The 57,671-nt window shown below is 35.7% G+C and carries 55 protein-coding genes, 1 pseudogene and 1 other annotated feature (1 of these 57 running past the window's edge); of the genes and pseudogenes, 43 read left to right on the forward strand and 13 right to left on the reverse strand.

Features of this window, described 5'->3' with window-relative positions; translation table 11 throughout:
* Positions 1 to 180: 180 nt before the first annotated feature.
* The 19 genes from CWO92_RS07095 (at position 181) to CWO92_RS07185 (ending at position 22,058) form a co-directional block, all read left to right on the forward strand.
* A complete protein-coding gene (locus CWO92_RS07095) occupies positions 181 to 1,218 on the forward strand; it encodes a glycoside hydrolase family 15 protein (protein ID WP_101353525.1) in 1,038 nt (345 codons plus the stop codon).
* A gap of 264 nt (positions 1,219 to 1,482) precedes the next feature.
* Positions 1,483 to 3,468, forward strand: a complete 1,986-nt coding sequence (glgB, locus tag CWO92_RS07100) for a 1,4-alpha-glucan branching protein GlgB (protein ID WP_101353526.1) — start codon at positions 1,483 to 1,485, stop codon at positions 3,466 to 3,468.
* Positions 3,416 to 4,573, forward strand: a complete 1,158-nt coding sequence (locus CWO92_RS07105) for a glucose-1-phosphate adenylyltransferase (RefSeq protein WP_101353796.1) — start codon at positions 3,416 to 3,418, stop codon at positions 4,571 to 4,573. Before glgB ends, CWO92_RS07105 begins: the two co-directional genes overlap by 53 nt.
* 22 nt (positions 4,574 to 4,595) lie before the next feature.
* Positions 4,596 to 5,702 (forward strand): glucose-1-phosphate adenylyltransferase subunit GlgD, encoded by a 1,107-nt coding sequence (gene glgD, locus CWO92_RS07110; RefSeq protein ID WP_101353527.1) that lies wholly within the window; start codon positions 4,596 to 4,598, stop codon positions 5,700 to 5,702.
* 14 nt (positions 5,703 to 5,716) lie between these two features.
* Positions 5,717 to 7,156, forward strand: a complete 1,440-nt coding sequence (glgA, locus tag CWO92_RS07115) for a glycogen synthase GlgA (protein ID WP_101353528.1) — start codon at positions 5,717 to 5,719, stop codon at positions 7,154 to 7,156.
* Between the two features lie 1,474 nt (positions 7,157 to 8,630).
* The gene (locus CWO92_RS07120; protein ID WP_101353529.1) at positions 8,631 to 9,365 is read left to right on the forward strand and encodes a YqcI/YcgG family protein; all 735 of its coding nucleotides are present in this window, start codon (positions 8,631 to 8,633) and stop codon (positions 9,363 to 9,365) included.
* A gap of 152 nt (positions 9,366 to 9,517) precedes the next feature.
* Positions 9,518 to 10,258, forward strand: coding sequence for an ABC transporter ATP-binding protein (locus CWO92_RS07125; protein ID WP_101353530.1), 741 nt, complete (start codon positions 9,518 to 9,520; stop codon positions 10,256 to 10,258).
* Positions 10,255 to 11,013 (forward strand): ABC transporter permease, encoded by a 759-nt coding sequence (locus CWO92_RS07130; RefSeq protein ID WP_101353531.1) that lies wholly within the window; start codon positions 10,255 to 10,257, stop codon positions 11,011 to 11,013. Before CWO92_RS07125 ends, CWO92_RS07130 begins: the two co-directional genes overlap by 4 nt.
* A gap of 225 nt (positions 11,014 to 11,238) precedes the next feature.
* Positions 11,239 to 12,867 carry an APC family permease gene (locus CWO92_RS07135; protein ID WP_101353532.1) on the forward strand — a complete coding sequence of 543 codons (1,629 nt, stop codon included), beginning with the start codon at positions 11,239 to 11,241 and terminating at the stop codon, positions 12,865 to 12,867.
* A gap of 161 nt (positions 12,868 to 13,028) precedes the next feature.
* On the forward strand, positions 13,029 to 13,787 hold the full coding sequence (locus CWO92_RS07140) for a prolipoprotein diacylglyceryl transferase (RefSeq protein WP_101353533.1): 759 nt from the start codon (positions 13,029 to 13,031) through the stop codon (positions 13,785 to 13,787).
* A complete protein-coding gene (locus CWO92_RS07145) occupies positions 13,777 to 15,183 on the forward strand; it encodes a radical SAM protein (protein ID WP_101353534.1) in 1,407 nt (468 codons plus the stop codon). Before CWO92_RS07140 ends, CWO92_RS07145 begins: the two co-directional genes overlap by 11 nt.
* A 16-nt stretch (positions 15,184 to 15,199) precedes the next feature.
* Complete coding sequence (locus CWO92_RS07150; RefSeq protein WP_101353535.1) at positions 15,200 to 15,493, forward strand: hypothetical protein; 294 nt, start codon at positions 15,200 to 15,202, stop codon at positions 15,491 to 15,493.
* 70 nt (positions 15,494 to 15,563) lie between these two features.
* Positions 15,564 to 16,319: an exodeoxyribonuclease III gene (locus tag CWO92_RS07155; RefSeq protein ID WP_101353536.1), complete on the forward strand. Its 756-nt coding sequence runs from the start codon at positions 15,564 to 15,566 to the stop codon at positions 16,317 to 16,319.
* A 120-nt stretch (positions 16,320 to 16,439) separates the two neighbouring features.
* Positions 16,440 to 16,670, forward strand: coding sequence for a hypothetical protein (locus tag CWO92_RS07160; protein ID WP_367593485.1), 231 nt, complete (start codon positions 16,440 to 16,442; stop codon positions 16,668 to 16,670).
* A 99-nt stretch (positions 16,671 to 16,769) separates the two neighbouring features.
* On the forward strand, positions 16,770 to 17,333 hold the full coding sequence (locus tag CWO92_RS07165) for a YdcF family protein (protein ID WP_233269805.1): 564 nt from the start codon (positions 16,770 to 16,772) through the stop codon (positions 17,331 to 17,333).
* 189 nt (positions 17,334 to 17,522) lie between these two features.
* On the forward strand, positions 17,523 to 18,956 hold the full coding sequence (locus CWO92_RS07170; protein WP_101353539.1) for an FAD-binding oxidoreductase: 1,434 nt from the start codon (positions 17,523 to 17,525) through the stop codon (positions 18,954 to 18,956).
* A complete protein-coding gene (locus CWO92_RS07175) occupies positions 18,953 to 19,489 on the forward strand; it encodes an MFS transporter (RefSeq protein ID WP_101353540.1) in 537 nt (178 codons plus the stop codon). Before CWO92_RS07170 ends, CWO92_RS07175 begins: the two co-directional genes overlap by 4 nt.
* 368 nt (positions 19,490 to 19,857) lie before the next feature.
* The gene (locus CWO92_RS07180) at positions 19,858 to 21,414 is read left to right on the forward strand and encodes an ABC-F family ATP-binding cassette domain-containing protein (protein ID WP_101353541.1); all 1,557 of its coding nucleotides are present in this window, start codon (positions 19,858 to 19,860) and stop codon (positions 21,412 to 21,414) included.
* A 119-nt stretch (positions 21,415 to 21,533) separates the two neighbouring features.
* Complete coding sequence (locus tag CWO92_RS07185) at positions 21,534 to 22,058, forward strand: mismatch-specific DNA-glycosylase (protein WP_101353542.1); 525 nt, start codon at positions 21,534 to 21,536, stop codon at positions 22,056 to 22,058.
* Between the two features lie 598 nt (positions 22,059 to 22,656).
* Here CWO92_RS07185 and CWO92_RS07190 read toward each other — a convergent pair.
* Positions 22,657 to 23,988 carry an amino acid permease gene (locus CWO92_RS07190; RefSeq protein WP_101353543.1) on the reverse strand — a complete coding sequence of 444 codons (1,332 nt, stop codon included), beginning with the start codon at positions 23,986 to 23,988 and terminating at the stop codon, positions 22,657 to 22,659.
* A gap of 52 nt (positions 23,989 to 24,040) precedes the next feature.
* Positions 24,041 to 24,253, reverse strand: a binding site (T-box leader).
* Between the two features lie 169 nt (positions 24,254 to 24,422).
* Between CWO92_RS07190 and mutM the strand changes: the two genes are divergently transcribed.
* From mutM to CWO92_RS07215, 5 genes are all read left to right on the forward strand, one after another.
* Positions 24,423 to 25,232 carry a DNA-formamidopyrimidine glycosylase gene (gene mutM, locus CWO92_RS07195; protein WP_101353544.1) on the forward strand — a complete coding sequence of 270 codons (810 nt, stop codon included), beginning with the start codon at positions 24,423 to 24,425 and terminating at the stop codon, positions 25,230 to 25,232.
* Between the two features lie 220 nt (positions 25,233 to 25,452).
* Positions 25,453 to 27,411: a GTP-binding protein gene (locus tag CWO92_RS07200; protein ID WP_101353545.1), complete on the forward strand. Its 1,959-nt coding sequence runs from the start codon at positions 25,453 to 25,455 to the stop codon at positions 27,409 to 27,411.
* 129 nt (positions 27,412 to 27,540) lie between these two features.
* The gene (locus tag CWO92_RS07205) at positions 27,541 to 28,797 is read left to right on the forward strand and encodes an acyl-CoA thioesterase/bile acid-CoA:amino acid N-acyltransferase family protein (protein ID WP_235851584.1); all 1,257 of its coding nucleotides are present in this window, start codon (positions 27,541 to 27,543) and stop codon (positions 28,795 to 28,797) included.
* Positions 28,798 to 29,011: 214 nt separating this feature from the next.
* A complete protein-coding gene (locus CWO92_RS07210; RefSeq protein ID WP_101353547.1) occupies positions 29,012 to 29,299 on the forward strand; it encodes a DUF6509 family protein in 288 nt (95 codons plus the stop codon).
* An 829-nt stretch (positions 29,300 to 30,128) separates the two neighbouring features.
* The gene (locus CWO92_RS07215) at positions 30,129 to 30,308 is read left to right on the forward strand and encodes a hypothetical protein (RefSeq protein WP_101353548.1); all 180 of its coding nucleotides are present in this window, start codon (positions 30,129 to 30,131) and stop codon (positions 30,306 to 30,308) included.
* 188 nt (positions 30,309 to 30,496) lie between these two features.
* Here CWO92_RS07215 and CWO92_RS07220 read toward each other — a convergent pair whose 3' ends face one another.
* Positions 30,497 to 31,402 carry a VanW family protein gene (locus CWO92_RS07220; protein WP_101353549.1) on the reverse strand — a complete coding sequence of 302 codons (906 nt, stop codon included), beginning with the start codon at positions 31,400 to 31,402 and terminating at the stop codon, positions 30,497 to 30,499.
* 30 nt (positions 31,403 to 31,432) lie between these two features.
* Positions 31,433 to 32,281, reverse strand: a complete 849-nt coding sequence (locus CWO92_RS07225) for a hypothetical protein (RefSeq protein WP_101353550.1) — start codon at positions 32,279 to 32,281, stop codon at positions 31,433 to 31,435.
* Positions 32,282 to 32,523: 242 nt separating this feature from the next.
* Here CWO92_RS07225 and CWO92_RS07230 point away from each other — a divergent pair, with 242 nt between their 5' ends.
* The 4 genes from CWO92_RS07230 to CWO92_RS07250 all read left to right on the forward strand — a co-directional run bounded on the left by CWO92_RS07230 (position 32,524) and on the right by CWO92_RS07250 (position 35,945).
* The gene (locus CWO92_RS07230; protein ID WP_101353551.1) at positions 32,524 to 32,820 is read left to right on the forward strand and encodes a DUF3219 family protein; all 297 of its coding nucleotides are present in this window, start codon (positions 32,524 to 32,526) and stop codon (positions 32,818 to 32,820) included.
* Positions 32,821 to 32,824: 4 nt separating this feature from the next.
* Positions 32,825 to 33,811: an LLM class flavin-dependent oxidoreductase gene (locus tag CWO92_RS07235; protein ID WP_101353797.1), complete on the forward strand. Its 987-nt coding sequence runs from the start codon at positions 32,825 to 32,827 to the stop codon at positions 33,809 to 33,811.
* Positions 33,812 to 34,263: 452 nt separating this feature from the next.
* Entirely contained in the window at positions 34,264 to 35,454 is a 1,191-nt protein-coding gene (locus CWO92_RS07245) for a S53 family peptidase (protein WP_101353553.1), read from the forward strand.
* 185 nt (positions 35,455 to 35,639) lie between these two features.
* Positions 35,640 to 35,945 (forward strand): MerR family transcriptional regulator, encoded by a 306-nt coding sequence (locus CWO92_RS07250; RefSeq protein WP_101353554.1) that lies wholly within the window; start codon positions 35,640 to 35,642, stop codon positions 35,943 to 35,945.
* A gap of 41 nt (positions 35,946 to 35,986) precedes the next feature.
* Here the strand turns inward: CWO92_RS07250 and CWO92_RS07255 are convergent, their stop codons facing one another.
* The 3 genes from CWO92_RS07255 to CWO92_RS07265 form a co-directional block, all read right to left on the reverse strand.
* Positions 35,987 to 36,145 carry a Fur-regulated basic protein FbpA gene (locus CWO92_RS07255; RefSeq protein ID WP_101353555.1) on the reverse strand — a complete coding sequence of 53 codons (159 nt, stop codon included), beginning with the start codon at positions 36,143 to 36,145 and terminating at the stop codon, positions 35,987 to 35,989.
* A 70-nt stretch (positions 36,146 to 36,215) separates the two neighbouring features.
* On the reverse strand, positions 36,216 to 36,902 hold the full coding sequence (locus CWO92_RS07260; RefSeq protein ID WP_101353556.1) for an LrgB family protein: 687 nt from the start codon (positions 36,900 to 36,902) through the stop codon (positions 36,216 to 36,218).
* Positions 36,899 to 37,264, reverse strand: coding sequence for a CidA/LrgA family protein (locus tag CWO92_RS07265; protein WP_101353557.1), 366 nt, complete (start codon positions 37,262 to 37,264; stop codon positions 36,899 to 36,901). Before CWO92_RS07265 ends, CWO92_RS07260 begins: the two co-directional genes overlap by 4 nt.
* Before the next feature lie 196 nt (positions 37,265 to 37,460).
* Between CWO92_RS07265 and CWO92_RS07270 the strand changes: the two genes are divergently transcribed.
* From CWO92_RS07270 to CWO92_RS07285, 4 genes are all read left to right on the forward strand, one after another.
* Entirely contained in the window at positions 37,461 to 38,705 is a 1,245-nt protein-coding gene (locus CWO92_RS07270; protein ID WP_101353558.1) for an aminopeptidase P N-terminal domain-containing protein, read from the forward strand.
* 74 nt (positions 38,706 to 38,779) lie between these two features.
* Positions 38,780 to 39,346: a DUF2238 domain-containing protein gene (locus CWO92_RS07275; RefSeq protein ID WP_101353559.1), complete on the forward strand. Its 567-nt coding sequence runs from the start codon at positions 38,780 to 38,782 to the stop codon at positions 39,344 to 39,346.
* 16 nt (positions 39,347 to 39,362) lie between these two features.
* The gene (locus CWO92_RS07280) at positions 39,363 to 39,947 is read left to right on the forward strand and encodes a DUF2238 domain-containing protein (protein ID WP_101353560.1); all 585 of its coding nucleotides are present in this window, start codon (positions 39,363 to 39,365) and stop codon (positions 39,945 to 39,947) included.
* Positions 39,948 to 39,983: 36 nt separating this feature from the next.
* Positions 39,984 to 40,448 carry a GNAT family N-acetyltransferase gene (locus CWO92_RS07285; RefSeq protein ID WP_158175849.1) on the forward strand — a complete coding sequence of 155 codons (465 nt, stop codon included), beginning with the start codon at positions 39,984 to 39,986 and terminating at the stop codon, positions 40,446 to 40,448.
* Here the strand turns inward: CWO92_RS07285 and CWO92_RS07290 are convergent, their stop codons facing one another.
* From CWO92_RS07290 to CWO92_RS07300, 3 genes and pseudogenes are all read right to left on the reverse strand, one after another.
* On the reverse strand, positions 40,449 to 40,898 hold the full coding sequence (locus CWO92_RS07290) for a CBO0543 family protein (protein WP_235851572.1): 450 nt from the start codon (positions 40,896 to 40,898) through the stop codon (positions 40,449 to 40,451).
* Positions 40,819 to 41,942: pseudogene (locus CWO92_RS07295) on the reverse strand (DUF2515 family protein). Before CWO92_RS07295 ends, CWO92_RS07290 begins: the two are co-directional and overlap by 80 nt.
* A 137-nt stretch (positions 41,943 to 42,079) precedes the next feature.
* A complete protein-coding gene (locus CWO92_RS07300) occupies positions 42,080 to 43,450 on the reverse strand; it encodes an aldehyde dehydrogenase (RefSeq protein ID WP_101353562.1) in 1,371 nt (456 codons plus the stop codon).
* A gap of 719 nt (positions 43,451 to 44,169) precedes the next feature.
* Here CWO92_RS07300 and CWO92_RS07305 point away from each other — a divergent pair.
* From CWO92_RS07305 to CWO92_RS07315, 3 genes are all read left to right on the forward strand, one after another.
* Entirely contained in the window at positions 44,170 to 45,351 is a 1,182-nt protein-coding gene (locus CWO92_RS07305) for an LL-diaminopimelate aminotransferase (protein WP_101353563.1), read from the forward strand.
* Positions 45,352 to 45,774: 423 nt separating this feature from the next.
* Positions 45,775 to 46,155 (forward strand): hypothetical protein, encoded by a 381-nt coding sequence (locus CWO92_RS07310; RefSeq protein ID WP_101353564.1) that lies wholly within the window; start codon positions 45,775 to 45,777, stop codon positions 46,153 to 46,155.
* Complete coding sequence (locus CWO92_RS07315) at positions 46,145 to 46,630, forward strand: endolytic transglycosylase MltG (RefSeq protein WP_101353565.1); 486 nt, start codon at positions 46,145 to 46,147, stop codon at positions 46,628 to 46,630. Before CWO92_RS07310 ends, CWO92_RS07315 begins: the two co-directional genes overlap by 11 nt.
* 291 nt (positions 46,631 to 46,921) lie before the next feature.
* On the opposite strand, the gene CWO92_RS07320 is transcribed toward CWO92_RS07315, so the two are convergent.
* Positions 46,922 to 47,143, reverse strand: a complete 222-nt coding sequence (locus tag CWO92_RS07320; protein WP_101353566.1) for a hypothetical protein — start codon at positions 47,141 to 47,143, stop codon at positions 46,922 to 46,924.
* Between the two features lie 173 nt (positions 47,144 to 47,316).
* Between CWO92_RS07320 and CWO92_RS07325 the strand changes: the two genes are divergently transcribed.
* Complete coding sequence (locus tag CWO92_RS07325) at positions 47,317 to 47,811, forward strand: GNAT family N-acetyltransferase (RefSeq protein ID WP_233269803.1); 495 nt, start codon at positions 47,317 to 47,319, stop codon at positions 47,809 to 47,811.
* Between the two features lie 268 nt (positions 47,812 to 48,079).
* Here CWO92_RS07325 and rlmD read toward each other — a convergent pair whose 3' ends face one another.
* Positions 48,080 to 49,480 (reverse strand): 23S rRNA (uracil(1939)-C(5))-methyltransferase RlmD, encoded by a 1,401-nt coding sequence (gene rlmD, locus CWO92_RS07330; RefSeq protein WP_101353568.1) that lies wholly within the window; start codon positions 49,478 to 49,480, stop codon positions 48,080 to 48,082.
* Between the two features lie 358 nt (positions 49,481 to 49,838).
* Here rlmD and CWO92_RS07335 point away from each other — a divergent pair, with 358 nt between their 5' ends.
* Both CWO92_RS07335 and CWO92_RS07340 read left to right on the forward strand, forming a co-directional pair.
* Positions 49,839 to 51,062 carry an MFS transporter gene (locus CWO92_RS07335; protein WP_101353569.1) on the forward strand — a complete coding sequence of 408 codons (1,224 nt, stop codon included), beginning with the start codon at positions 49,839 to 49,841 and terminating at the stop codon, positions 51,060 to 51,062.
* Positions 51,063 to 51,159: 97 nt separating this feature from the next.
* Positions 51,160 to 51,381: a cysteine-rich CWC family protein gene (locus tag CWO92_RS07340; protein WP_101353570.1), complete on the forward strand. Its 222-nt coding sequence runs from the start codon at positions 51,160 to 51,162 to the stop codon at positions 51,379 to 51,381.
* Positions 51,382 to 52,455: 1,074 nt separating this feature from the next.
* Here the strand turns inward: CWO92_RS07340 and CWO92_RS07345 are convergent.
* The gene (locus CWO92_RS07345; protein ID WP_101353571.1) at positions 52,456 to 53,712 is read right to left on the reverse strand and encodes an MFS transporter; all 1,257 of its coding nucleotides are present in this window, start codon (positions 53,710 to 53,712) and stop codon (positions 52,456 to 52,458) included.
* A 124-nt stretch (positions 53,713 to 53,836) separates the two neighbouring features.
* Between CWO92_RS07345 and CWO92_RS07350 the strand changes: the two genes are divergently transcribed.
* The 3 genes from CWO92_RS07350 (at position 53,837) to CWO92_RS07360 (ending at position 55,826) form a co-directional block, all read left to right on the forward strand.
* Entirely contained in the window at positions 53,837 to 54,319 is a 483-nt protein-coding gene (locus CWO92_RS07350; RefSeq protein WP_101353572.1) for a hypothetical protein, read from the forward strand.
* A gap of 99 nt (positions 54,320 to 54,418) precedes the next feature.
* On the forward strand, positions 54,419 to 54,994 hold the full coding sequence (locus tag CWO92_RS07355; RefSeq protein ID WP_101353573.1) for a GNAT family N-acetyltransferase: 576 nt from the start codon (positions 54,419 to 54,421) through the stop codon (positions 54,992 to 54,994).
* Between the two features lie 127 nt (positions 54,995 to 55,121).
* On the forward strand, positions 55,122 to 55,826 hold the full coding sequence (locus tag CWO92_RS07360) for a type 1 glutamine amidotransferase (protein WP_101353574.1): 705 nt from the start codon (positions 55,122 to 55,124) through the stop codon (positions 55,824 to 55,826).
* Positions 55,827 to 55,873: 47 nt separating this feature from the next.
* On the opposite strand, the gene CWO92_RS07365 is transcribed toward CWO92_RS07360, so the two are convergent.
* Positions 55,874 to 56,815, reverse strand: coding sequence for an RNA polymerase sigma factor (locus tag CWO92_RS07365; protein ID WP_101353575.1), 942 nt, complete (start codon positions 56,813 to 56,815; stop codon positions 55,874 to 55,876).
* A 253-nt stretch (positions 56,816 to 57,068) separates the two neighbouring features.
* Here CWO92_RS07365 and CWO92_RS07370 point away from each other — a divergent pair, with 253 nt between their 5' ends.
* Both CWO92_RS07370 and CWO92_RS07375 read left to right on the forward strand, forming a co-directional pair.
* Complete coding sequence (locus CWO92_RS07370) at positions 57,069 to 57,461, forward strand: C40 family peptidase (RefSeq protein WP_165786629.1); 393 nt, start codon at positions 57,069 to 57,071, stop codon at positions 57,459 to 57,461.
* Positions 57,462 to 57,625: 164 nt separating this feature from the next.
* Positions 57,626 to 57,671, forward strand: the 5' portion of a protein-coding gene (locus CWO92_RS07375) for a GNAT family N-acetyltransferase (protein ID WP_437177519.1). It continues 350 nt past the right edge of the window; the window shows 46 of its 396 coding nt (coding positions 1-46); its start codon is at positions 57,626 to 57,628; its stop codon lies beyond the right edge, outside the window.

Consider the following 57,671-nt stretch of genomic DNA (forward strand, 5'->3'; position numbering starts at 1 on the left):
TTGAAGCTAGTTATGTCCCAGCCTCTTTTTCACTCTCTCACATGTGATACCAGTCTATTTCTTTATCAAAAAGGAAAGCTCTTACATAAAATAATGGTAGTACATTGGTTTAGGACTTTACTATTAAGTGAAAAATAATAGTAAAGATTTAAAATACGTTTTTTGAGAGGTGTATATGGTTTGAATATAGAGAAGGCAGTTGAAGTCTTAGATCAGATGCGTCTACCCAACGGAGCCTATATTGCAAGCCCTTCAAAAGATTACCATTATGTTTGGATACGCGATGTTTTTTATTCTACATTGCCGTTTATGAATACACCGTCAGAGCGTTTCGAAAAAGCATATCATGCATTATTTGATCTATTTAAACGGTATGAATGGAAAATTGATATTCATACAAAACATAAACCAACATTTCTTTATGAATACATTCATTCACGCTATTCCGTTGATTTAGAAGAAATCGATGTGGAATGGGGTCACGCCCAAAATGATGCGATTGGCGCATTTCTGTGGGGAGTTGGCGAAGGTGTAAGACATGGACAAAAGATAATCAGGGAGAAAGATGACCTTAGAATAATACAAAAGCTAGTTCAATATTTACAGTGTCTAGAATATTGGCATGCATCGGATAATGGTATGTGGGAAGAGAATATGGAGCTGCACGCATCCAGTGTAGGTGCCTGCGTTGCTGGGCTGGAAGCAGTTAAAATGTTAGTGGAGGTAGATCCCGAACTTATTTCTAAAGGTCGGGAAACATTATCCTATTTACTGCCTAGAGAAAGTGAGACAAAAGATGTAGATTTAGCTTTACTCTCGTTAATTTATCCATACCGAGTAGTAGACCGACCTACAGCTCTTGTGATTATAGAGAATGTTGCGAATAGCCTTGAAAGAACGAATGGATGTATCCGCTATCATCATGACCAATATTATAATGAGGGCAGTGAAGCGGAATGGTGTTTTGGCTTCCCGTGGCTTGGACTATGTTACTTGGAGTTGGGAATGTTGCATAAGGCACAGGAATACCGTCTGAAAACAGAGAGACTTATCTCCGAAAACTGGGACATTCCAGAATTATTTGTTGGGGGAAGCAATGTTCCAAATGGGAATACTCCTTTAGCTTGGGCGGTTTCATTATCGTACTTGTTCTTAAAATGGGTGAGAAATACAGATATTATCAGTAGCACTTCGTATTATGAATCTAATGCTGAATAATGTGCAGTACGCTCTTCCTAGTTTTGGGGAGAGCTTTTTTTATTTGGTAGACCAATGGAGGATGTCAATAGAACTGTTATCTATGGCTGACAAAACTAGACATGATTCGTTGAAGGATATACATACATTTATCTAGAATGTAACTTTATTCTGCGTTGACGTACTAAAGCGCTAGGTTATTTGTGTAAAAGGTAATAAATTGTGTAGGAGGAATACTTAGCGGAAGGTGTGTCATACGTTCATTATTAATACGGAGGTGACATAATGGCAACAGATTTGGTATTAACATCATTTCCATCTGAATTTGATTTATATCTTTTTCATGAAGGTACTCTTTATGAAGGGTATAACATGTTTGGAGCACATCTAACCGAAATAGATGGTACGCAAGGTGTCCGCTTTCTAGTTTGGGCTCCGAATGCATTAAAGGTTTCGGTAGTAGGAGATTTCAATGAGTGGAATGGATCAAATCATGAAATGAAAAGAATGGGGAAATCTGGAACATGGTTCTTATTTATCCCAAATCTTACAGAAGGTGCGTTATATAAATATGAGATACATACACCATATGGTGAAACAATGCTTAAATCCGATCCATTCGCCTTTTACTCCGAAAAGCGTCCTAACACCGCTTCTGTTATTTATGATCTGAAAAAATATGAGTGGAAAGATAAGAGTTGGATGGAAAAAAGAAAGAAAAAAGATGTCTACCATGAACCAATGCTCGTTTATGAAGTTCATCTTGGTTCATGGAGAAAAAATCCGGAAGGAGAATTTTACACTTATAAGGAACTAGCCGCTACTTTAATTGACCATGTTATCCAAAGTGGTTTTACACATATTGAAATCCTGCCTGTCATGGAACATCCTTTTGATCGTTCATGGGGATACCAAGTAACGGGATATTATTCTGCAACAAGCCGTTATGGATCACCAGAAGACTTGATGTATTTCATTGACCAATGCCATCAAAGTAATATTGGCGTAATACTTGATTGGGTACCAGTACATTTTTGCAAGGATGCACATGGATTAGGTCGATTTGATGGTACTCCGTTATATGAGTCTATTGACCCGTTGAAGGCAGAAAGACCAAATTGGGGTACTTATAATTTTGATTTTGAGAAGCCGGAGGTACAGAGTTTTCTCCTTTCTAATGCCATGTTTTGGCTGGATGTTTTTCATATCGATGGTTTTCGTATAGATGCTGTTTCTTCCATGATTTATTTGAATCACGATAATCAAATGAATACAACCATAAAAAACAAACATGGCGGAGAAGAAAACTTGGAGGCAATTCAATTTATTAAATTGTTAAATGAAACTGTTTTCCAAAAGTATCCTGGGATATTGATGATGGCAGAGGAAGCCACCGCCTATCCACTCGTCAGTAAGCCAACGTTTGCCGGTGGTCTTGGCTTTAACTATAAATGGAATATGGGGTGGGTAAATGATATTTTGCGGTATATGCAACTCGATATGCGTGAGCGTAAATATCATCATGATTTATTAACCTTTTCCTTTTTGTATACCTTTTCCGAAAATTTCGTTCTTTCATTTTCACACGATGAAGTAGTGTATGGAAAGCGATCACTATTAAATAAAATGCCTGGTACTTATGAGCAGAAATTCGCCAATCTTCGTCTGCTATATGGATATTATATAACTCATCCTGGCAAAAAACTTTTATTTATGGGAAGCGAGTTTGCGCAATTTGATGAATGGAAGGATTTAACAGAGTTAGATTGGAAGCTTTTTGACTATGAATCTCATTCCCAATTTTATCATTACCTAGTCTGTTTAAATTATTTTAACAAAAATGTGTCATGTTTGTGGAGACTGGACCATGAACCAGAAGGTTTTGAATGGGTGGACCCGAATAATAAGACACAGAGTATCATAGTTTTTATTAGAAAAGGAAAACGTAAAGGAGATTACTGTATTGTTGTTTGTAATTTTTCAGATAGCCAATACGAAGGTTTTCGTATTGGGGTTCCGTCGTATGGAAACTACTTAGAAGTATTTAATAGTGATGATCGCTCATTTGGAGGGTCCGGACAATGCAATAAACAGTTAATACAAGCAGAGAAAGCACCTTATCATAATCAACCATGCAGTATGGAAATAACTGTCCCTTCACTTGGAATGGCCATATTTATGAAGGAAACAAAAAAGCGACGGAAGGATGTTATGGATTATGGGATCAAAAAAATGGATAGCTATGTTGTTAGCGGGAGGACAGGGAACTAGATTAGGAGAATTAACCAATGCCATTGCAAAGCCTGCTGTTCCATTTGGCGGAAAATATCGGATTATCGATTTCACTTTAAGCAACTGTACCCATTCTGGTATCGATACGGTAGGAGTTCTAACACAATATGAGCCGCATTTATTAAATGATTATGTAGGCAACGGAAGGGCATGGGATTTGGATAGAAATGATGGAGGTGTAACCGTTCTTCCGCCATATTGGGGAAAAGATGGTGGAAAGTGGTATAAAGGTACAGCAAATGCCGTATATCAAAATATTCATTATATAAATCAATATAATCCTGAATATGTCCTTATTATTTCTGGTGATCACATTTATAAAATGGATTACAATCGTTTGCTCGAGTATCACATGGAAAAAGGATCTCAGGCAACCATTGCGGTAATTGAAGTTCCGTGGCAAGAAGCTAGCCGATTTGGAATTATGAATACAAATGAATCGAAGAAGATTTTGGAGTTTGAAGAAAAACCGGAATTTCCAAAGAATAATCTTGCTTCTATGGGGGTCTATTTATTTAATTGGAAGTTGTTAAAACAATACTTAATCCGTGATGAGGAAGATACGACTTCATCCAATGACTTTGGCAAGAACATTATCCCGAAAATGCTTACGGATGGGGTTAAGATGTATGCGTATCAATTCCATGGGTATTGGAAAGATGTGGGGACCGTTCGCAGTCTTTGGGAAGCGCATATGGACTTATTAGGGGATAAACCATCATTCTCATTAAATGACTCTCGTTGGAATATTTATGCAGGGAATGCCAACCATCCGCCACAATTTATTGCGCCGGGAGCGATTGTAAAGGAATCATTGGTGAATGAAGGGTGCAGTATCTATGGTCAGGTAGACCATTCCATCTTATCCTATAATGTCCAGGTTGGTAATGGAACTACTATTAAAAATTCGGTTATTATGCCGGATGTAATCATTGGAAATAATGTGGAAATTCATCGGGCCATTATTGCTCCTTATACCATTATTGAAGATGGTGCGGTCATTGGCTCTGAGAATGAACAAGATGATATTACATTAATTGGCGATAATCAAAGAATTTCCTTTCAATTGAAAGAAGTGCTTTGAAAAATAGAAGGGACGATGAAAGTTGGATAGTGTAGTTGGAATTATAAATCTTATAAATGAAAAACATTTTTTGAAAGAATTAACATATGACCGTTGTTTAGCATCCGTCCCTTTTGCTGGACGTTACAGACTTATCGATTTTACTTTATCCAATTTAATTCATGCAGGCGTAAAATCTGTCGCCGTTTTTACAAAGGAAAAATACCGTTCTATCATGGATCATTTAGGATCAGGAAAGGAATGGGATTTGGACAGACGTACAGGTGGACTATTTATCTTGCCTCCCATTCACCCTGAAAAAGAAATAAAAGGTGATCTCCAGCAATTTTATGATCATATTGAATTTTTTCAGCGTTCTGCCGCTGATACCGTGATTATTTCTCCTGGACACCATGTTTGTAAAATTGATTATACTGACATCATTCAAAACCATCGAAATAAAAAAGCAGATATAACCGTTGTATATAAAAAGTATGATGGAATCCCTGTTCAAAAGCCTATCTATCATCGTTGTTCCGTTGATCATACTGGAGCGATTTCTGATATTAATTTGTATACATTTCCGCAAAAGGACCAAGATATTTGTTTAGAAACCTATATCATCAATAAATATATTTTAATCGATTTAATTAAGAAGTGTGTAGAAAATGATGAGTATGACTTTTTAAAAGATATAGTAAAAGCAAACTTGAACAAATTAAACATTAATAGCTATGAATTCGAAGGTAGTATGCCATTTATTCATTCTATAGAAAGCTTTCATCATGGAAATATGGCGTTCTTGAATCAAGATATTGCACAAAACTTCTTTCATCAAGATTGGGCAGTATACACAAAGATTAAACATGAGGCACCAGTAAAATATTCCTCCTCCTCATGTGTATCCAATTCCCTGATAGCAAATGGATGTGAAATTGAAGGAACAGTAGAAAATAGTATCATTTTTCGAGGTGTGAAAATAAAAAAGGGAGCTGTGGTGAAGAACAGTATCATCATGCAAAAGGGAGAAATTGAAGAAGGTGCATTCGTGGATTATGTGATTACCGACAAGCAAGTAACCATTTCGAAGGATCGAGTCGTTAGCGGTGACCTCCGACCTCTTGTCATTAAAAAGGCAGAAATGATTTGATGGAGGTCGGGGAGATGAATATTTTATTTGCAGCATCGGAATGTGTTCCTTTTATTAAAACTGGCGGATTAGGGGACGTGATCGGAGCTTTGCCAAAAGCTTTAAAAAAACAAGGAATGGAAGTAAGCGTAATTTTGCCGAAATACGGTGATTTATCAAAGGAATACAAAGAAAAAATGGTTTTATTGAGAAGCATAGAAGTTCCTGTCGGATGGAGAAGGCATTATTGCGGTATAGAACTGATTGTTTACGAGGGAATACACTACTATTTTCTTGATAATGAGTATTATTTTAAGAGGCATGGCAGTTATGGGTTATATGATGATGGAGAGCGGTTTGCTTTTTTCTCTAGAGCAGTGCTAGAAGCAATTCCATATTTAAGCGACAAGCCGGATATCATCCATTGTCATGATTGGCAGACAGGGCCAATTAGTGTTCTACTAAAAGCACATTATAAAAATCATCCTTTATATGCCAATATAAAGACTGTTTTCACTATCCACAATTTACGCTACCAAGGCAATTATCCTAAATCCGTTTTATCGGATTTGTTAGATTTAAGTGAATTATATTTTCATATGGACGGATTGGAATACCATGGAAATGTAAGTTATTTAAAAGCAGGTCTTGCTTATGCAGACTATTTAACTACCGTAAGTCCTAAATATGCAGAGGAAATTCAAATGGAGTATTATGGGGAAGGATTGGATGGGTTCTTAAGAAGACGTGCTAAGCATTTAATGGGGATTATAAATGGCTTAGATTATGACTTATACGATCCGAAAAGTGATGAAAATATTTTTACAAGTTTTAAGGATTACGGTGGAAAAGAAATAAATAAACAAAGGTTGCAGGAGGAATTACAGTTACCTGTTAATGAAAATACACCGATCATCTCTATGATTACCAGACTTGTGGAGCAAAAGGGACTAGATTTAGTGCTTCATGTTATTCACGAAATAATGAGTCTGAATGTGCAATTGGTCGTACTAGGAACGGGTGAGAAGCGGTATGAAGACGCCTTTAAACAGCTTACAGAAACATTCCAAGGAAAAATATCCTATCATCCATATTTTGATGAAACCTTAGCCAGAAAGATTTATGCAGGGTCCGATTTGTTTTTAATGCCATCACAGTTTGAACCATGTGGTATTGGGCAGCTCCTAGCCATGAGATACGGAACGTTGCCAATTGTGAGGGAAACTGGCGGTCTTTCTGATACGGTAATACCCTATAATGAATTTACGGATGAAGGCTACGCTTTTAGTTTCCAGCATTATAATGCTCACGATATGTTGTACACGATAGAAAGAGCTGTATGGTTATATCGATTTCAGCCTAACAAGTGGAAAGCTTTAGTTACGAGGGTAATGGCTCTCGATTTCAGTTGGGATGCATCTTCAGAGCAATACAAAACTATATATAATGGGCTTTTACAGCATGAGTTAGTTTGAGTAAAATATAATGGAAGATAAACATGTACGAAGCTGCCTTTGTACATGTTTTTTTAATTTCGTTTAAACAAATTTTTTCACGTATTCCCGCTGATAGAAGGACTTTTTACTATTAAGTAATCAACTGTCGTTCTTGTGGATTAATTAAAAAGGACAATGTAAGAAGGAATTGCGTCTGGTTTGTCCTTTAGAGCGGTTCAAAAGGACAATGTGAAAGGGGATCTCGACTCACTTGTCCTTTAGAGTGAGTCAAAAGGACAATGTAAAAAGGAATTGCGTCTGGTTTGTCCTTTAGAGTGGGTCAAAAGGACAATGTAATAGGGAATCACGACTCACTTGTCCTTTAGAGTGAGTCAAAAGGACAATGTAAAAAGGAATTGCGTCTGGTTTGTCCTTTAGAGTGAGTCAAAAAGACAATGTGACAGGGAATCACGTTCAGCTTGTCCTTTATAGCGAGTCAAAAGGACAATGTGACAGGGTATCACGTCTCGTTTGTCCTTTAGAGCAAGTCAAAAGGACAATGTAAAAAGGAATTGCGTCTGGTTTGTCCTTTAGAGCGGGTCAAAAGGACAATGTAATAGGGAATCACGTCCAGCTTGTCCTTTATAGCGAGTCAAAAGGAAAATATGACAGGGTATCACGACTCACTTGTCCTTGAGAGTGAGTCAAAAGGACAATGTAAAAAGGAAATGCGTCTGGTTTGTCCTTTAGAGTGGGACAAAAGGACAATGTAAGAAGGAATTGCGTCTGGTTTGTCCTTTAGAGCGAGTCAAAAGGACAATGTGACAGGGAATCACGTTTCGTTTGTCCTTTAGAGTGGGACAAAAGGACAATGTAAGAAGGAATTGCGTCTGGTTTGTCCTTTAGAGTGAGTCAAAAGGACAATGTAAAAAGGAATTGCGTCTGGTTTGTCCTTTAGAGTGGGTCAAAAGGACAATGTAATAGGGAATCACGTCCAGCTTGTCCTTTAGAGCGGTTCAAAAGGACAATGTAACAGGGAATTGCGTCTGGTTTGTCCTTTAGAGCGAGTCAAAAGGACAATGTGACAGGGAATCACGTTCAGCTTGTCCTTTAGAGCAAGTCAAAAAGACAATGTAACGGGGAATTTCGCCCTGTTTGTCCTTTAGAGCAATTCAAAAGGACAATGTACCAAGGAACTTCGTCCGAACTGTCCTTTAGAGTTATTCAAAAAGACAATGTAAGAAGGAACCTCACGTCAGCTTGTCCTTAAGAGCAATTCAAAAGGACAATGTAGCAAGGAAAGCTACCAGTTTATCCTTTAAAATGCGTCAAAAGAACATTCAAGCAATGATCCTCTTTTTAGATCGAGACTAAGCAAGCTATCCATATATTCACCCAAGCTTGCACAACTAACCAATCAAGAAGGACTGATTGTCCCGAAGGATTTCTAAAAATATCGGACAGTCACCCACTTCCTTGCCTTTAAATAAATTAAAGGAGGAGGTATGTTCCGATGGTTAAACTATACGAGAAGGATATATTGTATGCCCCTCTAGAATCATGGCAACAGGAAGCCATGAGTGCTTTTGATGCAAAGATTACACATAAAACCTTAAAATTCCCATGTATTCCGGCTTATCAAGGATATATTTTAAATCAAATGAAATTCGGTTTTGCGAGTGATCCGAGGGATGAAAATGCATCGTTTGAACTCGCGGGTTTATTAAAAAAATATGGGCAAGCCTCGAGAAATATGGGGATTTATACAGCGTTAATTGTCTTTTTTAAGACACCAGAGGATTTGAAAAGTCAATACACAGTAAGTGATTATGAAATGCTCTTTTGGCAGCTATTAAATCGTGTAAGCTCTTTGGATGAAACAAATTGGGTAGAATCTATTTCTCAAGACCCACACGATCCAACTTGGGAATTTTGTTTTCACCATGAACGATATTTTGTCTATTGTGCGACACCTGCCCACGAAAAAAGAAAGAGCAGACATTTTCCAACCTTTATGCTCGCAATCACCCCGAGGTGGGTACTGGACGAGTTTAGTGCATCTATCTCTAAAGCAGAAAAAATGAAAAAAATGATTCGTACACGTTTGGAAAAATATGATAATATCCCTCCGCATCCGGATTTAAAATGGTATGGTCAGCAAGATAATTATGAATGGAAGCAATACTATTTACGAGATGATGATACTTCCTTGCCTTCTTGTCCGTTTAAGCATGCGTGGAAAAAATAAATGCACCTAAATTTAGGTGTTTTTATTTTTTCATTACTTAACCTAATATTCTTGAGCAGGTGAAATTCCCAGTTTTTTTATAATCGAGCCATAGTTTTCTGTTGTTTATGGTACTCTAATGATATCTAAAACAAATTGAGAGGTATACTATCATGGAATCGAATGCTGTAGAATTGAGAAGGATTTCAAAGAGTTTTTCTGCTAATGGAAAGGTTGAAAAAGTACTTAATCAAATCAATGGCACTGTTCAAACAGGCGCTATATTAAATATTCTTGGACCATCTGGTTCTGGAAAAAGCACTATTTTATCTATGTGTAATTTATTATTAGCACCCGATGAAGGAGAAGTATATATCCATGGTAAGGAAGTGAGAAAATGGAATATTCCTGAATTAAGGCAGAAAGTTGGAATTGCATTTCAATCCGCACCGATGATTCCAGGAACCGTGCTAGATAATTTAATGCTTCCTGCAAACATTCATCAAATGACTATCCACCATCCAGAACAATATCTTAATAAGGTTGGGCTTCCAACATCTATGCTGCAAAAAAATGTTCAAGATTTATCAGGGGGTCAAAAACAACGTTTGGCATTAGCAAGAACATTAGTAAATCGTCCTTCGATACTATTATTAGACGAAATTACTTCCGCACTGGATCCGAGCTCCGTAAGAGAGATTGAAGAGCTTATACTAAGTATACATAAAGCAGAAAATACGACGATACTATGGGTGACTCATGATTTAGAACAGGCAAGAAGGGTAGGAACAGAATGCTGGCTTATTGTTAATGGGGAATTGGTAGAACAAGGCACAAAGGACGAGTTTTTTTCTTCTCCAAAAGATGATCGGACAAAGCAGTTCTTGGCGAAGGGGATGAAGGCTTTAACATGAATACATTAGCGCTTATTCTAAGCTTTGGATTTGTATTTGCTGCTCTTATCCTATCGAAATCATTTAAATTAGGACTTGGAAAAGATCTTATTATAACCGCAATCCGAGCTACTATCCAATTATTAATTATTGGATATGTTTTAAAGGTAATTTTCGGTCTAAACAATCCAATTGTTATTATTGTGATGCTGTTAGCAATGATCTTTGTTGCTTCAAGAAATGCAGTAAAAAGAGCGAAAGGTTTACGAAATATCACATGGAAGATTTTTATTACCATTTTAATAGTGGAAACCATCACGATGGCGTTTTTGCTTAGTGTTCATATCATTCCTGCCACACCGCAATATATTATCTCGATAAGCGGAATGATTATCGGAAATTCAATGGTAATTGCAAGTTTGTATTTAAACCGATTGAAATCCGATTTGAATTTGCGGAAACAGGAGGTTCTCTTAATGTTGTCATTAGGGAGCACACCAAAGCAGGCTATTTTTCCAATTATTAAAGAATCTATTCGATCAAGTCTAATTCCAACAATAGAAAGTCAAAGAACAATTGGTTTAGTTCAATTACCTGGAATGATGACTGGGCAAATTGTAGCTGGGGCGGATCCAATCCATGCTGTAAGACTACAGTTATTAATCGTCTTTATGATCATGTCTGCAGCCACATTTACGGGCATTATCTTGGGGCTTTTGATTTATCCTAGTTTATTTAATAAATATCAGCAATTAGTAGTTGAGGATTGGGAGTAAATTATAGATACCATAAAAAACACTTGGATGGTCCAAGTGTTTTTTTATGGTATCTAGACTATTAATAGAAATTCCGGGAAATAATCAGCAGAAAAAATTATATTATTATACAATTTCAAAAATCGTATTATTTTAGTATAATATGACCTGGGAGTTTTATTATTTTGAAAAAGGGGTAAAGAAAAGGGAAACTATTACAAAATAATAATTGGATTTCTGCATGATATGAAAGGGGTAACATATGTGAGCTCTATTAAAAGAAGTATGGGGACATTCAGTTTAATGATGACTGGATTAGGCTCAATTATTGGATCAGGATGGTTATTTGGTGCCTGGAGGGCAGCTGGAATCGCTGGACCAGCTGCTATATTTTCTTGGATTATAGGAATGATTGTTATTCTTTTTATTGCACTTTCCTATGCTGAACTGGGTTCTATGTTTCCAGAATCAGGAGGAATGGTACGCTACGCGCAATACACTCATGGCTCTTTTGTAGGTTTTATTGCTGCGTGGGCTAACTGGATTGCGATTGTATCTGTCATCCCAACTGAAGCCATTGCTTCGATTCAATATATGCATTCATGGCCATTTGCATGGACTAAAACGCTTATGAACGGAAATGATTTAACCCTCTTTGGTATTGCACTAGTTATTGTACTTTTACTTATTTATTTCTTTTTAAACTATTGGACAGTGCAATTATTCTCAAGAGCAAATAATTTAATTACTGTTTTTAAAATCATTATTCCGTTGTTGACAATTATCGGATTGATAACAGCAGGTTTTCATCCTGGTAACTTCCATCTTCCTTCCCAAGGTTTTACACCAAATGGATGGTCAGGTGTCTTTACTGCGGTTGCTATTTCTGGGATTGTGTTTTCGTTTAATGGATTTCAAAGTCCTATTAATATGGCCGGGGAGGCTAAAAATCCAAAACGTTCCATTCCAATTGCCATTATCGGCTCTTTACTAATTGCCGTCATTATTTATGTTTTGCTGCAAATTACATTTATAGGGGCAGTCAATCCGTCATTGGCAGCAAAAGGATGGGGTTCCATTGAATTTAGTTCGCCATTTGCTAACCTTGCTATTGCCCTTAGTGTTAATTGGCTGGCAATTGTATTATATTTAGATGCGTTCGTTTCCCCTTCCGGAACCGGAACCACTTATACTGCCACCACAGCAAGGATGATCTATGGGATGGAACAAAACGGCTATTTTCCAAAGATATTTGGAAAAATCCATCCGTTCTATGGAGTGCCAAGACCTGCGATGTTTTTCAATCTTGTCGTTAGTTTACTCTTCCTTTTTATCTTTAGAGGCTGGGGAGCATTAGCAGAAGTCATATCTGTTGCCACCATTATTTCATATATTTGTGGACCGATATCTGTCATGGCACTACGTAAAATTGGTGTCCATTTTCGAAGACCCCTAAAAGTAAAAGGACTGTCTATCATCGCGCCTCTAGGTTTCATTTTCGCAACATTCATTTTATATTGGGCAAGATGGCCGCTTACCGGTGAGGTAATGTTTATTATGATTGTCGGATTACCGCTTTATTTTTATTATCAAATGAAGAATAAATGGGAGGGGTTTAGAAAAGATCTGAAAGCAAGTATATGGTTAATTGTGTATTTAATTGTCATGGCGCTATTTTCTTATTTAGGTAGCGAAAAGTTTGGCGGAATAAACGTTATAAAATATGGATGGGATTTTATATTTCTGGTTGTTCTCTCGATTATATTTTATTACTGGGGTGTGAAAAGTGCATGGGAGAGCATATATTTAAAAGAAGCTGAGGAAGTAAATAAAGAGGCATACGCTACTGATAAGAAATCGAATCATGCAGGATAAAAGATCACAACACTCGCGAAAATACTTGCGGGTGTTTTTATTTTTAATTTAATAAAAAGGGGTCGAAGGAAAAATATGCATATTATCTAAATATTAGCAGGATTAAAGTGGATTTACTCGAATAATATTGAATAGACATAAATCAATAAGAGGAGATTCATATGCATTTTCCTGTTTATATTTTTGGGATTCATCCTCATCTTTTATTTGAATCATTATCCTACTTTATTGGATTTCGCGTTTATTTATATACAAGAAATAAAGGTCGAATTCCGATGGAAAAAGCAATGTGGGTTATCGTTGGGGCAATTTTTGGCGCGGCTTTTGGTTCGAAACTTGTGTATTGGTTTGAAGATCCTATTAAAACGTTCCATCATTGGAATAACCTTACTTATATGATGGAAGGGAAGACGATTGTTGGTGGACTCTTAGGTGGCCTCATAGGGGTGGAGTCAGCAAAGAAAATCATTGGCTGGAAGAATTCTACCGGTGATGATTTTGTTCTACCAATAGCGGTTGGAATGATGATTGGAAGAGTTGGCTGCTTCTTAACGGGGCTGGATGATCATACATATGGAATTGCGACAACCTGGTTCACCGGAATTGATTTTGGTGATGGAGAGAAGCGTCATCCTACACAAATCTATGAAATGGTTTTTCTATTATTCCTCGTCATTATTTTAATGGTCATGAAGAAAAAACAGTTCGTCGTGTGGGAAGGATATTTGTTTCAATTGTTTATGCTTAGCTACTTAGCTTTTCGATTCTTGATTGATTTTATTAAACCAACTCCTCATCCATATTTTCACTTAAATAATATACAGCTTGCTTGTATTTTGGGAATGATTTATTATGTTCAACTTCTTGTGAAAAAGTCGATATTCCTCAATAAAAGAATGGAGAATCAGCATGCCAAATAGACCATATACTTATTATGATTTAACCATTAGTATTTGTTCCAAGTGCTTACGCAAAGTCGAAGCAAAAATTATTTTTGAAAATGAAAAAGTATATATGGTGAAAACCTGTATGAAACACGGAAAGGAAAAAGTGTTAATCTCTACAGATATTGAGTATTACAAATGGTGCAGAGAATTTATTAAACCTTCCGAAATGCCACATCGTTGGAATACCACGATAAAATATGGCTGTCCATATGATTGCGGTCTATGCCCAGATCATGAACAACATAGTTGTCTGACCTTGCTGGAAATAACCGAGAGATGCAATCTCAAATGCCCAATTTGCTATGCGGAATCATCTCCGCACACAGGGTCATTCCGATCCTTAGAACAAATTGAATTCATGCTTAACGCTATTGTTGAAAACGAAAAAGAGCCAGATATTATTCAAATCAGCGGCGGGGAGCCAACGATCCACCCTCAGTTCTTCGAGATATTGGATATGGTAAAGTCAAAACCTGTAAAACATATTATGGTAAATACCAATGGCCTGAAAATTGCCGGAGATAAAGAATTTGTAAAACGACTTGCAGAATACAAACCAGGCTTTGAAATCTATTTGCAATTTGATAGTTTTGAAGCGGATTCTTTAAAAGAACTACGCGGTGTGGACTTAACGAAGGTAAGACAAAAAGCCATCGATAACTTAAATGAACATAATATTTCTACGACATTAGTTGTCACGTTAAAAAAGGGTCTTAATGATCATGAAGTTGGGAAAATCATTCAATACGGCTTAGAACAAAAATGTGTCCGCGGCGTTACCTTCCAGCCAATTCAAAGTGCTGGAAGATTAGAAGATTTTGATCCAAAAACGGATCGTTTAACCTTAAGTGAAGTTAGGCAGATGATTATCGATCAATCCGGTGTTTTCGGTGAAAAAGATATGGTTCCAGTCCCGTGCCACCCAGATGCATTGGCGATGGGCTATGCCTTCAAAATGAATGGTATAGTCACACCTCTTACAGGAATGATTGATCATCGAATTTTGCTGGAAGGGGAACGTAATACAATTGTTTTCGAACAGGATGAAAATATCCGCAATATGATCTTTAAAGTATTTTCCCTTAATCATTCACCTGATTCATCTGCTATGTCGTTAAAAGACTTATTATGTTGTTTGCCAAAAGTCAATTTACCTGGCGATATTGGCTATGATAATGTTTTTCGCGTCATTATCATGCAATTTCAGGATGCTCATAATTTTGATGTACGATCTGTGAAAAAATCTTGTGTTCATATTGCTCATCCAGATGGCAGAATTATTCCGTTTGACACCTATAATTTGTTTTACAGAGATGAAAAGGAACTAGAATTGATGAAAATCCAAGAAGAAATATTAGCTGGCAGATGATCGAAGGGGTGAAAAGATGACAGATCATGATAGTTCCATAAAAAAACCCTCCGAACCAAAAGAAGAGGGAAGCATTTGGGCTGGAATTGGTATTGGGATAGGTATTTATCTCATTACTTTCTTTATTGAGATGAAGTTTGCTTTACTATTTTTTGCCGGTCCTATTGTTCATCTGTTTGCTATCATTTTCTTTTTTGCAAAAGGGAAAAAATTCACAGGAATTGGTTTGCTTATACTTGCAGGGATCATGATACTACTGGCTTCCGCATGTTTTGGGCTTATTATTTTTTCATTAAACAATGGTGGATAGGTATAATTAGATGAAATACACTCCTTTTTCATAGTATAGTAGAGGTAGCTAGAAAAAGGAGAAGATTTGAATGAAGTTAGTATCATGGAATGTGAATGGACTAAGAGCCTGTGTGAAAAAGGGGTTTTTAGATTATTTTAAAGACATAGATGCGGATATTTTTTGTGTACAGGAAACAAAACTGCAAGACGGTCAAATAGAATTGGATTTAGATGGCTATTATCAATATTGGAATTATGCGCTGAAAAAAGGCTATTCCGGAACAGCTATTTTTACCAAGCGAAAACCTTTGTCGGTCCAATATGGTTTTGATAAGGATGAATACGAGCCGGAGGGAAGAATTATAACGCTGGAGTTTGCAGATTTCTATATGGTGAATGTATACACGCCTAACTCTCAACGTGATTTGGCAAGGCTAGATAAACGGTTGGCCTGGGAAGATAAAATCCGGGATTATTTAATAGAATTAGATTCCAGAAAACCTATTATCCTTTGCGGAGATTTAAACGTTGCTCATATGGAGATAGATTTAAAAAATGCAAAATCGAATAGAGGCAATTCTGGTTTTACAGATGAGGAACGTGGTAAAATGACAGATTTGCTCCAATCCGGCTTTATGGATACATTTCGAACTCTATATCCGGATAAAGAAGGCGCCTATACATGGTGGTCTTATATGAATAAGGTAAGGGAGCGCAATATTGGATGGCGGATTGATTATTTTATAACTTCTGTAAGACTTCGGGAGAAAATAATAGACGCTGGAATTCATCCTGAAATTATGGGTAGTGACCATTGTCCTGTTTTCCTTGAAATAGATATGTAGTTAATTAAGGCGCTTATTGTGATGAAAGCAATCAAGTGCCTTTTTTCCTAAATCGAACGAAAAAACGCTTTATTATTGTCTGAATATATTGTATATTAATAAATAGTGGATTTAGATGAGGTGAATTTTTTGGAAGATATTATTATTATGGCTATTATCTTTGCTGTGCCAATTGTTGCGATTATTACGAGTCACTTTCAGAAAACTGCAAGAATAAAAGCTAGCTATATAAAAGATCAATTAGAAATAGAAAAGCTTAAACATGAAAATTATTTACTGGAAACCCAAAAGCTGAAGCTTGAGCTGGAGAAAATGCAGATGGTGACGGAGGACAAAACGAAAATATTATGATGGGTCAAAAGGAAATCATTTAATGGATTTCCTTTTTTTATGTAACGTTTTAAGGAAACCTACGTCTAAATAATGGAAATCAATTTTGGGGGGGATTGGATGAGGAAATGGAAGATAATTATTGCTATTGGATGTTTGATCATGATTGGATATATAGGATTCACTTATTTCCAAATAAAGCAAACCGCAAAGGAGCGTCCGCCTAAGAACGTTCCTTATCTCATTATCTTAGGTGCAAAAGTAAAAGGAGATAAGATGTCAAAGGCATTGTATGAAAGGGCAAAAACAGGATTAGTTTACCTGCAGGATAATCCTCAGACAAAAGTCATTGTAACTGGTGGACAGGGAGCAGATGAGAAAATTTCGGAGGCAGAAGCCGCCCGTAGATTTTTTGTGGAACAAGGTATTGATAAAGAACGAATTTTAATAGAAAAACGTTCCGTTACTACATATGAAAACATTAAATTTTCTAAAAAACTATATAATGTCAAGGAAGCGGTTATTGTTAGCAATGATTTTCATGTATTTCGAGCTATCAAATTATCAGAGGGACTAGGAATAAAGTCTTATCCTTTAGCAGCAGAAACACCAAAAGTTGTAAAAGCAAAATTATATGGAAGAGAATATCTTGCCATCTTAAAATGGAGAATAACAGGGAAATAATATAGTTGTAGAACTAGACATGAACGAATATCTGAAACAATCCTTATACTTTCTTATCAAAAAAGGAAATCATCCTCTTTAAAACGGTTTGATCTCCTTTTTTTATAGTATTCTATAATTGGATATTCCACATTTTTCAATTTTTTACTATAATTAAATAATAATCTAAAAGCAGGGGTTGAAAGAATATTGAAGAGAAGCTATGTGCTCCTCCTATTGTTAGCTTACTTAGCTGCTTTAGGCAGTTCGATTTTCGTTTATCAGAACAAAATATCTCATCCGGTCGTAAAGGACAAAGGACGGTTATTGCCAATAAAAGTTAAAAACATCCAGTCTGCTACCGGTGAGCAAGAGCTACAACAAATAGTCCGAGAAGCCAATAAAACAAATGACAAACTTACTATTGCAGGTATGCAGCACAGCCAGGGCGGACAAACATTATATCCTAATGCTATGTTAATAGACATGAAATCTTATAATAAAATTGTTAGATTTGATCGGAAAAGAAAAACGATTACAGTTCAGAGCGGTGCGACTTGGAATGATATTCAAAAATATATTAATCCATATGGTTTCGCAATTAAAGTCATGCAATCTCAAAATATTTTTACGATTGGAGGTTCACTAAGTGTCAATGTTCATGGAAGAGATATTCGCAATGACGCGTTAATTGACACAGTTGAATCCTTTCGCTTACTGAATCCTGACGGAGACATAATAAATGTTAGTCGTAAAGAAAATAGTAGTTTATTTTATTCGGTGATCGGTGGCTATGGATTATTCGGAATTATATTAGATGTAACTTTAAAATTAACGGACGATGAATTATATAGAACGCGAACCAAGATTATGGATTATAAGAAGTATGAAGCATACTTTCAAAAAAATGTATTAAATAATCATTCCGTTAAAATGCATTTAGCACGTATTTCCATAGCACCTAATACATTTTTAAAAGAGATGTATATAACGGATTATGTGGAGGCAAACCAGCATGATTTATCCCAATATAATCATTTAAAAGGGGAAACTATTGCGATCCCTAAGTTTTTTCTTGGGCTTTCGAGATATAGCGACTGGGGGAAAAATCTGTTTTGGGATGTTCAAAAGAAATACATGAAAATGAGCGACGGAAAACTAGTATCCAGAAACAATGTGATGCGATCGGATTCAAATTTTATGGAATACGATAGTTCAACGCGAACGGAAGTTTTGCAGGAGTACTTTGTTCCTGTGAATCAGTTTACAAGTTATATAGATAGCTTAAGAGAAGCATTGAAAAAAGAGAAGGACTTTAACCTATTAAATATTACCATTCGGTTTGTAGATAAGAATCAAGAGGCCGTTATGTCATATGCGAAGGATGATATGTTTGCACTAGTCTTATTAATTAATCAGGGTCAATCGAAAAAAGATATTGAGCAAACACAAAGAGTAGTTCGGAACATGATTAATATTACGTTGGAACACCATGGCAGCTACTATTTACCGTATTACTCTTATCCTAGTAAAAAACAATTGCATGAAGCATATCCAAGGACAGATGAATTTTTTAACATGAAACGGAAATACGATCCAAAAGAACGGTTCGTGAATTTATTTTACGAGGAGTATGGAAAATGACCTATACAAGATTTCTTTATTATCAAAGTATCATCGTTATGGCAAGCAGCATGATCTTTCCGTTTTATGTTTTATTATTAAAAAATGTTGGGGACAGCTATGCACAGTTTGGTTGGGCATATGGACTATTTGCGTTAACCTCAGCGCTTGCCTATCCGACAATCGGCAAGTTTTCCGATCAATTAGGTGAAAAGGTATTATTTATTCTATATTCATGGGGGATGGCTGTACTTTTATTGTTTTTTCCTCTTGTAACAGAAGTTTGGCAAGTCTATATTCTACAAATTATCATGGGAATTTTAGGTGCTGTGCAAAAAAATACGGAAAAAACAGCCCTTGCTAAAAATGTCAAAAAAGAAAATGCCGGAAAAGAAATCGGAAACTATCATGTCTGGACCTCTGTTGGGGCTGCAATAGCAATCATTCTTACAGGGTATATTGTCGATTTTATTACCATTGGCAGCATCTTCTACTTAGCATCCCTTATCTATTTTATTAGCGGGTTTCTGCTATTAAAGAAAAGAAAAGAATAATGTTGCGAATATTTAGGTAAATAACTCTTTACAAGGATTCCTATTTTTTATAAAATAATGTGGAAACTATTTTTTATCAGCAAAGGAGGAATAAGGTCGATATGAGTATGTCCGTTGTTTTTCAAATGGTTTTGGCTTGATACGGGATACGTATGCCCATTTTTAGCAAAACCAATCGTGAAACAACGGATAATCAGACCTGTTCCTCATTAAATATTCGTGTATTTAGAACTTTGTTCTATATGCAAGTAAAAAGGCGGGGTTTGTTTTCCCTGCCTTTTTTCCATCTATATACTTGAGGTTTAGTTTAAACATGTCCTCCATGTTTTGCGATTGGTTCATATTGAACTTATTGGAGGGAAATGCAAATGAGTATTGTAAGTGTGAAAAACTTAACCCATTATTATGGTGATAAATTAGTTTTTAAAGATATTGATTTCCGTCTCTTAAGGTCGGAGCGAGTTGGTTTAGTTGGACCCAATGGAGCGGGGAAATCGACACTTTTGAAAATTTTAACTGGGATGATTTTGCCTGATGATGGTACAATTGAATGGCTTCCAAATATCAGAGTAGGATTTTTGGAACAGCATACAGAATTGTTAGAAGGTTTGAGTATTCGTGATTATTTACGAAATGCCTTTCAACATTTATATAAGCTTGAAGAGGAAATGCTAGATATTTCAAGAAAAATGGAAACATGCAATGAAGAGGAATTAACGAGGCTTTTAAATCGCTTCGCCCATATTCAAGAGTTATTGGATCATCATAATTTCTATTTTCTTGACGCGAAAATGGATGATATTGCAAACGGACTTGGGATACAAGCACTTGGAATGGAGACGGATGTTTCATCTTTAAGCGGTGGACAAAGAACAAAGCTATTATTAGCTAATTTGCTGCTTAAGGAACCGGATATATTATTACTAGATGAACCAACTAACTATTTGGATGTTGCTCACATTGAGTGGCTCAAAGATTATTTGAGGAATTACCCAAATAGTTTTATCCTTATTTCTCATGATGTGGATTTCATGAATGAAGTAGTAAATGTCATTTATCATTTGGAAAACTTCCAGTTAACAAGGTATTTGGGTGATTATAATAAATTTATGGAAACGTATGAATTTCGCAGACAGCAGCAGTTAATTGCCTATGGCAGACAACGGGAGGAAATTCAGAAGCTGGAAAACTATATCCAAAAAAATAAAGCGCGGGCTTCCACTACTAAACAGGCGAGATCGCGTGAAAAGAAATTAATGAAAATGGAGCGTATCGAAAAACCGGATATTACTCCTAAACCAAGGTTCTATTTTAAAGTCAATGTTCGTGCGACAAGTAAAATAATTGAAACTAAGCAGTTGGAAGTGGGGTATGAAACACCGCTATTGCCTCCCATTAGTGTTATCCTAAAAAGAGGAGACAAAGTTGCTGTGACCGGACATAACGGGATTGGTAAATCAACCATGTTAAAAACAATCATGGGAGAATTAAAGCCCCATAGTGGAACGATTGAATTCGGTCAATATGTAAAACCCTCCTATTTTGCACAAGAGGAAAGCATGGAGTCTGAACTTACGCCATTGGAATATATCTGGGCCATGCATGAAAAAATGACACAAAAAGAAATTCGTCGCGCTCTTGCTCAGGCTGGATTAAAAAAGGACCAAGTTTTTCAGCCTTTGAAATCTCTGAGTGGCGGAGAACAAACGCGAGTGAGATTATGTCAGCTCATGCTGGAAGATAGCAATTGGCTTATCTTAGATGAACCTACGAATCATTTGGACGCAGTTGCGAAGGAAGTTTTAGCAAATGCGCTATCCCAATATGATGGTACTGTTCTATTAGTTTCACATGAGCCGGAATTTTTTCAAGATTGGGTAACGGATATATGGAATTTGGAAGAATGGAAGGGCAATAAAAGCTAATTTGCAAGTTTGAGTCGAAGGGCATCTATACTTATGTGAGATGTCCTTTTCTTAAATGAAATATTTGTTTATGAGATTTCCATGACATGTAAAAACAGCTATTAAAAGAAGGTGAAAATGTGGAACCTATTCAAGATCATTTAAAGGAGCATTTAGACGTAGTATTCGTTGGATTTAATCCAAGTATTAAATCAAGTGAAACCGGGCATCATTTTGCCAATCCAAACAACCGTTTTTGGAAAATTTTATATGAAGCTGGAATAACTCCCAGGAAGTATCTTCCTGAGGAAGATTTTACATTACTGGAACTAGGTTATGGATTAACCAATATCGTTGCAAGACCAACAAAAAGTGCGGATGAAATTACAAAGGAAGAGTACAAACAAGGAAAAGAAATACTGAAGCAAAAATTTCAGAAATTAAATCCGTTAATCGTTTGTTTTGTTGGAAAAGGGGTCTATCAAGAATACAGTGGAAAGCGCAACATTTCGTGGGGAGTCCAAGACACATCTATTGTATCTGGAACCATTGATTTTGTCGCGCCATCATCCAGCGGACTTGTTCGCATGAACATAAATGACATAATAGACATTTATAAGGAACTTCCAAAGCTAATAGCAACTTTAAAAGTTAATAATAAATGAGGGAAAGCATAAAAAGATACGTTTAAATACTGGGTTTTTGTAAAAAATATGGAACGGCGCCGAAATAATAACATTCAGATAAGAGGGTTAAAACTTCCACTTCCAACTTATTGAAACTGCTGATACCATCTCTCCTTTGCTTGGCAAATACAGCAATGAATGCAGCGCCGAGTTATTTGAAAAAAGTTAAGGGAATAAACCTGTCACGAATCCACTTCCGAATATTACTTACCCAAACCATAACATGAAAAATAATTTCTTTCCCAGAATAAATTTATTAAGCAAATATTCCTAATCATGAACAAAGTCCGGGGGTCAAAATAAATGATACCTATCTTACATGCTAAGGAGATAAATAATTTTCATGTTTAATGATAAAATACTAGGAACTTAACGGTGCAGCAGTTGTTGAAGAAATAAAGAAGAGGCTGGGACACAACGCAGTGAAAATCAAAAAAACGCATGAAATCAAATTTAAAAACCTTGATTTCATGCGTTTTTGCTTTCGTAGTTTTAACCAATTTTAATGTTTTTTTTACTTATGTCCCAGCCTCTTCTTTTCATTTTTCCTAGCAACTAATAATGAATCCAAATAACTTTATTTCTTTTGCTTAAAGGTTAATGCCAACAAAATAAAGAGAATTATAAGACTTACGCAAGTACCAACCTTATTCTGTGCATTAAACATAAAGGATACAAATATCGTAATTAAGCCGATTAAAGCAATGATTGTTGTAAACGGAAACCATTTAACCTGAAAGAAAGGTTTTTCCTTATATTTCGGTCGTAATTTTAATTGAGAGCAGCATATGCCAATCCAAATTAACATTATAGTGAATCCAGGTACGGTCATCATATAGTTGATGATTTTCTCCGGAGTTAAATATGCGAGGAAAACACCTACAAGAATAAGGAATCCAGTAATAAGTATGCCATTAATCGGTGTGCCGTTTTTAGACACCTTTAAAAACATTTCCGGTGCTTCCCCTGTTTGCGCCATAGAAAATAGGGTTCTAGAAGTTGCATAAATACCAGAATTGGCCGCGGATAAAACAGCCGTTAAAAGCACAAAGTTCATAATATTTGCTGCTCCTGGAAGTCCTGCAGTACTAAACACCTGAACAAATGGGCTATCAGCTCCTGATACTTTATCCCATGGAATGATTCCACAAATAATGAGAATTGGTAGAATGTAGAATATAAGCACTCTCCAAACGGTACCTTTTACAATTTTTGGCATAACCATCTTTGCGTTTTGTGTTTCTGTAACGGCCACCCCAATTAGTTCAGCACCTCCGTAGGAAAACATTACAACTAAAAAGGCACTAAATGTTCCTCCAAAACCGTGGGGGAAGAATCCGCCATTTGCGGTATAGTTCGATATTGGGTTGCTTATGGAACTCGGAAAAATACCAGTTAAAATAAGGCATCCTAGAATAATAAAGGCAATAAGGGCAAAAATTTTAATCCCTGCGAACCAAAATTCAAGCTCGCCATAAAATTTAACATGGAAAGAGTTGATTGCTAAGATCACCACTGCGCATAGAAGGCTTAAAAGCCATAATGGGATTGTGGGAAACCAATATTGAAGAAAGCTTCCTCCCGCCAATAATTCAACCGTTGTGACAATCACCCAATTAATCCAGTACAACCAACCGACTAAGAAAGAAATACGATGCCCGAATGCCTTATGTACTAAATGCTGTACATTCATTCCAGGATAGGCAATGGCCATTTCTCCTAATGCTGTCATGACGATTAAAAGTAATAGACCACCAACTAAATAAGCGAAAACAACACTTGGACCAGCAAGCGATAAGGTATCAGAACTGCCTTTAAATATACCTGTTCCAATCATTCCTGCAAGTGCAATAAACTGTACATGTCTCGGTAATAACCCCTTTTTTAAATCCTGTTGTTTTTTCTCCATGCTGCTCCTGCCTTTCTCACATAAAATAAAAATCCCTACCAGGAATAATCCTAGTAGGGACGACTTAATATCGCGTTACCACCCTATTTGTAAACAAATAAGCTTACCACTTCATTATCTTAACGATAGATAACCGTCTTATTCTTTAAGGAATAAGCTGCTCCAAGAATGAAATTCGCTACTTGCAAGTGTACTGATTTTCACCCTCCATCAGCTCTCTTTGGACAACATGCAAGAACTACTTTGTTCTCTTCAAAGCATTTATTATATGAAATATTCTAAATATCTTTTCAACGTTTGTACTTTTAAGCAATAAAGTATGTCTATTAATATAGCAAGATGCTCGTTAGGTGTCAATTGTTTTTATAATGTTTTTAAAATACGTAATGAAAATTGGGGAATAATAAAAGAAGTTTATGATTGGAGGTTATAATATGCCAGAGCTTCCTGAAATGGAAAACTATAAACTGCTTTTAAATCAATACATATTAGGTAAGACCGTTACAGATGTTCAAATTAATCGCGTTAAATCGATCAATGTTCCGCCAGAAGATTTTATCCGTAAAGTAAAACTGCATAAAATCACTTATATAGAGCGTCGGGCAAAACATTTATTATTTTATTTGGATAATGGAAATATTTTGTTATTGCATTTAATGCTAGGCGGATGGATGTATTATGGCGGTGCTGCAGATAAACCAAAAAGGACGGTGCAAGTTCAATTATCGTTTGGCGACCATCACCTATATTTCATTGGATTACGTCTGGGGTATTTACATATTCATGATGTGAAGCGCACAGCAGAGGTTCTTTCTGAATTAGGTCCGGAACCGTTAAGTAATGAATTTACCATGGAGGTGTTTCAAACTTTAATTAAAATGAAACACACTAAACTAAAATCAGTTTTGCTTGATCAAAATTTTTTATCTGGTATTGGGAATCGTTATTCCGATGAGATCTGTTATGAGGCGAAAATATTACCAATGAGAGGTCTTGATCAACTAGAAAAAGACGAAGTAATTATGCTGTATAAATCCATTAAAGAAGTATTAAAAACTGCAATTAACAATGGCGGATATATGGAACATCCATTTTTTAAGGGAGATACATTAACTGGAGGATATGAAGCTTTGTTAAACGTTCATGGGAGGGAAGGGGAAATATGTAAGCGATGCGGTTCCATCATCCAGATGGAAAACATATCTTCCCGTAAAACATATTATTGTAAAGGGTGTCAAATATAGTTGATAAACTTAAAAACATATTGGATTCGCATGTTTTACATGCATTTTTATCATTGATTGTATAGATGGATATGTCATTGCTGCGCGTATTTTGATATTTAGGGTGCATAAAGCGATTGCTAATCATTGGACTAGCTCGTAGAAATTCTCCCAATCTAAAAAAGCTATCTAGTATTTGCTATAATAATAAACAACAAGATTTACTTATTGAGGTGCAGCAATGGAATATAAAACAATCGGTATACTAGCACATGTCGATGCAGGGAAAACCACTTTTGCAGAACAGCTGCTTTTTCATACAAAGAGTATTTCGAAGCGAGGAAGAGTGGATCATCAAGACGCTTTTTTAGATTCTCATGATATAGAAAAAGCTAGGGGAATAACTGTTTTTGCTGATCAAGCTATATTTGATTTTCATGATTCGCATTATACATTAATTGATACTCCGGGACATGTTGATTTTTCACCGGAAATGGAACGAGCCATTCAAGTCATGGATTACGCAATTGTTGTAATTAGTGCCGTAGAGGGCGTAGAGGGACATACAGAAACAGTATGGAATTTACTTAAAAAGCATCATATTCCTACATTTTTCTTTATAAATAAAATAGATCGTGTCGGCGCGGATATCCAAAGAGTAATAAAGGATATCCAAATAAATTTAACAGAAGACGTTTGTCCTATCGATAAATGTTTCGTAAATGGTCAAATGGTAGAATCATTAAAAGAATTTTTAGCTGAGCGGAATGAAAGCTTGCTTGATGATTATTTGACGGGTAGATACGAGAGTAATAAGTGGTTCGTGGAAATAAGAAGGATGATAAAAAATAATATCGTTTTTCCTCTAGCTTCAGGATCCGCATTACAAGATACAGGGATTACTGACTTTCTGGAACAATTAGATGCATTAACCATTTCTGATTATGCTACAGAAACTTCATTCTCTGGAAGAGTTTATAAAATTCGATATGACGAAAGCGGCGCAAGAACGACTTTTATTAAAGCATTAAGCGGAACACTAAAGGTTAGAGATGAAATTGAATACGTACGGAATGACCAAAAGATAAGTGAGAAAATTACTCAAATTAGAAAGTATAGCGGAAAGAAATTTCAAGTTGTTGATAAGGTAGTAGCAGGTGAAGTATTTGCTGTTACAGGATTATCTGCTGTATCAGCAGGAGATGGGCTGGGTGTCCTTGAAGATAAGGCACTTTATGAAATGATTCCTACCCTTAAATCAAAGGTTATATTTGATCCTTCTTTAAATGTGAAAGAGGTATTAAAATGCTTTCGAATGTTGGATGATGAGGATCCTTCCTTAATGGTTATGTGGGAGGAGAAATTTAAAGAGATACATATCCATGTCATGGGAACCATTCAGCTTGAAGTTCTTGAACAAATTGTTCACGATCGGTTTGGTTTTAAAGTTCAATTTGCAAAACCTGAAATTCTATATAAAGAAACAATTGAATCAGAAGTAGTTGGGTATGGTCATTTTGAACCATTAAAACATTATGCGGAAGTTCATCTTCGATTAGAACCTGGTGAGAGACAAAGCGGAGTGACATTTGAAAGTGTCTGTCACCCAGATGATTTGCCATTTAGTTACCAAAATTTGATTCGTCATCATCTTTTTGAAAAAGAACATCGCGGAATTCTAACAGGCTCTGCGCTAACAGATATAAAAGTTACTTTATTATCCGGAAGAGCGCATATGAAACATACGAGCGGCGGGGATTTCCGAGAAGCTACTTTAAGAGCTTTACGACAAGGTTTGGAAAAGGCTAAGAACCTATTATTAGAGCCCTATTATGATTTTAAAATTAAGGTAGATATTGATCAAATGGGCAGAGTTCTGTCTGATGTGCAAAGTGCCCATGGGAATTTTGAAAATCCCGTGACGCTTGGAAATAAAGCTATCATCAGTGGAAAGGTTCCTGTTTCAACCTTTATGGATTATGGTACAGTTTTAGCCTCCTTTACCCAAGGACGAGGCACTATAAGTCTTGTATTTGGTGGATATTATCCCTGCCATAATCAGAATGAAGCAATAGAAAAAATTCAATATGATAAGGATGCTGATCCAGAATACACATCTTCTTCTATTTTTTGTGCAAAAGGTGCTGGCTACTCTGTTCCTTGGGATGAGGCAGAAGGTAAAATGCATTTGTTGAGGTAGTGGAAAGGTAGTATCTATAATTAATTTTATGCGCATGTGTAAATTGGTTTATAAAAATGTTAAATGGTATGTACGGATTTTTCTTTTTTGCAGTGAATTTAATTCATTAAGGAGCTGTTCCCTGTGAATATGCCATTGATTGAAGTTGCACCTCGGGATGATCTGTTTGACTCTGAAATAAATATACGAATTTCGAATCTATTATCAAAAGCTAAAATCTCAATAAAAGCTAATATGATGGACCAATTCGGCTATGATTGGGAATCATTTGCGAGCTTCCGTGCAAATGAAGCGGGGTGCATTGACATTAAGAACCAGACCCCATTCGAAGGAACTTATAAATCTGCTGATGGGATGGGGTTGTTCTGGTCAATGAAGCGGGTGCATAAAGCTGAAGGTATCTCAGACTCTTCTTTGGCTCCCCGATTTTTAGGGCTTGATTTTTATGTAGACGATCAGTTAATTAAAACCTTTACTTTAAAGAGGAGATTTATTGGTAAAAATGTTGTTCGTAAAGAAATTAGACAAAATGGATTAGTGGGAACTTATTTTTATCCTGTTGATGGAATAAAAAGGCAGGCGATTATTTACCTTGGCGGATCGGAAGGTGGACTAATGGAGCGCAAGCCAGCATTATTGGCTTCCCATGGATTTGCAGTGTTAGGACTTGCTTATTTTGGAAAGGAACAGCTTCCTTCAGAATTGATAGAAATACCATTAGAATATTTACAAACCGCTATAAAGTGGCTTTTGTCTCAAGCAGAGGTAGATGAAAGAAAGGGAATAAAACTAATTGGGATATCGAAAGGCGGAGAGCTGGCGCTTCTTGCAGCATCCATGTTTTATGAAGTAAGCGGTGTAGTCGGCATTGTTCCGAGTTCAGTTATTTACCCAGGATTAGGGTCGAAATTCAGCTCTTCCTGGTCATATAAAGGAAACCCTATCCCATTTTTAGATAAGCAAATTCCCGAACACATCCTTGATGAAAATCACCGCAAGCACATGCAAGCTATACCTATTCAATACCGAAATTTTTACCGTGCACGTCTGAGTCAAATCGTAGAAAAGCAAGATGCTATAATTCCGGTGGAAAGGATAAAAGGAGATGTGCTTATTATTTCTGGTGAGGACGATCAACTTTGGCCATCTGATATACACGGAGATATGATAATGGAACGACTTAGAAAGGCATCTTTTCCATATGGATTTGAACATTTGAAATATCGAGGTGCAGGTCACTCTTTTTATATTCCTCATTGGCCAACAGCAAACTGTACAGTTGGAGGATATGGACAAATCAAAATGGATCTAGGGGGAAATCCCGAGAAAGCAGCTTTTGCACAATCCGATTCGTGGCAGAAGATATTATCTTTTCTAGTTCAATAGTTGTATGTAATAACATACTATGCTTTGTTTTATCTATTTAATTAGCTGATAATATTAAATCAAATAAATAGTTTAATATATCATAAACATTGAATATTATGTATGATATCTCCTGAAAGCCAATAGTATGTTTTATAAATCTATTTAAAGTGTATAATAATAAAGATGTAATTAGAAAAAGTAATTAGAGGAATAGAGAGGAAGTAAGAATTAAATGAATATTACTGGACATACTATCGAAAAACTCGAGGACCCAACAGGAATATTAACTGGTGATCGTTATGAAATTATTCTAACTATAGAAGTTCCGGAAGATGATGAATTATATTCAGAGAACGGTTTATATATAAAGGCAATTTATGTTGTAGATGGTAGCCAATCACGTGTTGTGCAATACCAAATCTTTGAAAAAATTACGGATCGTTATCTTGAATTTGAGTTAGAAGAAGAGGAAGAAAAAATACTAGAGGGCTATTGTAAAGAACATATTAGTGAAATGTAAAAGGCGAAATTAAATTTGTACTTTTCGAAAAATATATTGACGCGGAATTTATTTATAGATATATTTTTTATAATTTATTAGAATGTACGATGTCCATGGAAATGAAATGCTTTGCCTCTCACTCTAACGTGTGAGAGGCAGTGGATAATAGGATTTTTACTATGATTGCAAGCTAAACCACAGAGTTATGATTTCATTCTGTGGTTTTTGTGTTCTTCAATCTTATCATGTCCAGTTGTTTTCTATCGCTTTAACTATTAAAAAGAGGTGAAAAATAATGATGAAATTAACTCCCTTTAAAAAAGGTCGACACAGTAGACTGTGAATGGCGCAGTCCATTAGCAGAATTAATACTAAACAGATGGGGGGTTGATGAGGGCTCTGTTTACTATTTTCGCTCATCTGCTAATTTTATATTTCTTTTTAAAAGAAGTGGGGTTACACACTTTGGTTTAATGATTCCTGTGAAAGAAAAGAGATATACGGCACATTTTATGCTGTTGTATTGGAGGCATTGCCGGGAAAAGAATTGGAACTAAAAGAGCTTTCTTCAAGACATTATTTTGCCTGGGGAAAGCTTTAGGTGCACTTCATCATTATTTAAAAAATATTCCTGATAACTTAAAGAAGAGGCGGCAAAATTGGAAGGATCAACTATTTATTTTACAGGAGGATTTACCGAAAACGGAGATTGCCGCTTTAGAGGAACGGCATTATCTAAAGTCTTGGGCAAATAGTTTGTAAACGGCAAATAATGAAATAGGATTAATCCATTTCGATTTTGAACTTGATAATCTCCGTTGGGAGAATCAAAGGATTGGTATTTTAGATGTTTGATGATTGCTCGATACTTTGGTACGCCGCAGGTATTAGTGCTTTACGTGAACTTTCAGAGACAGGTTTGGATCTGGGAAATCCATATGTAAAAGAATTTATCAACGGGTATAAGTCTGAAACAGTATTAAATCCAAAATGGATACAAATTTTAAATGTGGAAACGGAAGCATAATATTATTATGTTTACTGGACTGCTTCGCCTCTGTTGATATAGAGATGTCAGAATCTGAATGTTTAAATAACCTTACAAGAAACTTTTAGGCAAAATTACAAACTTCGACGAACATTCTTACAAAACCAGAAATGGAGATAATATAAAAAATCAACGTGTATTGATACGCTGATTTTCAAAGCTTGTTTTTAATGTTCATGATCGACCTCAATAGGCAAATTCTTTGGGGCGCTCGGGATTTCCTTTGATTTATAATGTATATCCTCGGATGATAATACATTAACGAATAATTGACCTCCAATTACTCTTGCTCGAATAAGCAGGGGTTGATTGTGAGGATTTTTAAATTTAAAATCTGGTCCATACCAGCTAACGGTAGCATCCCTGTTAGGTGGCACATATGGCACCCGCCTGCTATGGGAATAGCGTTCGACTATTTCGACGCTTGCTTTATCAACTGCATTAAATAATGTTGAAGATACTTGACAGATTCCCCCGCCAATACCTTCTGAAAGCTCTCCTCGAACAATTACAGGTGCTTTGAGATAACCTTTTGCTTTTGTACGCTTTCCAACCACTTTATTAAATGAGAAGGTTTCGCCTGGAAAAATAACATGACCATTTATAGCATTTGCTGCAAGTCGAATATTATGAGTCCGTTCCTTATTAGAGTTGTTAAAATAGGTAACATATCTGCTAATGCTTTTACTTCTTAAATTTTCAAGAAGTTCACTATCCACTCTTGGATAAATGGTTTGAAGTGGCACTTCAAACGAAGCTGATCCATTTTGAAAATATGATTGATAAAACATTTGCTTAAACCGGTAGGTATCCAATTTATAACCAGGTTTTTCGCTTATCATTTTTCCATTTTCCCCTATTGTTGCATTAATTGGATTTTTAAGGACTTTATTGCTTATTTGTTGTTCGTAGTAGTCATATTTTTCTTCGTTGATAACCGACTGATCAAAAGGAGGCAGTACAAAATCAGCTTTTTGCACTGAATGAAGCGTTTTACCATCCGATATTAAATGAATGCTGTTTTCTTCCGTAGGATAAAAGGATAATAATAATAAACTTAAGAAGAGTCTCATGTTCATTTAGCCTCCATAAAAAAAATACATTTACTTCTTGGTAAGTTTTATCAATGGGTCCATATTTATTTTCCAAGGCGAAATTGGTGAAGTTCTAATTAAATGAAAAGGAATTTTTGTTTTTACGGGACCAATGTTTTTTACGAGTAAGTTAACTTCGACCGGTATATCTGCTTCCAATGCAAACAAATTTGGTTCGTTAACAGACACCAGTTTCCAGTTTATGGATTCGATGTTGTTTATTTTCTTTACTTCTTTGTTAGCGTTTTGTTTATTGGTAATTGCCACTTTTTGGACTAAGCCTTGATCATTATTTTTAATAAATACCAAAAATGCAGTGGTTAATTGCTCTGGTGTAAGATCCCTTATAAAATCATCAATTGTTCCACCTGCTTTATGAATCATTACTTGATGAGATAAATCTGACTTTTCAGAGTGATGTGTTACACTGCCTTTAAAATGGATACAAAAATGGCCATTGAAACCATTATCCAATGCACCTGCACCATGAGGCATTCCATGCATAGAAGCGGCAATTAATTTAGTGTCAGTTTGAATGAGAATTGCCCTTCTTCTCCAGCTCCAATGACCGTTGTATATTTCCTTCATGATTTTCGTATCTTTTTTCGATAAAGGCTGTACATCAGCGTGATGTTGTCCTGCTCGTCTTTGAACACGAAAGCTTTTTCCTGTTTCAACATCGATAACGGTAAATATAGAGTATCGCGGCAAAATTTTATTTACTTTTTCCCAATGCAGCATTTCAATATGAAAATCTAAAGGGTATTCCTCGTTATTTGGCTCAGCTGCGTACGTAGGTGAAGATTTGAATCCCATAACCAAAAGGATTGATATAACTGCATAAATAATTTTTGTCATCTTTGTTCCTCGAGTTCACCATGAATTTACCATTATTTTTAACTATTAGTCGAGAAGAATAGCTTAAAAATATTGGAAATAGAGTTTTTAGGGTTCAAATAGGTTTTTATATGTTTTTTCTTTATGCTAACACTCGAATTTTTAAAGTAGAAACGTTCAATGAAATGAAAACAGAAAAGTTGCTCTGTAGAGCCTTTAGTGGTATTATTTGTCATACATTTGAAAAAAGGGGTAGATTTTAAGTGGTAAACAAAATAATTCTTGATGATACTACCATTTATGTAGAACATTACGAGGAAGAATACCTAAATGGACTTATAAAAATAACCGTTGATTTTAAAGTAACAAGTGAAGACTATCACGATATTGCTGTTCTCTTGTATAGAGAAACATTTGATATAAAAGTGCCTGAACGCGGTTTAGCATTTAGAGGCAATATTCAACAATACTCTACTTCTTTAACCAATTTATATAAGAAAGATCAGGTTGCTGACTACAAGGTTACTTTGCTGGAAAAAGTGAATGCAGAAAGCAGGTGAAAGGATGAAGCTAAGCATTTTAGATCAAGCTCCTATTTCAACGAATCAAACAGCGAGGGATGCTTTATTGGGTTCTGTTAAATTAGCACAAGCAGGTGAACAGTTAGGGTATACACGGTTTTGGATAGCAGAACACCATGATTTACCGGGGTTGGCATGTTCCGTACCAGAGGTGATGTTAAGCTATATTGGTGCGAAAACATCAAAAATAAGAATTGGATCTGGAGCTATTCTTTTACCTCACTATAAGCCGTATAAAGTCGCTGAAATCTTTAATATGCTTGCAACCTTGTTTCCGGATCGAATCGATATTGGAATTGGACGAGCTCCGGGTGGGTCTGCCCAAGTAACCAATGCGCTATCGGATAACTTTTTGCAAAATGTTTATAAAATGCCCATTCTCGTGAAAGATTTGCTGCATTTTCTGGATGATGATTATCCCTCAGAAAATAATTACGAAAAAATTCACGCTTCACCCATTCCGACTATTTCTCCTAGACCATGGCTTCTTGGCACAAGTAAAAAAAGTGCATTACTCGCGGCGGAATACGGCATGTCTTATACTTTTGGTCTATTTATGAGTGATCAAGAAGGTCAAGAAATTATACAGGAATATAAAAAAGCATTTCAGCCAAGAAAAGAATGGCATACACCACAGGTAATTCTTACTGTTTCCGCAATTTGTGCAGAAACAACGGAAAAAGCAGAAGAACTTGCTTTGAGTTCACTTGTTTGGTCTTTACAGAAAGAAGAAGGGGAAAGAAACAATGGGTTTCCATCAATAGAAGAGGCAAAAGAATATTTAAAGACTCATCCTCAATCTTTAAACAAGAATAAGATGATCATTGGAAACCCTCAAGAGGTAAAGAAGCAATTAACGGATTTGCAAGCTCTGTATGGAGCAGACGAAATAATGATTGTCACAATAACTCACTCTCTTCAAGATAAAATTCGTTCGTATGAATTAATAGCGAAAGCATTATTAGATTAAATTCTTGGCGTGATAACGGAACTTATGGTAGCTAGAGTTCTGTTTTTTTTTTACATTTTATATGGTGAATTTTTTTACAGGTATGATACAGTACCTAGGCATAAAGAAAGATAAAAAAGGAAAATCAGATTCATGCAAATTAGAATCTATTAAAATATTAAACAATATTTATTCAACCATTTTTTAACATAAAATTATATTTATATTTTATTCTTTTTTTATTGTTTCGAATAAATCCGCATAAATAATGATTACTTCTGTCGTGGTAAAAATGGTTATTATCTGGTATTTATTAAGGTCTAATGGATTAATTTTTGTTATAACAGAAAATTTGTTATATTCACAAAATGAAACAAAAGATTCATTTACTTTATTATATGAAAAAACTAAAATTTCCTTACAGCTTCACCATTTTATGTCTTTTAATCTAGTAAAAAGGGAGGAAAAAACAAATGAAAAAGCTTTTGAGAAAGGCAGAATTTAGCTTTGCCGCTGCATTAGTATCTTTTGGTGTTTTTGCAGCAACTTCGTCTGCGAGTGCACAAACGGTTTCAAGCCCTAAAAAGATTGATAGCGTTGTGGCGCACAACCCGATTCATTTTAAACATAACTCGGGTCATGCAAAACCAAATGCAGTTTCTGGTATTTTTAATCCTACAGACATTAAAAAGGCATATGGTATTGATCAGTTAAACAGAACGGGAAAAGGTCAAACGATTGCTCTTGTAGAGGCATATGGCAGCCCTACCATCGTAAATGATTTACAAGTATTTAATCAACAATTTGGTCTTCCAGCTGCAAATATTGAGGTGGTATATCCACAAGGAAAACCAAACACAGATGGTGGCTGGGCTCTTGAAACGGCACTAGATGTGGAGTGGGCCCATGCACTCGCTCCGGATGCAAAAATTATGGTTGTATCAGCAAAATCTGCATCAATCAGTGATCTTTTAGTTGCAGAAGATTATGCTACTAGCCATGGTGCTACAGTTGTTTCTAATAGTTGGGGAGGTTCTGAGTTTTCGGGAGAAGCTTCTTACGATAGTCACTTTAATCATGCTGGTATCACCTATCTTGCTTCTTCTGGAGATAATGGTCAAGGAAGCTCATGGCCAGCATCATCTCCTAATGTAGTAGCCGTTGGTGGCACAACACTCAACGTTACAAGTAATGGGGATTATAGTAGTGAATCTGCTTGGTCTGGCTCAGGTGGTGCATTAAGCTCCTATGAAACAAGACCGGCATATCAATCAAACTGGACAAATGTGGTTGGTTCTAAGCGGGGAATTCCTGATGTTTCGTTTGATGCTGACCCAAATACAGGTGTATATGTGTACACAAGTACTAGGAATCAAGGACAACAAGGTTGGTTCCAGGTTGGCGGTACTAGTTTCAGTGCACCAGCATGGGGAGCTCTAATTGCATTAGCAAACGAAGGGCATTCTCAATCTCTTTCAAGCTCAGAAGTTTTAAACAAAGTATATAGCTTAGCAGGTACGACTGGAAGTACAGGGTATAGAACTAATTATCATGATATTACAACCGGCAGTAACGGTTATGCCGCTCAAGCTGGATATGATGTGGTGACAGGAATTGGTAGTCCAATTGCTAACCAATTAGTTCCTGTCTTAAATACGAAGTAATTATTGTTTTAACATTAATATTTATAGTTGCTATAAAACTCTGCTTAAATGCAGAGTTTTTTTGTTCGCGAATAAATATAACAAATAATGTTAGGAAATCTAACAAATAAATTGAGATTCCTTTCTACATTTATGATAATAAAGAAAAGAAATTCTCGATGTTAAAGAGAAAGCGAGGAGGTAAAATGTCATCTTATAAGGATAAAAAAGTGATTACAATTGGAATTGTAAGTGAATTAACCGGACTTTCCGAAAGGCAAATTCGCTATTATGAGGATCGAAAATTGATTTTTCCAGAACGCACTAAAAAGGGAAGAAGAAAATATTCTTTCTCTGACGTGGAACGATTAATGGAAATTGCTAATAAAAGAGAAGAGGGAGTTCAGACTTTTGAAATAAAGAAGCAGCTACAAAGGCAAGATAATGAAAAACAAATTCGCGAAAAAATGCTGAAAGGACAAATAAATGCGCATTTTCGGATTAGGAAGTAAAGCGAGAATAACCGCCTTTTAGATTTTGGCGGTGATTCATCTTATCTACGCTCTACTCTTGCTTTATAAATGGTTTCTAACTCGCTTAAGGTGAGGTCATAGAGCTGTCTGTCTGAAACTTTATAAACTCCAGCGTTAAGCAATTTTTGAATATACATTTGCTTCTTTTTTTCTACTGCCTCACGTAAGAAATTCGCCATATTTTTGCCCCTTTCTATAATCATTTTCTACTATTCCAATATTTCTTAATCCAAAAGCGGAAAATTATCTTTACAAAAAAGTGGAAAGGATAGGAATTAAGATAGGGAATAATATTGCAGTTGTCGTCATCGCAGCACTGCCCATTGCTCCCTCTTCTTCGCCCCAAAGCATGGAACGGCTTGCTCCTAGCATTTGTGCGGAAGTCCCCATAGCTAATCCCTTAGCAGCTTTGCTGTTTATGCCGATTTTTTTTAATAAATTTGGTCCGGAGATTAAGGAAAATATACCTGTTATCATAACAAAAATGACTGTGATGGAGGCTGTTCCCCCTAAATCATTTGACACAGTTAAAGCAATCGGAAGTGTTACAGACCGCGGAATTAAGGAAGCGGTCATAAGATGGTTCAAATGAAACGCTTTAGCCATTAAGATAACGGAGATAATGCCCAGAATTGTTCCAGTGACAACCCCAATACTAATCTTCCTAAAGTTTTGTTTTATAAAGTTCCATTGTTTATATAAAGGGATAGCTAATGAAACGACCGCTAATTGTAAAAATGGTTGAAAAATCACGCTGCCTCTTTGGTACGTTTCTGCATGAATGTGAAATAAAAATAAGAATATTAGTATAAAAATAGTTGAAGTGTATAAAGGATGGAGCCAGCTTCTTTTATATCTATTGTAGATCATGCTGCCAAGCGAGTATCCTAGGATGGTGAAAGCGGTACATATAATAATTTCATTCAGTATCATCATTTATTATTCCTCCCTTTTTGTTTTTCGTACCATTCTACCGAATACGCTGTACCTAACATACAGATAAGACTGCTGAAAATTAAGATGGTAATAATACTCCAATGTAGGAGCGTTAAGAAAGTAGGAGATAAACACATACTGATTATTAATGGGATGAATAGTAAGGTCAAATGCTTTAGATTAAATACTGCCATTTTTTCCACCCATTCTAGCTTTATGATTCCTGAAAGTAACAGAAGAAAGAGGAGAATCATTCCGATGATGCTTCCAGGAATATGGATCGTTAAAAATCTCGTTATAAGCTGACCAACCAAAAGGAAACTGATTATGAGCAGTAATTGGCTAAATGTTCGAAATATCATATTATTCTCTCCCTCATCAAAATTTCCGTTTGTTTAAGGGTAAATGATAATTTCCTATCTGTCATTTATGATGTAAGGAAAACTAACAAGGTTTTTATTCTCATTAAATCCTGAGATTTCTTTGTTTATGAAAATTTCAAATAATATAGTATAATAATAGAATAAATACACTATAGAAATTGAGGAGAGAACAGTCATGAAAAATGCTTTTTTTGTACATAATCGTCAAAGCTTATATGAAAAATTAGAAGATCAAAGCTTGCTTGTATTATTTGCGGGTAATGCACCTCAAAAATCTGCGGATGAGGCCTATAAATTTGTTCCAAATCGAAATTTTTATTATGTAACGGGAATTAATGAACCGAACAATATTTTTCTTGCCATAAAGAAAGATAATCAAGTAGAGGAGCACTTATTTATTGTAAAATCAGACCCTGTTCTAGAAAAATGGGTAGGAAAAACGATTTCTGTTGAAGAGGCTAAAGAACTATCTGGCGTAGAAAGTATTCAATTTACCGAACAATTTCAAGCATTTTTCGCAAGAACTGTTGCTTCCTTACAAACAGCTAATGTTTATCTTGATTTAGAAAGAAGCGAGTTAGATACTTTAACTACAAAATCTCAGCAATTTGTAAGGCAAGTTCAAACAAACTATCCATTCTTGCAAGTGAAGAATGTGTATCCAATTATCTGTGATTTAAGACTTTATAAAAAGCCGGAAGAAATTGAGGAAATTAGACGTGCAATCGAAATCACTAAAAAGGGTATATATAACCTGATGAGTAATGCCAAACCTGGTATGAAAGAATACCAGCTAGAAGCATATTTTGACTTTGTGTTGAAAACTGAAGGAGTTAAAGATTTTGCTTTTAATACTATTGTTGCAAGCGGCCAAAATGGAACCGTTCTTCATTATGATAAAAATGACGCAGTAGCAGAAGATGGCAGCCTTGTACTTCTTGATCTAGGTGCTCAGCATAACTACTATAGTGCTGATATCAGTTTTACTTTCCCTGTTAATGGTAAATTTACAGAAAGACAAAAAACTTTTTATAATATCGTGTTAAGAGCATTAAGAGAAACAACGGAGCTCATTAAGCCAGGTGTTCCATTTATTCAATTAAACGAACATACGAAAAAAGTGTTAGCAGAAGAATGTATGAAACTAGGGTTAATTCAGGAAGAAAGTGAAATCAGCAAATATTATTATCATGGTGTCAGCCATTCATTAGGTCTTGATACTCATGATGTCGGAAATTATCGTGATAAAGTTTTAGAGCCTGGTATGGTGTTAACAGTGGAACCGGGATTATACATTGAAGAAGAAGGCATCGGCATTCGTATTGAAGATGATATATTAGTAACAGAAGATGGTTATGAAAATCTTTCCAAAGATATTATCCGTTCTGTTGAAGAAATTGAAGCATTTATGAATAAATAATTAATTTCCCTCTCTTGTAGAATAATACGAGAGAGGGTTTTATTTTGTTTGTTTTCGCCAAAGGAGTGGAATTTATGAAAAAATTTACCATTATATTTCTCGCGAGTGCATTTATCCTGTTTATGGCAATTTTACTGGTAATTTATCTAGTAAAAGGTGATACCTCCCGCTGGCAGGTTGCATTAGGTGGAATGATAGTTGGTGCAATCCCGATTGGCTTATTATTTTTAAAGGAGAATCCCTTTAACATTCCAACTATTATTGGATATTATGTGTTTTTATTTTGCTCTAGCTATTTAGGGTCGATAGCAAGTTTTTATCTACATTATAAATGGTGGGATAGCGCTGTTCATCTTTATAAGGGGATATATATTGGGGGGCTTGGCATTACTTTAATCAAGGTATTTATCCGGAAGTCGGCTACTGAAAATATTTCCCGATGGATTATTTTTCTTTTTGTCGTTTCTTTATCAGTAACTGCAAGCATATTATGGGAAGTGTATGAATTTTTGGGAGACCGGTGGGTTACACATACCATGCAGCGTGGCGGCAATACAGATACGATGCTTGATTTACTTGCCGGGCTTTTGGGCGGATTATTGATTGCTATTTACGGTGCTATGCGCAAACATCAAGTTTAATTTCTGAGGTGATTTAGTGAATCGAAAAATCGTACTATTTATAAGCTTGTTATATATAGTTTTTATGGGGGTTATGGCATTTTACTTTTTTCCTGCTGGTGAATCAAAAAAGGCTTGGGTTGCTGTTGGGGGAGTTGTTTGTGGTGCTATCCCTTTATTACTAGCGCTTTTTACGAAGTTAAAATTTAATTTACCTATCATTATTTCCTATTTTATCTTTTTATTCGGTTCCCAAGTTTTAGGATCCATTCGAGGTTGGTATGGACTAGGGTGGTGGGATACCTTTATTCATTTTATTAGTGGCGGTATTCTTGCCTTTACTGCTATTGCCCTATATGAAAGGCTTGTACACAGGAATGCAGGGAATGATATCTCCCCATGGTTTATCTTTTTGTTTGCATTCGGTTTTACAGCACTTGGTGGAGTGTTGTGGGAGACGTATGAATTCAGCTGTGACCAATTTTTTGGAACGACCATGCAAGGCGGCGGAAATACGGATACAATGACAGATTTAATAGCGGATATCGTTGGCGGGTTAGTGATTTCTATTTATTCCTGGATTAGAACCTATATTAAGTTGAAGAAGCAAAAAGGTGAATAGTTTCATACTATATTCGAAATAATGCGGGGGGATAAGATGGATATCAAAATCGCCAGGACGAATATAAATGAAGCACAGGAATTATATGCCATTCAAAAACAAGCATTTCAATCCGATTTAGAAAGGTATAGTGATTATAAAACAAATCCAGCAGCTGAAACGATGAACTCCTTCTTACAAAGGATAATTTTTTCGTACCATTACACTATTTATATTCATGATAAAGTTGCTGGTTCTATTGATATTAGAAGAATTTCAGACGATCATTTCGTGGTGAATCAAATTTGCTTAAACCCAGATAGGCAAAATCAAGGATATGGATCGAAAATCATGAAGATGATTGAAGAGATGTTTCCGAATGTGAAAAATTGGAGCTTAAAAACACAGAAGGATAACGAAAAAAATCGACATTTTTACGAAAAAGCAGGCTATACCTTAACTGGCGAGCAAAAAATGAATCATTTGCTCACACTAGTGGATTACGAAAAGAGAATTAGATGATTAGCGATTCCATCTTTGATGGAATGCGGCAATAAAAGTTAAATAACATAAATATCCAATAAAAGAATAAGTATGTTTCCATGTGTTGAGATGGATGAAAAAACCAAATGTTTCTGATAATCGTTCGAATAAAGACATGAATAAACTGATGATCAAAATAAACCATATTCTTTGCCACGATTTTAATTGATTATGAATAAGAAGAAACGAGCAGGTTAGAATAGGGAGCCCTACAAGAGTAAAAGCGATGTTAAGTTGGAAAATTTCAGGGAATGGACGTTTTGGAAAAACATACAATCCTTTACCGACAAAGTATAAATCTAGATAAGTACCAATAAGTGCGGTAACCAGAATAGTGGCTAGAAAGGCATTAATAGAAGTGCGAGATGGCTTTTTTGGCGTTTGCCGCAAGCTCCAGTCTTTCAAGTGTCTTACAATAATCTTCTTCAATTTTATCCTCAACCTTTTCGTTTTCTTCGATTAAGTAGTGAATAATTTTCCAGTTATTATACCAATCCTCTATTTCAGCAGGTGAATGGTTTACATTCTTCCAGGCAAATTCTAATTTTGGACTGTATATTTTTGTTCTCCAGGCAGTAATTGGCATGATTTTAATTTTGGTTTCCATATACTTCCTGGAAATCCTTCGTCCACATCATTAAATATCTGTGGCCAATAGTCTTTTCTGGAACCGGTATGGGGATTTGTGTTTGCCCAGTTTTCGATCATCTTTAAGCGTGATTGATTTCCGAATAAAATGGAATAAAGTCGCTTTCCTAATAAAATACGCTCATGAAGGCTTTCGAAATGATGGAGAGTTTGCCCCACTAAGACTAACTTATCTTGATATATATAAGGAAATAAAATATGATTCATGGAAAGCATGTCTTGTAGTTTATATTCAATGGAGCCAAAAATCGCTTTTTTATAAATCGGATTTCTCAAGATTCGTATTTCCAAATAGTTTTGTTCATTAATAATTTGAGAAATCGTAAGGATTTCCGTATCACGATATTCCCAAAAATAACTCCAAATCACTTCCATAAAAACGGATACATGAAATTGGCTTAAAAGATAAAATAAGTTTTGGTTTCTTTTTATACTTTCTTGGTAAAGCAAAAATTGCGGATACACATCCTGAAAAATTAACCAATTCCCTCTCTCTAAAAAAGCAAAAAAAGATTCGGCTTCTTTTGGAGACAATAATCGTGAGAGCAGACCGCCTTTTAAATCTGTCATATTCCAGCCGCCATTACGAGAAACCATATGTCCAAGAAAGGCCCAATGGATTTCAGGATGCTGATTGTAAAAATCCAAATATGCTTTTGTCCTCGTTATATTATTCTTATTTAAGCTGTATGTTTTCTCTTGTATATCTTGGATAAGCAAGGCTTGATTGCTCGTCAGCTTTACTTCCCCTGAGGATAGTTTCCCTATTTTTTTTAAATCCTGTTTAATTTTTATTAAAGTCTTTTTTGGCAATTGTAACTGCATCGGGTTTCTAACCTCCCATTCTGCAATCCTTTCGAATATTGAGAAACTGGTTATTATCATTTTATTAATGAAATTCAATTTCATGTTATTATTGCAGTCAAATAGTGTGAAAACATAAATAACAAGGCAATGCCTTGTTATTTTAAAAACATCTTGATTTTTTTTAGACCATTTTTTACGTTTGGATAGCGAAAAGGAATATCAAATAATGTTGTTTGATATAATATACTTTTTTGGTGAGAGAAGGTATCGAAGCTGCCTTTTCCATGATAGGCGCCTATGCCGCTATTTCCAACTCCACCAAAGGGCAAATAGGGAGAGGCAAAATGATAGACTGTGTCATTTACGCAACCGCCACCAAAGGAAATATTCCGTAGGACATCACTCTTTACAGTTTCATTTTCTGTAAAAAGATAGAGGGATAGCGGTTTTGGATGTTTCTGGATTTCCTCTAAAATCTGATCCAGTTGGTTATATTCAAGTACTGGAAGAATCGGCCCGAAAATTTCATCCTGCATAATAGGGTCATTCCAAGATATATTGTTAATAACAGTAGGCTCTAGTTTAAGATGATCTGGGTCCATATTTCCGCCCATTATTATAGTTCCATTTTTTAAAAAGCCAGTTAATCTATTAAAATGTTTTTCACTAACAATATGGGTGAAGTGTTCATTTTGCAATGGTTTTTCTCCATATAATTCCTTCAAAGCTTCTTTTAAATGAAATAAAAACTCATTCTTAATCCGATTATGAAGATATAAATAATCAGGTGCAATACACGTTTGACCTGCATTCATAAACTTCCCCCAGGCAATACGCTTTGCCGCAAGCTTTAGCTTGGCGTCTTCATGCACGATGCAGGGACTTTTTCCTCCTAGCTCTAATGTTACAGGTGTTAAGTTTTTTGCCGCAGCCTCCATTATGATTTTTCCGACAGCTACACTGCCTGTAAAAAAAATATAATCGGATTTCTCTTGTAAAAGTGCTGTACTTGTCTCTATCCCTCCTAATACAACCGCGATATATTCTTCTGGAAAAATATCATTGATTATTTTAGCGATTATTTCGGATGTTTTTGGCGTTAACTCAGAAGGCTTTATGATGGCACAATTCCCAGCTGCAATAGCTCCAATTAATGGCGCGATCGCTAATTGAAATGGATAATTCCATGGAGCAATAATAAGTGCAACTCCATATGGTTCCGGATAAATGAAGCTCCTAGATCCTATATGAGTTAAAGGTGTTTTTACTCTTTGTGGTTTGCTCCAACCTTTAAGATGTTTTATGGTATAACGGATTTCTTCTAGTACTACTCCAATTTCTGTTGAATAAGAATCAAATTCAGATTTATTTAAGTCGGATTTAAGTGCGTTCATTAATGCTTTTTCATGTGATCGTATTGCAGTTCTTAACTTTTGGAGCGCCTCTAAACGAAATGAAATATCCTTAGTGCAGTTGGTGCGAAAATATGCACGTTGTCTTTTTATTAGTAAACTGTAATTTTCCATGGAACCCTCCACTATTAAATACTAGTACTTGTTAATTCTCAGCTGTTTCTTTCGGTCATTTTTATGCTTATCATTTTACCAAAGCAGGGCTAATATCTTTAAAATTCTGGGTATGAACTGTTAGATTTATGAAGATCCAGTTAAGTTTATGTATAATCATATTAAAGTTAAAATTTTCCATATCTTTTTTCTACTCTCACCCATTTCCGAAAGGGGAGGGAAAAAGGAAGCTAGAAAAAAGAAACTGGTGGAATCCTATTGAAACTACAAAATTAATAACTTTATTGTTACTGGAATTACATTTTTATATGATATTATTCACTGAAAGTCATTAGTTAATGCATAAAATTCAAATGCAATTAAACTGTTTTCCCAAAACAAAACTTCTGTGGGACAAAGCTTTGTTTTTGGTTATCCAATCCTGCGCGGTATTTTAAAGGAGTACGATAAACTTCTTTAAAGGTGTTTAGATCTGTTAATTGGTATATTTCCCCTACACCGATCATCCTCCAAAATAGAAACAATCGGAATGAAATCACCTTCAATTTTATCAATTTCTAAGAAAGGTATAACAGACAGAAATAAGTTTCTCAAAAAATATAAGACAAAATATAGTCCATTAAATGGATATCCTTTTTAAAATATATTTTACATCAAATTTTAAATGTTGATATAATTGTATTACTTTTTTAAAAAAGGATATTTTGAGGTGAACGATGATGAATATTACACTATCTAGAAAAATGGCAGCCTTTCAAACTTCGATTTTTAATGAACTTGGAGCTTATAAAAAGCAAAAAATAAAAGAGGGGATGGAAGTAATCGACTTAAGTGTGGGAAGTCCAGATCTTCCACCTCCTGATTATGTCATGGAGGAATTAACGAAACAAGCTTCCAATCCGTTAGAATACGGTTATGCTATGACAGGGTCGGAGGAACTCCATGAAGCAATAAGTTATTATTACAAACGACAATATCAAGTAGATATTCAATCTGAAAAGGAAGTTTTAATACTTAAGGGATCACAAGATGGGTTAGTGCATTTGCCAATGATTTTAACGAATCCGGGAGATATAGTGCTTGTACCAAATCCGGGATATACTGCTTATGAAGTCGGAATTTCGATGGCAGATGCCACTCCTTATCCGATGCCTTTAAAGGCTGAAAATCAATTTTTACCTGATTTGGAGCAGATTCCTGAAGATATTTGCAGGCAAGCAAAAATGATGATACTAAATTTTCCTGGTAATCCTGTGCCTGCTCTTGCAACGAGAGAATTTTATCAAAAAGTTGTAGCATTTGCGAAGAAATATAATATAGTTGTTATGCATGATTTTGCTTATTCTGAACTTTATTATGAGGAAAAACCGATTAGTTTTCTTTCTGTAGAAGGAGCAAAGGATGTTGGTGTTGAATTCAATTCTTTTTCCAAAAGCTTTAATATGGCAGGTTGTAGAATAGCCTACGTTATGGGTAACTCCATCATTATTAATGCCTTGAAGCAATTTCAATCGAATGTTGATTTTGGTGTGTTTACTCCTATTCAGAAAGCGGCTATTTCCGCCTTGCGAGGTACCTCTGAATTCAGTGAGCATTTAAGAGCAGTATATAAAAAGCGCAGAGATATATTAATTAATGGTTTAGGAGAATTAGGCTGGAAGATTGATGTCCCTAAGGCTTCCATGTTTATATGGGCAAAGATACCTGCCTCCTATACGTCAAAAGAGTTTACATACAAATTAATTGATGAAGCAGGGATTGTTGTAATTCCTGGAAATGCATTTGGCAGTGAAGGGGAAGGGTACGTAAGAATTGGTCTGGTCCAAAAAGAGGATGTGTTAGTAAAAGCTGTTTCAAAGCTGAAAGAAAGTAATTTATTTTCATCTATTTCTACGATTTAATCCGTTTCAGATTGAAGGGAGATTATTCCATCATTTCGGTCGCCAATCTCTCTTTGAATAAGTGCTCTTTTATAAAGGTGTTTGTGAAATGACTTGATAAATTGATAGTGTAAGCTAAAAATCTTTGTAGATTCGTAGGGACTTCTTTATTAAATATTATGCATAATCCTCATGTGGGCATGAATAACAGGAACATAGAAAAGCTGGTCATTTTTGACAGTAAAATAATCATAAATTTGAAAAACGTTTTTCATTATAATATCAATTGCCAAATAGTGAATGGAGAACTGTGGTAACAAAGGGTCATTTTGTAGAATTCGTGCGACTTTTGATAGATTTTCATATTTTACATCGAAAAAATTCTATTTCACGTGTATAATAAGAAATTGGTACGATCTATTCAAAAGAAGGAGGACATTTTTGATGGAATGGACTTTAGCCATTTTGTTTATAGTGTCAGCTTTGCTACTCATCATCTCCATTATAATGACTCGTCGAGCTTCAAAAGCAGAGCAAAAAGGAATTGATATGGTTCATTTATCCGTGATGGACGATATCAACAATATGCAGGATGCTATTAGGAATCTTGAGTTCGATATAGAAATTATAATGAAGGAAGCGGGAATTCCACTTTCTTCGGAGAATAGAGCATTTATGCGTGAAGTACTAGACTTACATAAACGTAAATATTCTATTGAAAGTATTGCAGCACAAAAACAAGTGTCAGAAAATGAAATTAGACAAATACTTGCTTCTTACCTTGAATTAAAGGATGAAGGAGGTAAGGTTGCAAATGAAATTTAATTTATTGGGCAGCTTTGCGGCAGGTTTATTTATAGCTACAAGTATAAGCGGAGCAGTTTACTTTTCTGGTAAAAGTGAAGCGGCACCAGCAAAAAAGGAAGCGGTGCAAACAAAAGCTACTAACCAACCGACGGAAGAGGAAATGAAAAGTAAACTTGCATCTGCTGGTTATGTTGTTCAAACAAAAGCAGAGTATGATAAAAATATGGCAGATGCTAAATCTAAATCAAAGCAAAATACTTCCGCTGATGATTCGCAACCCAAAGTGGTATATCGATCAGTTGTTACTGTAACAAAAGGGATGACTAGTATTGATGTTGGGAAACAACTTGTAAAAGCGAAATTAATTAAAGATGCCTTCAAATTCTCCAAAATTGTAGAGAAAAAAGGTGTTGAAAATCATTTGCGTCCTGGATCATATTCAGTGGATAGCAACATGTCAAACGATGAACTCATCGCCGCAATATTTAAATAAGTTAAGACAAAAAAACACTTTCTCTTTGTTGAAAGTGTTTTTTTGTCTTAATCTACTATTTTATCAATAAATCTGATAATCTAATGAAATGAACGAATACTTTTGATTGAGAACATGTTTTTGCATTTTGGCTACTTTTTCAACGAGAGACAATTAGGAGGTATGGACAAATCCTTAAAGGAAAATTTTAGTTCATACGGATGCTTCTACATGACCAAACTGAAATTTTATTCTATTTAGAGCAACAGTGGAAGAATGAGCCAATTACTCTTCGTTTCATTATATTGAGCCCTAGCGTTTTTTCTTCTTGCTATTATCCTTCGCAATTGGTTGGCTTTTAAGGACTTGATCAAATAAAACTTGAACATGGATTTCTTTATCATCCACTTCTTTTACATTTAACACTTTTCCTTTTCGTCCTTTAATTTTAATATTTTCATCAATGACAGGTATATTTTCTCGAAGCTGACTTAAAACAACCGTTTTGTGATCAAAGAAATGAACTACCACCATCTTTTTGTTCGCTCCTTTATGATTATAGATGAATAAATTTACTACATATTTTTAAAATATTGTATGCAAACAACATTTAGACCGGGATTATGGAGGGCTCCATAAATTTCATCGTTGAACAAAAAATGTTAGTATACTAATATAGAAAAAATAACAGGAATAGGATGATAAAGATGATTCGTAAAGGGCAAATAGAAGATATTCCTGCCATTATGAAGATGGTGCAGGATACAGTTGAAATTATGAAGGAAGAGAATAATGATCAATGGAGTGATGTATATCCTACAGCCTCTAATTTTGAAATGGACGTTGAAAATGGTTCGTTATATGTTCTGGAGGAAGCTGGTGAAGTGATTGGATCGATCACAGTTGATCAAAATCAGCCTTCTGAATATGAACCAATACCCTGGCGTAAAGCTGACAACGCTTTTGTATTTCATCGCCTCGTTGTAAGCCCGCGTTCACGAGGAAAAGGGGAGGCTACGAAACTAATTAAATATGCTGAACAATACGCTATTGATAATGAAGTTCCCTATATGAGGATTGATACATATTCCTTAAATAAAAAGGCACAAAAATTGTTTGAAAAGAATGGATATAAAAAAGTCGGGGAAATGCCTTATCATGGAAAGACCCATCCGTTTTTTTGCTATGATAAGCTACTTTGATATTATGAGATAAATGTTGTTTTTTCTTTAGTTGGCGCATTTAAAATGGAAATGCGCCTTCAGTCATTTATTTAAGTTGCTATTTGTTTTTTATTATTGTTATTTACAAGCTACTATTTTTCACCTAAACACTGGCACATGCATGATTGATATGCACGGTAGGTTTCATCACCTTTAATTCTGCTGTATAATGCTTTAATCTGAAGATGATGCAGTAAATTTTTTCAAAAAAACAACCCCCTGTATATTTAGGGGGTTACCAACATGCCTATTCGTTATTCTGGGTTCTTGTAAGCAAAGCTACACATTCTACATGCACTGTATGAGGAAATAAGTCAACAGGTTGTACCGCTTCAAGCTTATAACCAAATGGTTCTAATTCCTTAATATCCGTTGCAAATGTATCTGGATTACAAGATACATATACAATTCGTTCTGGTTTAGAACGACCGATTTTTCGCATTACTTTACCGCCAGCGCCGGAACGAGGTGGGTCAAGCATTAAAAGTTCAGGATGACCAAAGCTTTCAAGAACTTGATCAATTCCTTTTCTTGCATCTTTTGCTAAAAAGTAAGTGTTTGTGATTCCATTATCTTGAGCATTTCGCTTCGCAGATTCGATCGAAGTTTCCACAATTTCGATCCCTGCAAGTGCAGATACTCGACTAGCGAATGGCAGAGAAAACGTACCAACTCCGCAGAATAAATCAATCATTTTTTCTGTATTTTTCGGTTGCCCCATTTCTAGGGCAATTTCTACTAATTTTTGCGCTTGCGTAGGATTGGTTTGGAAGAATGTATCGAACCAAAGTCGATAGCGGTATCCAGCCATTTCATCATAGATAAAATCTCTGCCAGCTAACACATGACTTTTTTCTGATTGTGTACGATCCGCCCAATCCGTGTTTTCTAGCCATAATAAGCTTTTCACTTGAGGGAACTTTTGCTCGATTCTTGCCTTCAAATCTTGAACCGCTTCTTCCAGAAGTCCTGCTGGTGCTTCTGTAGAGAAGAGGGCAAGCATCATTTCACCAGTAGCAAAAGACTGACGTACCATTAAATGGCGGAGTAACCCTTCATGAGCGTCTTTATCGTAGCCTCTTAATTGATGGACATTTACCCAGTCTGCTATTTCCATCGCAGCTTCGACCATTTCTTTTCCTGCAATCAGACATGTTTCAAGGGAGATAATCTTTCTGAAATTACCTTGTTCATGCAAGCCTAAGGAACCGTCTGGCGCAAAGGTGAATTCCATTTTATTGCGGTATCTCCATGGTTCGTCCATCCCTATCGTATCTCGAACGAATTCAGGATCAAATCCTTGTGCTTCAATTGCATGCTTAACATGATTGGTTTTTTGCTTTAGCTGGCCTTCGTATTGCCAGTGCTGCCATACACAGCCTCCGCAAAGGTCAAAATGAGGACAAGCTGGTTCTAATCGTTCAGGATGAGCTTCCAAGATTTCATCCGGCATTGCCTTTCTTCTTTTTCTTTCCGGCTGGTCGACGGTTACTCGAACTTTTTCACCAGGCAGTGTTTGCGGGATAGTAAGCTTTAGTTTCTTAGGATTTCCGAGCTCATTTTCCCGCCATACCACTGCTTGTCCTGAACCTTTTTCATCTAAATTACTTATATCCGCAACGAATGTTTTTTCATTAGTAATAGTCAATAATCGTTCCTCCTCTAATTTACTATCTATATCTGTAAAAGCCTTACGTTCAACTCCAAATGTTCACTATTCTAGATACATACTTACTTATTATAACGAATCCAAAACTATTTGGAAATAATTCATTCATAGTAGTTTTTACAAAATAAAATATTGAAAGTGTGAATCTATCATGCTATGATAAAGTACAAATATATTTCCTTTAATCTGGTCCAGAGAGGCCAAAAAGGGTGGCAACTGAATTTTTTGTATAAGTATGTTATGCCCTTTTGTCCTCATGGATAGAAGGGCATTTATTTTTATATCAAATAGACTCTTTTAAAGAAAGTCCAGTGAGGCTTGAAAGGAGAACCGAAAAATGAATTATCGCAATAAAACAGTAGTAGCATCAGTTGCAGGATTAACTTTAGAGGGCATGGATATTATGTTCATCTCTTTTGCTATGTCTTTAATCGTCGCTAATTTTCACATCAGTTTAGCAACAGGTGGACTTATTTCTTCTATTACCAATATTGGTATGTTAGTAGGCGGAACAATATTTGGTATTCTCGCGGATAAGTTTGGCAGGGTTAAGGTTTTCACCTATACAATCTTTTTGTTCGCCATAGGTACAGCTTTAACCGGAGTAGCTACAAATATTGAGCTAGTGTATGTGTTTCGATTTATTGCAGGTTTAGGTGCAGGTGGAGAATATGGAATTGGGATGGCTCTAGTTGCAGAAGCGTGGCCTAAGAGCAAACAGGGAAGAGCTTCTTCCTATGTTAGTATCGGTGCTCAGTTTGGTGTTATTCTTGCTGCACTTATAAGCGCTATGATCCTTCCAATGTTTGGATGGAGAGCGTTGTTCTTTGTCGGAATCATTCCTGTTATATTTGCCTTCATCGTAAGAAAGAATTTACAAGAATCACCTGAATGGGTAGCATCTCAAAAACAAAAGAAAGCGACTGAAAAACAAGGGAAATTGATTCAATTATTTCATTCCCCTCGCACAGCTTTTACAACCATAGCTTTAGCCATTATGGCTACGGTGCAAATTGCAGGTTATAACGGTCTAATGATTTGGCTTCCTTCCATGCTGCAAAAATCCCAAGGACTATCAATTTCTAGCTCCGCACTTTGGACGATTAGTACAGCAGTTGGAATGATCGCAGGAATGCTCACTTTCGGACAGATTATAGATCGAATCGGATTAAAGCTATCTTACGGAATCTTTCTACTAGCTTCCGCAGCTGCCGTTTTCTTGTATTCTTTCGCAACAGGCAGTGCGGGTATCTTAATTGGCGGAGCGATTGTTGGTTTCTTTTCCAATGGAATGTTTGCAGGATATGGAGCGCTTATAAGCAAATATTACGATGTTGATATTCGCAGTACAGCTACAAACACTATTTTCAACTTTGGAAGGGCATTAGGCGGATTCTCTCCCATTTTAGTAGGATATATTTTACAACATGCAAGTATGTCTGTAGCAATGAGCTATCTTGCCGCACTTTATTGCTTATCTTTCATCGTAATGCTCAGTCTTAACAAAGGCAAATCGAATCAAAATGAAAAGTTAAGTAGTATTGTTTCTGAAGCCGTTTAATTTTCTGCTAGCCTCCCTTTGCATGCAAAGGGGGGTTATATTTTTTTATTGATTAGTATAATGGAAATATCAATTGTAGTTTAAGGGGTGTCCCAAAATGAACAAAGATATCCTTAAAGAGATAGAAACATGCCCGTTATGTGGTAACAGCAATCAATGCTACAATTCAAGAAACTCAACCTCCAAAGAATGCTGGTGTACCGCAGAAGTCTTCCCCAATGAAATATTCGATCTTGTTCCTCAAGAAAAATGGAGGAAAACTTGTATTTGTAAAAATTGTTTGGAGAAGTTTAAGATGATGGGGGAAAACAAGTCCTGAGCTACATTGCAGTTTGTTAAAAGGCATGAACGTGTATATCAGGAAAGATATTTGATCTTTATAAACTTTCAAAAGGACAATCCATCTTAAAAAGTGAAAGGTTATTGCCCTTTACAAGGTTCCAAAATGACAGTACCGCTAAAAAAGAAAAGCAACTGTCCTTTAAAAGGTATCAAAAGGACAATTCAACTAAAAAAGGAAGGCAATTGTCCTTTACAAAGCTTCAAAAGGACAGTTGAGCTAAAAAAAGAAAGGTAACTGTCCTTTAAAAGGTTCCAAAAGGACAATACAACTAAAAAAAGGAAGGCAATTGTCCTTTAAAAGGTATCAAAAGGACAATTTAACTAAAAAAAGAAAAGCAGCTGTCCTTTAAAAGGTATCAAAAGGACAATACAGCTAAAAAAGGGAAGACAATTGTCCTTTAAAAGGTTCCAAAAAGACAATACAGCTAAAAAAGGAAGGCAATTTCCTTTACAAAGCTTCAAAAAGACAATACAGCTACAAAAGGAAAGGCAATTGTCCTTTACAAAGCTTTAAAAGGACAATTCAGCTAAAAAAAGAAAGGCAATTGTCCTTAAAAAGGCCTCAAAAGGACAATACAGTTACAAAAGGAAAGGCAATTGTCCTTTACAAAGCTTCAAAAGGACAGTTGAGCTAAAAAAAGAAAGGTAACTGTCCTTTAAAAGGTTCCAAAAGGACAATTCAACTAAAAAAAGGAAGGCAATTGTCCTTTAAAAGGTATCAAAAGGACATTACAGCTACAAAAGGAAAGGCAATTGTCCTTTACAAAGCTTCAAAAGGACAGTTGAGCTAAAAAAAGAAAGGCACCTGTCCTTTAAAAGGCCCCAAAAGGACAATTCAACTAAAAAAAGAAAGGCAATTGTCTTTTAAAAGTTTCCAATTGGCCACTAAGACAAACTTAAAAGTAAAGCGCATCTTACTAAAGAATCGCAAAAAAATGAACCCCCTTCAAATAGCAAGTTTTATGGATATTATTAAACGAATTTAATAAGCCCTTGACCAAAATCAAGGGACTTTACAAAAAAATTCAATAACAATAACTTATAAGGCAATTCATTTGGAAACACCTACTAATTTTTCTGAGATTTCAATTTTGCTCCATCTCAACAACCATGTGATAAGCGCCAATAAAATCAACCCTGCGCAAAGGAATATTACTTTCGCATCGACTGCATCGAATAAGGCACCAAAAATAAGGGACCCAATTGGACCCATTCCTACAGAAAGTGTCTCGATAATACCAAATACTCGTCCGCGGTATTCATCCTCGATGGAACGTTGAATAACAACTCCCATTGGTGTAATTGTACCAACACTCAGTGCGGAAAATAAAAACATGATTGCCATATAAAAAATAAAGGTGTGGTTACCGTTGAATCCTAAAAATAATGGTACAGTGATGCAGGCTACTATTCCGCTCATGCTGAATGCGGAGCGCTTCACAAAGGCTAACGGATTTTTCAATTCATTGTGAACAGATAAGTAAATTGAAGCCAACAACATTCCAATTGCGCCTGCTCCTTCAATAAAACCGACTTGTGAAGATGGAATGGAGAGCTTTTGAACCAGCACAAATACAAGTCCTACGCTAACGGCCGCGGAGAAGAAGTTAATCCAAAGCGTTGTCATTAATAAAGTTTGGACAAGCGGCTTTGTGCGCAAATATTGCAATCCTTCTTTCATACTTTGGGAAACCGACTCTTTTTTCTTTTTCACTGTCACTTCAAATAAGCTGAAATCCATGGTCGCTTCTAAACAAAGGGAAATAAAATAAGCGATCATCATCGAGAATAAGAAAACCTTTATCGAAACAAAACCGAACATCATTCCGCCAATTGCAGGCCCGCCTATTCCACCTATAGAGTAGGATACTTGATTATAGGATAATGCCTTCTGCAATCGTTCTTTTCCAACTAAATTCGGAATGGAACTGGAAAACGCAACACCATTAAATGCGCCTATAATCGAAAAAATCGCGGTGATCGTGTAAACAGCAGGGACGGACATACCAAAAACAATCGTATAAACAATTAAAGCAGCTACTGATAATGTTATTCCCGTCATACTCAAAACAACGATTCGTTTTTTGGGAAATCGATCTGCAACATAACCGGCAAGCGGTGCTGCCAATGCACGCGGCAATACATTAAACATAATATTAGTCGCAAAGCTTAATGCAGATCCAGTCGCAGATAAAATATACAGGCTGATACCAAAGTTAAAAACACCAAACCCAAGTGATGTCAACATTTTGCTAACAAGAAAGGTATATAGATTTCGCTGTGCCTTCCTTAATCTCTGTCCTTCCAAAACTTTTACCTTCTAACTCTATTATTTTCATCTCATAAGTATATATAATAAGATGTCCATGTAGAGTTGTCAAAGTAATCTAAGTATTTTTTGGATAAACTAATAGGGAAAGGGAGGACTATATATGTTTGATCCTACTGCTTACGAAAATATGAAGGTAGTTATAGAAGGAAGCGCCTATGATTTAGATTTAGAAGGACAAATCAGAGTGGTTGACAGAAAAGACATCGTCGATTTAGCTACTCTTTCTAGACAATACGAACTAACTTTTTGTTTAAAACATTCTTCCACTATTATGGCAAAATTAACATTAGAAGCAAATTTAAACCAATTGGCTGCAGAACTTTTACAAAATGGGGATCAAAAGCAAGTAGGTGCATTTGTACATATTTCATTTACATGGGATGGAAGCAGCAAAACGTATATGAATAAGATTAAAGAACACTGGGGTCCAGAACATATTTATGAAGAAAGAAAAATGCACTCTTCCATAAACGGTGTAAAGGAAGAAATCATTATAAGTTTTTCAAGGCTCATTACAGAGGATATGATGGACGATTTAGTGGAAATGATTCATTTTACTGTACAAACTCTTCAAACATTATAGTAATGTGGACAATTTTTCAATTTCCTAACTTCTGCATGAATGAAAATATTAAACACATACTTTCATTAGAAGGATTCTAAAAGGTAAGGAGTTATGATAATGCATTGGTATGAGAAGCTGAATCAATACTTTCCTATTGAAGAAATGAAATCCAGAGAACATATGGAAACACTTTTGGAAGAACGTTCAGACATTTATCATAAAGACGAAGGCCTCAATCATGTTTTAATGTATGCAGAACTTGAAAATTTTCTCTTTATTGATTATCTGTTTGTTTCCAACGATGCACGTGGCCAAGGATTAGGTCATAAGTTAATCGAAAAAATGAAACAAAAAGGCAAGCCCATCATTTTAGAAGTAGAGCCAATTAATTATGAAGACAGCGACACGGCAAAGAGACTGAGATTTTATAAACGAGAAGGTTTCGAGCATGCACAGTCTATTGGATATAAAAGAAGATCACTTGCGACGAATGAAATTAATGAAATGGAAATTCTTTATTGGTCCCCAAATGGTGAATCAGAAAAAGATATTTTTGACGCCATGAAAAAAACATATGATTTGATTCATACTTATAAAGATAAACAGTTTTACGGGGAATCCTATGATCCCGCAAAAGAGGTTTTGACATTTGATGATGCAGCAGACAATAAAAATATACTAGATAATCTATGACAGAATGACACCCTGATGAAGGGTGTATTTTTTTTAAAATGAAACGTTCAAATTTAAGTTTTTAACCTGCATTATTTAATATAAAATGGAGAATAGAATGATTTGATGAACAAAAGGGGAGAAGCACATGCGAATTCATTACATACAAAATGATTCTGCAGTAACCTTAGGCTATATAAAAGAATGGATAGAGGATAGAAATTATCCGTTAGCATGTACCAAAATGTATGAGTACGGGGAACTTCCTCCATTGGATAGCTTTGATTTATTGATTATACTTGGTGGAAAAATGGGGTCGTATGATGAAGAGGAGTTTTCATGGTTAAAGACGGAGAAAAACTTTATTCGCGAGTGTATCGATGCGAATAAATGGGTTTTCGGCATATGCTTAGGGGTGCAATTGCTGGCCAATGTACTTGGCGCAAAGGTCTATCCTCATTCACATCAAGAAATCGGTTGGTGGCCGCTCACATTAACGGACGAGGCATTATCTTCGCCATTATTAACAGGGGTTCCGAATGAATTTGTTGTGTTTGAGCATCATGGCGATACTTTCGATCTTCCCGAAGGGGCAGTACGACTTGCTACTAGTAGCGGTTGCATGAACCAGGCATTCTCTTATGGAGACAGAGTAATTGGGATACAATTTCATCCGGAATTTACAAACGACATGATCCATGAATATAAAGAAGTTGCAGACAGTCAAATGCTCGAAGGTGCATACTGCCAAAGCCCAAGTGACTGGGTAAATAAGCCATCTTATTTAGATAAAGCTAAAACATTGTTATTTACCATTCTACAAAATATAGAAACTGCGATTCTGAGATGCTAAATCGCAACAGTGTGAATTCCTCCAAGAATTCACACTGTTTCTTTTGATTAATTGTCCCAGTGTATGGATGGTTCTTTCATTAGTTGTGGCTTCAATCCAAGTTCTTTGGATGCGGCTATGATAAATTCTTTTCGGAAAAAGTAACTTCTGTGATATACAATTTTATTATTTTCTATTTCTTGGTACTGAATATCGTGAACAACTTCTCCTTCATTGGAATCTGCAAACACCACAATAACCGGTTTACCCCATAACATGAATTGTTTAGCTTTATAGCCAGGTAAACCATGCAGCATAGACCCATTCCTAATTTCATCCTTTGAAACTTCGATAAAGCCAAGAGAAGCTTCGTAATGTGCTTGATCGCTTATCAAAGCAAGCACATCTTCTACATCTCCATCAGAAAGTGCTTGTAAATATGCCTGAATTATTTCATGATGCTCTGTATCTTGATTCTTAATGTCAGTAGGAATGTTTTCAATTGGCTGATTTCTTAATTTGATTTTCATTCTCCTAATGGTTGCATATACCGCACCAGGAGTCGTTTTTACCATGCTTGCAATTTCATGTGCTTGAAACCGAAAAACTTCCATTAACAAAAAAACGGCTGTTTGTCTTGGTGAAAAGAGCTGAAAAAGAACTTTTAAGGCTTCTTCCAGATCAAGACTGTCTGCGAATTCCTCAGATGGTATGTTTTCCTCTAATAATTCTCCGACATTTCGTTTCTCTCGCCGACAGTGATCCATCCAAGTGTTTGTAGCAATACGGTATAAATAGGATTTTAGATTTGTAGGATGCCACCGTTGAAATAATCCACCTAGTACTTTAAGCATTGTTTCTTGGTAAAGATCCTCTCCGTCCCAAGGAGAACCAGTAAGATAACGGCAATAGTTCCATAAACCCGCACCGAACTCAGCAATCACACTATCCAATTGTTGTCGCAATTCACGCGAAGTTTCATTCCATTTGTTTATAGTATCATCTGTCAAAAAAGAACAACCTCCTTATAAATAATTTCCTATGTATAACGAATGAAAGTACTATCATTATACTTTGAATAACTGGATATTTTAAAAAAAATTATAAAAATGCATTTATTAGTACATTTTAAAGTATTTACTTTTTTATAAAGAATTAATAACGTGGAAATATTTCGAAAGGTGCTTTCGCATGGGAACTTGTACAATCACTCACCGTCACTTCAGAATGTAATAAGAAAAAACATAGTGTGAGATGATGAAAATGAAAGCAGAAAGAATCATTAATACAGGATATAAGTTTATCGGAGTTCCGTATATATTTAATGCCCCCCCTTTTCGTACAGATATGTTTGATTGCAGTTCCTTTATCCAATATATTTTTATGGTTCACGGGATTATCCTCCCAAGAAACTCTCGCCAACAATCTATGGCTGGCAGACGAGTTTCACTCAAACAAATAAGAAAAGGGGACTTGCTTTTTTTTACGACCAAGGACCGCAAGCATAAAAATGGTATTTCAAAAATCGGACATGTTGCTCTATATATTGGAAAAGGGAGAATGCTGCATACGTACCGTCCGGAAAATAGAGTCACAATAACAGAAATCGATAAGAAATGGATCTCAAAATTTGTAATGGCAAGGCGTATTCTTTAAATAAATTTAGACATATTAATCTTTTTAAGAAGGGATAGAAGCTAAATGAATATGATTTACCGGAAGGATTAACTGTTAGATTAGCAACCGATACAGATTCGTATCAAATTATTACTTTACTAAAAGAAAATAGCTTAATGGATGAAAGACAATGATATTGATCAATGGCAGTACCTATTAGAAGGTGCGATGATGAAGAAATAAAACAAG

It is taken from the genome of Heyndrickxia camelliae (assembly GCF_002844575.1).
In the GTDB taxonomy this organism is placed as follows: domain Bacteria; phylum Bacillota; class Bacilli; order Bacillales; family Bacillaceae_C; genus Margalitia; species Margalitia camelliae.

What these genes read in the sequence shown, in the direction of transcription:
- CWO92_RS07190 (WP_101353543.1), bottom strand. Translation starts at nt 23,988, where the DNA reads ATGGAGAAAAAACAACAGGATTTAAAAAAGGGGTTATTACCGAGACAT.
- CWO92_RS07205 (WP_235851584.1), top strand. Translation starts at nt 27,541, where the DNA reads ATGCCATTGATTGAAGTTGCACCTCGGGATGATCTGTTTGACTCTGAA.
- CWO92_RS07235 (WP_101353797.1), top strand. Translation starts at nt 32,825, where the DNA reads ATGAAGCTAAGCATTTTAGATCAAGCTCCTATTTCAACGAATCAAACA.
- CWO92_RS07210 (WP_101353547.1), top strand. Translation starts at nt 29,012, where the DNA reads ATGAATATTACTGGACATACTATCGAAAAACTCGAGGACCCAACAGGA.
- CWO92_RS07340 (WP_101353570.1), top strand. Translation starts at nt 51,160, where the DNA reads ATGAACAAAGATATCCTTAAAGAGATAGAAACATGCCCGTTATGTGGT.
- CWO92_RS07245 (WP_101353553.1), top strand. Translation starts at nt 34,264, where the DNA reads ATGAAAAAGCTTTTGAGAAAGGCAGAATTTAGCTTTGCCGCTGCATTA.
- CWO92_RS07105 (WP_101353796.1), top strand. Translation starts at nt 3,416, where the DNA reads ATGGGATCAAAAAAATGGATAGCTATGTTGTTAGCGGGAGGACAGGGA.
- CWO92_RS07120 (WP_101353529.1), top strand. Translation starts at nt 8,631, where the DNA reads ATGGTTAAACTATACGAGAAGGATATATTGTATGCCCCTCTAGAATCA.
- CWO92_RS07155 (WP_101353536.1), top strand. Translation starts at nt 15,564, where the DNA reads ATGAAGTTAGTATCATGGAATGTGAATGGACTAAGAGCCTGTGTGAAA.
- CWO92_RS07180 (WP_101353541.1), top strand. Translation starts at nt 19,858, where the DNA reads ATGAGTATTGTAAGTGTGAAAAACTTAACCCATTATTATGGTGATAAA.
- CWO92_RS07315 (WP_101353565.1), top strand. Translation starts at nt 46,145, where the DNA reads ATGAAATTTAATTTATTGGGCAGCTTTGCGGCAGGTTTATTTATAGCT.
- CWO92_RS07260 (WP_101353556.1), bottom strand. Translation starts at nt 36,902, where the DNA reads ATGATGATACTGAATGAAATTATTATATGTACCGCTTTCACCATCCTA.
- CWO92_RS07145 (WP_101353534.1), top strand. Translation starts at nt 13,777, where the DNA reads ATGCCAAATAGACCATATACTTATTATGATTTAACCATTAGTATTTGT.
- CWO92_RS07255 (WP_101353555.1), bottom strand. Translation starts at nt 36,145, where the DNA reads ATGGCGAATTTCTTACGTGAGGCAGTAGAAAAAAAGAAGCAAATGTAT.
- CWO92_RS07215 (WP_101353548.1), top strand. Translation starts at nt 30,129, where the DNA reads ATGTTTGATGATTGCTCGATACTTTGGTACGCCGCAGGTATTAGTGCT.
- CWO92_RS07130 (WP_101353531.1), top strand. Translation starts at nt 10,255, where the DNA reads ATGAATACATTAGCGCTTATTCTAAGCTTTGGATTTGTATTTGCTGCT.
- CWO92_RS07335 (WP_101353569.1), top strand. Translation starts at nt 49,839, where the DNA reads ATGAATTATCGCAATAAAACAGTAGTAGCATCAGTTGCAGGATTAACT.
- CWO92_RS07225 (WP_101353550.1), bottom strand. Translation starts at nt 32,281, where the DNA reads ATGACAAAAATTATTTATGCAGTTATATCAATCCTTTTGGTTATGGGA.
- CWO92_RS07285 (WP_158175849.1), top strand. Translation starts at nt 39,984, where the DNA reads ATGGATATCAAAATCGCCAGGACGAATATAAATGAAGCACAGGAATTA.
- CWO92_RS07270 (WP_101353558.1), top strand. Translation starts at nt 37,461, where the DNA reads ATGAAAAATGCTTTTTTTGTACATAATCGTCAAAGCTTATATGAAAAA.
- CWO92_RS07360 (WP_101353574.1), top strand. Translation starts at nt 55,122, where the DNA reads ATGCGAATTCATTACATACAAAATGATTCTGCAGTAACCTTAGGCTAT.
- CWO92_RS07300 (WP_101353562.1), bottom strand. Translation starts at nt 43,450, where the DNA reads ATGGAAAATTACAGTTTACTAATAAAAAGACAACGTGCATATTTTCGC.
- CWO92_RS07265 (WP_101353557.1), bottom strand. Translation starts at nt 37,264, where the DNA reads ATGATATTTCGAACATTTAGCCAATTACTGCTCATAATCAGTTTCCTT.
- mutM (WP_101353544.1), top strand. Translation starts at nt 24,423, where the DNA reads ATGCCAGAGCTTCCTGAAATGGAAAACTATAAACTGCTTTTAAATCAA.
- CWO92_RS07320 (WP_101353566.1), bottom strand. Translation starts at nt 47,143, where the DNA reads ATGGTGGTAGTTCATTTCTTTGATCACAAAACGGTTGTTTTAAGTCAG.
- CWO92_RS07135 (WP_101353532.1), top strand. Translation starts at nt 11,239, where the DNA reads ATGAAAGGGGTAACATATGTGAGCTCTATTAAAAGAAGTATGGGGACA.
- CWO92_RS07175 (WP_101353540.1), top strand. Translation starts at nt 18,953, where the DNA reads ATGACCTATACAAGATTTCTTTATTATCAAAGTATCATCGTTATGGCA.
- CWO92_RS07125 (WP_101353530.1), top strand. Translation starts at nt 9,518, where the DNA reads ATGGAATCGAATGCTGTAGAATTGAGAAGGATTTCAAAGAGTTTTTCT.
- CWO92_RS07275 (WP_101353559.1), top strand. Translation starts at nt 38,780, where the DNA reads ATGAAAAAATTTACCATTATATTTCTCGCGAGTGCATTTATCCTGTTT.
- CWO92_RS07370 (WP_165786629.1), top strand. Translation starts at nt 57,069, where the DNA reads ATGAAAGCAGAAAGAATCATTAATACAGGATATAAGTTTATCGGAGTT.
- CWO92_RS07150 (WP_101353535.1), top strand. Translation starts at nt 15,200, where the DNA reads ATGACAGATCATGATAGTTCCATAAAAAAACCCTCCGAACCAAAAGAA.
- CWO92_RS07220 (WP_101353549.1), bottom strand. Translation starts at nt 31,402, where the DNA reads ATGAGACTCTTCTTAAGTTTATTATTATTATCCTTTTATCCTACGGAA.
- CWO92_RS07310 (WP_101353564.1), top strand. Translation starts at nt 45,775, where the DNA reads ATGGAATGGACTTTAGCCATTTTGTTTATAGTGTCAGCTTTGCTACTC.
- CWO92_RS07250 (WP_101353554.1), top strand. Translation starts at nt 35,640, where the DNA reads ATGTCATCTTATAAGGATAAAAAAGTGATTACAATTGGAATTGTAAGT.
- CWO92_RS07165 (WP_233269805.1), top strand. Translation starts at nt 16,770, where the DNA reads ATGAGGAAATGGAAGATAATTATTGCTATTGGATGTTTGATCATGATT.
- CWO92_RS07200 (WP_101353545.1), top strand. Translation starts at nt 25,453, where the DNA reads ATGGAATATAAAACAATCGGTATACTAGCACATGTCGATGCAGGGAAA.
- CWO92_RS07355 (WP_101353573.1), top strand. Translation starts at nt 54,419, where the DNA reads ATGCATTGGTATGAGAAGCTGAATCAATACTTTCCTATTGAAGAAATG.
- glgA (WP_101353528.1), top strand. Translation starts at nt 5,717, where the DNA reads ATGAATATTTTATTTGCAGCATCGGAATGTGTTCCTTTTATTAAAACT.
- CWO92_RS07350 (WP_101353572.1), top strand. Translation starts at nt 53,837, where the DNA reads ATGTTTGATCCTACTGCTTACGAAAATATGAAGGTAGTTATAGAAGGA.
- CWO92_RS07140 (WP_101353533.1), top strand. Translation starts at nt 13,029, where the DNA reads ATGCATTTTCCTGTTTATATTTTTGGGATTCATCCTCATCTTTTATTT.
- CWO92_RS07305 (WP_101353563.1), top strand. Translation starts at nt 44,170, where the DNA reads ATGAATATTACACTATCTAGAAAAATGGCAGCCTTTCAAACTTCGATT.
- glgB (WP_101353526.1), top strand. Translation starts at nt 1,483, where the DNA reads ATGGCAACAGATTTGGTATTAACATCATTTCCATCTGAATTTGATTTA.
- CWO92_RS07325 (WP_233269803.1), top strand. Translation starts at nt 47,317, where the DNA reads ATGATTCGTAAAGGGCAAATAGAAGATATTCCTGCCATTATGAAGATG.